Source organism: Staphylococcus debuckii (assembly GCF_003718735.1).
GTDB lineage: Bacteria > Bacillota > Bacilli > Staphylococcales > Staphylococcaceae > Staphylococcus > Staphylococcus debuckii.
Map to the genome: position 1 here is coordinate 2191515 of NZ_CP033460.1, position 56981 is coordinate 2248495.

The window sequence follows — 56981 nt, forward strand, 5'->3', positions numbered from 1 at the left end:
ACCTCCCTATAATAATGGAGTGACGAATTATTTATAACGATAAGTGATTCTTCCACGAGTTAAGTCGTATGGAGACATTTCTACAGTTACTTTGTCGCCAGGTAGAATACGAATATAATTCATTCTGATTTTACCACTAACGTGTGCTAAAATCTCATGACCATTTTCTAATTCTACTTTAAACATTGCATTTGGTAAAGTATCTAGTACTGTACCTTCTAATTCAATTACATCTTGTTTTGCCATTAGAACAATTCCCCCTTTTGCATTATTAGTTAATGTCTATTGGAAAATGTTAGACATACTGCCGTTGTCATAAGTGTTGAACAAAATTTTGGGAATCATTATCGTCATTTTGTCACTCTTAATACGTGAATACTAAACGACTAACAATTTGCGACTACCTTCATTCAACAAACAAGCAGCAATGTTGAATTACTTAAGATTATCTAGGATACCGATAACAGATTCTGTTACTTTTTCGATATCGCCAGAACCGTCAATGTTTTTCAAAACGCCTTCTTTATCGTAATACTCGATAATAGGTTTTGATTGCTTAACATTGACTTCTAAACGTTTTGCAACTGTTTCAGGGTTGTCATCTTCACGTTGGTATAATTTACCGCCATCAAGATCACAAACACCATCAACTTTTGGAGGATTGAACACAAGATGATAAGTCGTTCCGCAAACTTCACAAATACGACGTCCAGTAAGTCGATTCATAAGTTCTTCTTCTGGAACTTCAATGTTGATGACTGCATCTATCTTTCTGTCAAGTTCTTTCATGATTTTACTTAATGCTTCTGCTTGTTCAAGTGTACGTGGGAAACCATCTAATAAAAATCCTTTTTTCGCATCGTCTTCAGAAAGTCTTTCTTTAACGATACCTACAGTCACTTCATCAGGCACAAGTTCACCGCGGTCCATATAAGACTTAGCTTCTTTACCTAATTCAGTTTCATCTTTGATAGCTTTTCTAAACATATCACCTGTAGATATATGCGGAATAGGGAATTTCTTAACTATTTCACTCGCTTGAGTTCCTTTACCTGCACCAGGTAAACCCATTAAGATGATATTCATATTGCCCTCCTACAGTTTATCTACCACCAAAGCCTTTATATTCTTTTTGATTAACTTGAGCTTCTAGACTTTTCATTGTTTCGATTGCAACACCGATAACGATCAATAAGCTAGTACCGCCGACTTGGATTGACTGCGGCAGGTTCATAAATTTAGTAGCAAGTATCGGCAAGATTGCAATAACTGCTAAGAAGATAGAACCTACAAAAGTTAAACGATATAAAACTCTAGTAATATACTTTTTAGTTTGTTCACCAGGTCTGATACCTGGAACGTAACTGCCTTGTTTCTTAAGATTGTCAGCCATTTTTTCAGGATTAACTTGAACAAATGCATAGAAGTAAGTGAATGCAATGATCAAGATAATATAAATTACCATTCCAATATTACTTGATGGATTGGCTGTATTGGCAATTTGCTGTGCCCAGTCTGCTTTAGGGAAGAACATCGTTAATGTTCTTGGAAGCAAGAAGAATGCCATCGCAAAGATAACCGGGATAACCCCTGCTGAGTTAACTTTTAACGGCAAGTAAGTTGCATTAGAACCTAAACGCTGAGCTGATTGTTTCTTGGCATATTGAATAGGTATTTTACGTACAGCTTGAAGCACGTATACAGCACCCATTGTTAATAAAATCAAGCCTAATGCTAAACCAGCTACTTGCAGCCATGCCATCGTAGTATCACTTTGCCCGACAAAGGCTTGTTGATAAAACTGGATAAGCGAAGACGGCAACGTAGATAAAATACCAGCAAAGATAATGATTGAAATACCATTACCAACACCGTATTGAGTGATTTGTTCACCTAACCATAGTAAGAAAGCAGTTCCTGTTGTTAATACAATTGCGATTAACAAATAACTCATTGGAGAAGGGTCAACAATCAATGCCCCTTTCAAATAGTTATTAAATTGGAACGCCATTCCTATTGATTGAATGAAGGCTAAGATAATTGCAAAATAACGAGTAACGTTATTCAATTTCTTACGTCCGACATCACCCTGTTTAGCCCATTCCGTAAATTTAGGAACAATATCCATTTGCAATAACTGCATTACGATTGAAGCAGTGATATAGGGCATAATCCCCATAGCAAATATGGAAAAGTTCTTCAAGGCTCCGCCACCAAATGTATTTAATAAATCAGTGACACCTTGAGAACCTTGGTTATTATCAAATGCAGCTGGATTGACTCCAGGTGCAGGTATATAAGTACCTATTTTAAAAATAACTAGCATTGCGAGCGTAAAAAAGATCTTGTTCCGTACTTCTTTAGTTTTAAAGAAGTTAACGAATGTTTCAAACATTAGATCACCTCGTGTGCTCCACCTTTAGCATCAATTGCTTCAGCTGCAGATGCAGAGAATTTATGCGCTTTTACTGTTAATTTTTTCTCTAGAGAACCATTACCTAATACTTTGATACCCGCTTTAGCGTTTTTAACCACACCAGTTTCGATTAAAAGCTCATGAGTAACTTCTGTACCTTCTTCGAATCTGTTAAGTTGTTCTAAGTTAACAACTGCAAATTCTTTACGGTTAATGTTTGTAAATCCACGTTTTGGTAAACGACGGAATAAAGGTAATTGTCCACCTTCGAATCCTGGTCTTACTTTACCGCCTGAACGTGCTTTTTGACCTTTTTGACCACGTCCACTTGTTTTACCATTACCTGTAGCAGCACCACGACCTACGCGGTTGCGTACTTTACGTGATCCTTCTGCTGGATGTAATTCATGTAATTTCATTTCGGCACCTCCTTGATTATATTTCTTATTTAGCGTCTGTTTCTTCAACTTTAACTAAGTGACTTACTTTTGCAATTTGTCCACGATTAGCGTCGTTATCTTCAAGTACTACTGAAGAGTTAGTTTTTTTCAAACCTAAAGCTTCTACAGTTTTACGTTGAGTTTCAGGACGTCCAATCACACTGCGAGTGAGGGTAACTTGTAATTTAGCCATTATTCATTTTCCCTCCTTAATTGTACAATTCTTCTACTGATTTGCCACGTAATTTCGCAACTTCTTCAGCATTTTTAAGATTTTCTAAACCATTAAGAGTCGCACGTACCATGTTGATTGGAGTGTTTGAACCTAATGATTTACTTAAGATATCAGTGATACCTGCTAATTCTAATACGGCACGAACTGGACCACCGGCAATAACACCAGTACCAGGTGCTGCTGGTTTCAATAATACACTTCCTGAACCGAAACGGCCAGTGATAGTATGTGGAGTAGTACCTTCTACACGGTTTACTGTTACTAATTCTTTTTTAGCAGCTTCTACTGCTTTTTTAATTGCTTCAGGAACCTCTTGTGCTTTACCAGTACCGAATCCGACACGTCCTTTTTTATCACCTACAACTACTAATGCAGTGAAACGGAAACGACGTCCACCTTTTACAACTTTCGCAACACGGTTGATCGTTACAACGCGTTCTTCAAATTCTTTAGCTTCTTCATCTCTACGAGCCATCTATTGTCCCTCCTTTTATGATTAAAATTGTAATCCATTTTCACGTGCTGCATCTGCTAATGCTTTAACACGTCCATGGTATAAGTAACCTCCGCGGTCGAAGACGATTTCAGTGATACCTTTATCAGCTGCTTTTTTCGCAATTGCTTCTCCGACTTTAGAAGATAATTCAACTTTTGAACCAGTTTCATTTTCGAAATCTTTATCTTGAGTTGATGCTTGAACTAAAGTTACGCCTTTAGTGTCATCGATGATTTGAGCATAGATGTGTTTGTTTGAACGATATACGTTTAAACGTGGTTTTTGAGTTGTACCAGTTAAGTTAGAACGTACACGTGCATGTCTTTTTAAGCGTACTTTATTTTTATCAATTTTGCTGATCATGCTTTATTCTCCTTTCTTAGAGAGTTATTTATTATTTACCAGTTTTACCTTCTTTACGACGAACATATTCGCCTTGGTAACGGATACCTTTACCTTTATAAGGTTCTGGAGGTCTTACGGCACGAATGTTAGAAGCAGTAGCTCCAACTAATTCTTTAGAAATACCTTCAACCTTAACTGTTGTATTCTTTTCAACTGTGAAAGTGATTCCATCTTCAGGTTTGAATTCAACTGGGTGAGAGTAACCTACGTTAAGTACTAAGTTACTACCTTGCATTTGCGCACGGTAACCTACACCGATTAATTCTAAAGTTTTTTCGAAACCTTGAGAAACACCTTGTACCATATTGTTGATCAACGCACGAGTTGTTCCGTGAACTGTTCTATCTTTTTGAGAATCAGATGGACGTACAACTTCTAATGTGTTGTCTTCTAATTTATATGACATGCTGTCGTCAAAAGTTCTTGTTAATTCACCTTTAGGACCTTTGACAGTGATAACGTTTCCTTTGATGTCTACTGTTACATCACTAGGAATTTCAATAATTTTCTTACCTACACGGCTCATTTACGGGCACCTCCTTAATTATTTATTACCAAACGTATGCTAGTACTTCTCCGCCTATATTACGTTTTCTTGCTTCTCTGTCAGTGATAATACCTTCAGAAGTAGAAACTAATGCGATACCTAAACCATTTAATACTTTAGGTACTTCGTCTGCTTTAGCATAAACACGTAAACCTGGTTTAGAAATACGTTTTAAGCCTGTGATAACACGTTCGTTGTTTTGACCGTATTTAAGGAACAAACGTAAAACACCTTGTTTATCGTCTTCTACGAATTCAACGTTTTTAATGAAACCTTCACTTTTTAAGATTTCAGCAATTTGTTTTTTGATATTTGATGCAGGCAACTCGATTTTTTCATGACGCACCATGTTTGCGTTTCTTACACGAGTTAGCATATCTGCGATTGGATCTGACATTGTCATAGATTGTTGCCTCCTTTCAAGACTCTCTTTAATTACCAGCTAGCTTTACGTACGCCAGGGATTTGGCCTTTGTAAGCTAATTCACGGAAACAGATACGGCATAATTTAAATTTGCGGTATACAGAATGTGGACGACCACAACGTTCACAACGCGTATATTCGCGAACTGGGAATTTTTGTTTTTTAGATTGTTTTACAACCATTGATTTTTTAGCCACTTAATTAGCCTCCTTTATTTAGAGCTTATTTTTGAAATGGCATACCGAATTGTTTTAACAATTCACGACCTTCTTCATCTGTGTTCGCAGTCGTAACGATAACGATATCCATTCCTCTTACTTTACTTACTTTATCATAGTCGATTTCTGGGAAAATTAATTGTTCTTTAATACCTAATGTGTAGTTACCGCGACCATCAAATGCTTTTTTAGAAACACCGTGGAAGTCACGTACACGTGGTAATGATACTGCGATTAATTTGTCTAGGAATTCATACATTCTATCGCCACGAAGTGTTACTTTCGCACCGATTGGCATACCTTCACGTAGACGGAATGTCGCAACTGATTTTTTAGCTTTTGTGATTAATGGTTTTTGACCAGTAATTAATTGTAACTCTTCTACAGCATTATCTAAAACTTTAGAGTTTTGAACTGCGTCACCTACACCCATATTCACAACGATTTTATCGATTTTTGGTACTTCCATTACTGAACTGTAATTGAATTCTTTCATCAAGTTCTCAGTAACTTCAGAGTTGAATTTTTCTTTTAAACGGCTCAAAGTGGATCCTCCTTTCAACTAGTTATTAATTATTAGATTTGATTTCTTCGCCTGATTTTTTAGCGATACGAACTTTTTTACCATCTACTACTTTATAGCCAACACGTGTTGGTTCATTAGTTTTAGGGTCTAATAATTGTACGTTAGAAACATGAATTGGTGCTTCTGTTTCTAAGATTCCACCTTCTGGATTGAATTGAGTCGGTTTTTGGTGCTTTTTAATGATGTTTACACCTTCCACAACGACACGGTCTTTTTTAGGTTCTGTAGCTTGAACTACACCTGTTTTACCTTTATCTTTACCTGAGATAACGATTACGTTGTCACCTTTTTTGATATGCATGTGGGCACCTCCTTAGATTTAATTAGTATTGATTATAGTACTTCTGGTGCTAATGAAATAATTTTCATGTAGTTGTTGTCACGTAATTCACGGGCAACTGGTCCGAAGATACGAGTTCCGCGTGGACTTTTATCGTCACGAATCACTACACATGCATTTTCATCAAATTTGATGTAAGAACCATCTTTACGACGAACACCTGATTTAGTACGAACTACAACAGCTTTAACAACTTCGCCTTTTTTGACAACGCCTCCTGGTGTAGCATTTTTAACAGTACACACGATTACGTCGCCGATGTTCGCTGTTTTACGTCCTGATCCGCCTAATACTTTAATTGTAAGTACTTCACGAGCACCAGAGTTGTCTGCTACTTTCAAGCGTGTTTCTTGTTGGATCATGAATTAAACCTCCCTTATCTTTCGATTGATTAAATAATTACTGATTCTTCAACAATTTCTACTAAACGAAAACGTTTTGTTGCTGATAAAGGACGAGTTTCTTGAATTTTAACGATGTCTCCTAATTTAGCTGAATTGTTTTCATCATGAGTTTTATATTTTTTAGAATATTTTACTCGTTTACCGTATAATTTATGAGTTTTGTAAGTTTCTACTAGTACAGTAATAGTTTTGTCCATTTTGTCTGAAACGACTCTGCCTACGTATACTTTACGATCATTTCTTTCACTCACTTTTGTAACCTCCTCTTTCAGTTATTATTGATTAGCCTTGTTTTGTTCAATTTCTCTTTCACGAGCAACAGTTTTTAGACGTGCAATCGTTTTTCTAACTGTACGAATACGTGCAGTTTCCTCTAATTGTCCTGTAGCTAATTGAAAGCGTAGGTTAAAAAGTTCTTCTTTTGAAGATTTGATTTGTTCTTCGATTTCTGAAGTGGTTAAGTCTCTAATTTCCTTAGCTTTCATTTGATTCACCACCCAATTCTTCACGTTTTACAAACTTAGTTTTTACTGGAAGTTTGTGACTTGCTAAACGTAATGCTTCACGAGCAACTTCTTCTGGCACGCCTGCAACTTCAAATAAGATTCTACCTGGTTTAACTACTGCGATCCAGCCTTCAACTGCACCTTTACCAGCACCCATACGTACTTCTAAAGGTTTTTTAGTGTAAGGTGTGTGAGGGAAGATTTTGATCCAAACTTTCCCGCCACGTTTCATATAACGAGTCATCGCAATACGAGCAGATTCGATTTGACGAGATGTGATCCAAGAAGTTGTAATTGCTTGTAATCCATACTCACCGAATGTTACGAAGTTACCGCCTTTAGAACGTCCTGTAGTTTTTGGACGATGTTGACGACGATATTTAACACGTTTTGGTAGTAACATTATTATTTTCCTCCTTCACTATTATTCTTAGTAGGAAGAACTTCTCCACGATAGATCCATACTTTAACACCTAGTTTACCGTATGTTGTATCAGCTTCTGCATGTGCATAATCAATGTCAGCACGCAATGTGTGAAGTGGAACAGTTCCTTCTGAATATCTTTCAGCACGAGCGATATCAGCTCCGCCTAAACGACCTGAAACTTGAGTTTTAACACCTAAAGCTCCTAATTTCATAGCTCTTGAAATAGCTTGTTTTTGTACACGACGGAATGAAGCACGGTTTTCTAATTGACGTGCGATATTCTCAGCAACTAAACGCGCATCTAAATCAACTTTTTTGATTTCGATTACGTTAATGTGTACACGTTTGCTTGTTAATTTATTTAATTTGTTACGAAGTTTTTCAATTTCTGAACCGCCTTTACCAATTACCATACCTGGTTTACCAGTGTGGATTGCAATGTTAATACGGTTTGCAGCACGTTCGATTTCTACGTGAGAAACTGATGCTTCTTTTAATTCGTTATCAATGAACTTACGGATTCTTAAATCTTCGTGTAATAATGTAGAGAAATCTTTCTCAGCATACCATTTTGCATCCCAATCACGGATGATACCAACACGAAGTCCGATTGGATTAATTTTTTGACCCACAGTATTCCCTCCTTAGAAAGTTATTAAGCTTCTTTAGCTTCTTCTTTGCCGTCACTTACGACAATTGTAATGTGGCTTGTACGTTTATTAATAGCACTTGCGCGTCCTTGAGCACGTGGACGGAAACGTTTTAATGTTGGTCCTTCGTTAGCATATGCTTCTTTTACAACTAATTCATCTGTATTCATGTCATAGTTGTGCTCTGCATTAGCTAAAGCGGACATCAATAATTTTTCAACAACTGGTGATGAAGCTTTGTTTGTCAATTTTAAGATGGCAATAGCTTCACCAACGTTTTTGCCTCTGATCAAGTCTAATACTAATCTGACTTTACGAGGTGCGATTCTGATAGTTCTAGCAACCGCTTTTGCTTCCATTTGTTTCTCCTCCTCTACTTATGAAAAGTATCTTATCTTCTAGTCTTTTTGTCGTCTACAGCATGTCCTTTAAATGTACGAGTTGGAGCAAATTCACCTAATTTGTGACCAACCATATCTTCAGTTACATAAACAGGTACATGTTTACGTCCATCGTATACTGCGAAAGTGATACCGATGAAATTAGGGAAAATAGTTGAACGACGTGACCAAGTTTTAATCACTGTTTTTTTCTGATTACCTTCCTGAGCTTCGACTTTTTTCATTAAATGGTTGTCGACGAAAGGTCCTTTTTTAATACTACGAGCCATTTTGGCGCCTCCCTTCTTATTATGTGCGTGCAGCGATTAAGCCGCACACCCAAATAAGTTGATATTATTTTCTTTTACGTCCGCGAACGATAAGTTTATCAGATGATTTTTTACCGCGACGTGTTTTCTTACCAAGAGTTGGTTTACCCCAAGGTGACATTGGAGATGGACGACCGATAGGAGCACGTCCTTCACCACCACCGTGTGGGTGATCGTTAGGGTTCATTACAGAACCACGAACAGTTGGGCGAATACCTTTCCAACGAGAACGGCCGGCTTTACCAACGTTAACAAGTTCGTGTTGGATGTTACCAACTTGACCTACTGTTGCACGGCAAGTTGAAAGAATCATACGTACTTCACCAGAACGAAGTCTTACTAATACGTATTTACCTTCTTTACCAAGTACTTGTGCGCTTGCACCTGCTGAACGAGCGATTTGTCCGCCGCGACCTGGTTTTAATTCAATATTATGGATTGTAGTACCTACTGGAATGTTTGCTAATGGTAAAGCATTACCAGTTTTGATATCTGCTTCTTCACCATTTTCAATAACTTGACCTACTTGCAAACCTTTAGGTGCGATGATGTAGCGTTTTTCACCATCTGCATATACTAACAATGCGATGTTAGCTGAACGGTTTGGATCGTATTGAATAGAATCAACTTTAGCTGTGATTCCATCTTTATTACGTTTAAAATCGATTACACGGTATTGACGTTTGTGTCCGCCACCATGATGGCGTACTGTCAATTTACCTTGGTTGTTACGTCCCGCTCTTTTCGGTAGCGGTTGTAATAATGACTTTTCAGGAGTCGTTTTAGTGATTTCAGCGAAATCCAATGAAGTCATATTACGACGACCATTTGTAATTGGCTTATAATGTTTAAGAGCCATTGTCGCTTACCTCCTTATTGGTAATTTATATTTTTTAGTTGAATAGATCGATTGATCCTTCTTTAAGTGTAACTACTGCTTTACGTCTTTTGTTTGTATAGCCTTGGTAACGGCCCATACGTTTTTTCTTAGGTTTGTAGTTGATGATATTTACTTTGTCTACTTTAACATCGAAAATTTCTTCAACTGCAATTTTAACTTGAGTTTTGTTCGCACGTGTATCTACATCAAAAGTATATTTGTCTTCAGCCATTGCTTCTGAAGATTTTTCTGTGATTACGGGGCGCTTAAGAACGTCTCTTGCTTCCATTATCCGAGCACCTCCTCAACTTTTTTAGCAGCTGCTTCTGTAATTAATACACTGTCAGCGCTAGTGATGTCTAATACGTTTAATCCGTTTACAGTTGTAATTTGAACACCAGGGATATTACGTGCTGATAATTCAACATTTACATCTTCTGATTCAGTTACAACTAAAACTTTTTTAGGTAATTCTAAATTAGATAATACGTTTGTGAATTCTTTTGTTTTTGGTGCTTCTAAACCGAATGCATCAATAACTTTGAATCCATTTTCTTGCACTTTGAAAGATAATGCAGAACGTAATGCTAAACGACGCATTTTCTTAGGCATTTTGTATGAATAGCTTCTTGGAGTCGGTCCGAATACGATACCGCCGCCACGCCATTGCGGAGCACGGATTGTACCTTGACGCGCACGTCCTGTACCTTTTTGTCTCCATGGTTTACGTCCACCGCCGCGTACTGCTGAACGATTCTTAACAGAATGAGTACCTTGGCGTAATGAAGCACGTTGTAAATTGATTGCTTCGAAAAGAACATCTTTGTTTGGTTCAATAGCGAATACTGAGTCGCTTAATTCAACTGAACCTGCTTTTGATCCGTCTACTTTTAATACATCATAATTTGCCATTATGCATTTTCCTCCTTTCGTTAATTAATTATTTATTACCTTTTTTAATTGAAGTTTTGATTTCTACTAATCCTTTTTTAGGACCAGGTACATTACCTTTAACTAAGATAACGTTGTTTTCTGTATCAATTTGTACAACTTCTAAGTTTTGTACTGTCACTGTGTTGCCACCCATACGGCCTGGCATTTTGTGACCTTTAAATACTTTAGAAGCATCTGACGCCATACCTACTGAACCTGGTGCTCTGTGGAAATGAGAACCGTGAGCCATTGGTCCGCGAGCATGTCCATGACGTTTAATGTTACCTTGGAAACCTTTACCTTTAGATACTCCAGTAACGTCAATGATGTCGCCAGCTTCAAATTTATCAACTGAGACTTCTTGACCTACTTCGTATTCATCAACATTGATGTTTCTGAATTCACGAATGAAGCGCTTAGGTGCTGTGCCCGCTTTTTTAGCGTGACCTTCAGCTGGTTTATTAGCATATTTATTAGACTTGCTGTCTTTTTTGTATGCTTGTTTGTCTTCAAAACCTACTTGGATAGCGTTATAGCCGTCTATTTCTTCAGTTTTCTTTTGTAATACTACGTTTTGGCCTGCTTCTACAACAGTTACTGGGATTAAGTCTCCGTTTTCACCGAATACTTGTGTCATCCCGATTTTTCTTCCTAAGATTCCTTTGGTCATCGAAAGTCCACCTCCTAAAATTTTCTATTATAATTTGATTTCGATGTCTACACCTGATGGTAAGTTTAAGCCCATAAGAGCATCAACTGTTTTTGGTGTAGGGTTTACAATGTCGATTAAACGTTTATGTGTACGTTGTTCGAATTGTTCACGTGAATCTTTATACTTATGAACCGCACGAATGATTGTATAAACTGATTTTTCAGTTGGTAACGGAATTGGTCCAGAAACGTCTGCACCAGAACGTTTTGCAGTTTCAACAATTTTTTCTGCTGATTGATCAATTACTCTGTGATCATAAGCTTTTAATCTGATTCTGATTTTTTGTTTTGCCATGATTTTCCCTCCTTATATCGTCTACATTTAGTGATAGACTTCTCCACAAAAACTATCTCACACAACGCCATGGCAAAGCGGCCGGGTGTGTCAGTAACCTTTTGCTTCATCGCGTAATCAAAGTCCAACATTAGATATATTACACGAATCAAGTTGCTGTTGCAACCATTTCGCGAAACTTTTTTAATGCTTGACTTTTCTCTAACACATACCAGTATATTCTACTCTAATATAGCCCTGTATTCAACCCCTTTGAGTAATTTTTCTCTTTAGGGTGTGCAAATTTTTTTATTCCTTTTCCAAATAGATTATACTGAAAATTGACAGGTGGTGATTGAGATGAAATTTGGAATTCGAACTACATTGATTATTTTAAGTATCATTATGATTATCTCCGAACTCGTTTATGGTATCCCGTTCTTAGGAGGTTCTATCATTGTTACATTTGGTTGGCAGCCACTGCTTATTAATGCAGCTATCTATTTTGTAATGGTAGTTATGCTTGCCTTTGATAACCAAAACTCAATTCGTCCTATGTTAGTTATTCCGTTAGTCGGGATTGTAGGTTCTCTCATTGCAATAATCCCTGTTGTCGGAATGGTTACACACTGGATATTATTCTTCTTAATGATTTTATTCTTAATTGTAGTACTAAGCACACCTATTTATGTACCTGATAGAAACGCACGTGTGACTTATGATGAAAATGGTCGCAGAATTAAATAATAATTAACAGCCAGGATAAAGTTGTGATTTGCATTTCAATCACTTAACTCACCCTGGCTGTTTTTTTAATATTTTTCCCAAATAAAAAAGCAAGCCCGTTAAGAGCTTGCAAAAATGGTTGGTCTAACCATGTACAAAGACGAAATAAAGTATGAAGAGTACCATTAATACGTACATAATAGGATGTACTTCTTTATGACGTTTTGACATCAACATTGTAATTGGATAGAAAATGAATCCGCAAGCGATACCTGTTGCAATAGAGTAAGACAAAGGCATCATAATAATCGTAATAAACGCTGGAACTGCAAATTCGAATTTCTTCCAATCAATTTCCGCTAAGTTTCCTGCCATCAATACACCTACTACGATTAAAGCAGGCGCTGTGACTGCACTAGTGACCACAGCCATCAATGGACTGAAGAATAAGGCAAGTAAGAAACATAGACCAGTGACGATACTTGCAAAACCAGTACGTGCGCCAACTGCTACACCGGAAGTTGATTCAATGTATGAAGTTGTCGTTGTAGTACCGAAGATTGCACCAATAATTGTTGCGATAGAATCTGAAAACAACGCTCGACCAGCTCTAGGTAATTTGTTGTCTTTCATCATACCAGCTTGTGTTGCTACTGCTACTAATGTTCCAGCTGTATCGAAGAAATCAATAAATAAGAACGTTAAGATAACAATTAAAAATTGTACTGTAAAGAGTTGTGATGGATCTTTAAATGCATCAAACGCTGCGCCGAATGTTGGTGAAATGCTTGGTACTTTCCCTACTACTGCATGAGGCATTTGAATTAACCCAGTAATCAAACCGGCAACTGAAGTTAAAATCATACCTATAAAGATGGCACCAGGCAATTTCTTAGTATAAAGAATAACTGTTACCAAAATACCGAAGATGGCAAGTAATACTTTACCATCTGTTAAGTGTCCTAATGTTACAAGGGTAGAATCGTTATTTACAATAATACCTGAACCTTGCAAACCGACAAAGGTAATAAATAAACCAATACCTGCTGATACTGCCATCTTCATTTCATAAGGTATGGCATTGATAATGGTTTCTCGTAAACCAGTCATGGTAAGTACGGCAAAGAAGAGTCCGGAACAAAGCACTCCTGTTAAACCGATCTGCCATGGAATACCCATTGTTAATACTACGGTAAAGGCGAAGAAAGCGTTGAGCCCCATACCTGGTGCTAAGGCTATGGGGTACCTGGCGACAAGTCCCATGAAAACTGAACCGACAAATGCAGCAAGCGCAGTTGCTACGAATACTGCACCTTGATCCATTTTCATACTGTCTGGAATACCTTTAACGCCTGCCAAACTTAAAACTTGCGGGTTAACAGCTAATATATAAGCCATAGATAAAAAAGTTGTTAATCCGCCTAAAATCTCACGTCGATAATTTGTATGATACTTATCAAATTGGAAATATTTTTTCACTATGTATGCTCCTTCGTTAAAATACTCTCATATTTTAATACCAATTTATCTAAAACACAATGGTGATTGATGAAAAAACCAAACATTTTTAGAGAAAAATTAAAAAACACACTAATTTTACCTATGATTTTAACAATTATTCGAATCTATTGTTCGTCATAATCATCAAAGTGCCATTAGTGTGTTCACTCTTAATTGTGAAAATCAGAATTACAATTTCAAATTCTTCAATGCATCCTGGAATGGATTGTTATCTAATTCTTCTTTACCCATATATTTTTTCATTTCACGTTTGGAAACTTTATTTTTACCTTTATTTTTATGGCGTTTATCCATTTGTTCTTGTGTTTCAGAATGACCGCAAACGCAACGATAAGTTGCTTGTTTTCCTTTTCCGAATAAAGTCATCTTTTTATGGCAATTCGGGCAACGCGCATTTGTTTTACGTTGTACGTTCTTCTTAGTCTTACAAGATGGATCTTGGCATACAAGCATTTGACCATTTTTAGTTTTCACTTTAATCATAAATTTACCGCAAGTCGGACATTCGGTGCTGGTAAGATTGTCGTGCTTATATTTTTGTTCGCTTTCTTTAATTTCATTTACAATATCTTTTGTGAAAGCTTTCATCTCTTTCATAAAAGCACGTGAATCATATTTTCCTTTTTCAATTTGAGTAAGCTTTTCTTCCCACTCAGCTGTTAATAAAGGAGAAGTTAATTCTTTAGGCGCTAAATCCAGAATTTGACGCCCTTTAGAAGTAACTCTGATTTGTCCGCTTCTCGCCTCAATCGCATTCATATTAAACAATTTATCTATAATATCTGCACGTGTCGCCACAGTACCGATACCGCCTGTTTGTTTCAAGGTTTGAGAATGTTTATGATCTTTTAAATCAAAGAATTTTTGCGGATTTTCCATTGCTTTTAATAAAGAACCTTCATTAAAGTATGATGGCGGTGTCGTTTCATGGGCTTGAATATTAAAATGCTGAACAGAATGCTGTTTACCTTTATCAAATTTCGGCGTTTGATGTGCAGCTTCATGTGCACTTAGCGCTTTGAAACCTGGTTGTGTGGTTACTTTATCTTGGAATTCAAAGGTTTCCCCATCTATATTGCAGGTGACACTCACTGCATCATATTCATAAGGTGGCAGTAAGTTTTCAATAAACCGCTCTGCAATCATCATATAAATTTTTTGTTCACGCTGACTTAATGCATTCATATCGGGACGAATCTCGGTAGGAATAACCGCATGGTGATCTGAGACCTTTTGATTATTAATGATATGCATTTTCGGACTGAAATTCTTATTCACTAACGGACGGACTTGGTCTTTGTATTCTGTCGCTAGCAATGCTTGTAAACGCTCTTTGAAAGTATCGGTCATATCGTCAGTCAGATAATTAGAATCCGTCCTAGGATACGTAGCTAATTTATGACGTTCATATAAACTTTGCAATGTGTTCAACGTTTCTTTAGCTCCCATATGATAACGTTGATAAGCGTCTTGTTGTAAATCAGTTAAGCTGTATAATTTCGCTGGATATTGCTTTTTATGTTTAGAGTACACATCTGTAATTTCAGCTTGGTGGCCTTTCAAGCGCTGCACTAACTGTTCAAGTTGTTGTTGATCTTTAATACGATGCTGACTTTTTAATTTGAAGGTTTGTCCTGCTATTTTAGCTTCTAAAGTATAGTACTCAGTAGGACGGAAATTCTTAATTTCATCTTGGCGCATTTGCACCAGTTGAATTGTAGGAGTTTGCACACGTCCTAAGGATAATTGTGCATCGTATTTCGTTGTCAATGCACGTGTCGCGTTGATACCTACAATCCAGTCCGCTTCACTACGTGCCAATGCGGCACGATATAAAGGTAAATAAGCTCTGCCGTCTTTTAAATGCTTAAATCCCTTTTGAATCGCTTTGGCTGTAATGGAACTAATCCATAAACGCTTAATCGGTTTCTTATTATGGACTTTATCTAATATCAACCGTGCAACCAATTCCCCTTCTCGTCCTGCATCCGTAGCGATAATAATTTCATTCACATTATCTTTCAGCATCAGTGATTTAACTGTTTGAAATTGCTTTCTAGTCTTAGGAATCACTACTGTCTTCATATGATTAGGAATGATCGGCAGTTCTGCTAAATTCCACTCTTTAAATTTCTTATCGTATTGTTCTGGCGTTGCATTCGTGACAAGATGACCTAGCGCCCAAGTGACGATATATTGATTATTTTCAAAGTAGCCGTTGCGTTGCTGGTTAATATGCATGGCATTCGCAATATCTCTTGCAACTGAAGGCTTCTCTGCTAAAATTAGTGATTTCATTTATCCGTTTCCTTTCTAAAAAATCGTATCTCTATTGTAACACGATTCATTACTTGTCGTTTTCATGTATTTTCTTTTATCTAGGTCCGAAACACAGTATAATAAAAGAAAAGCTGCTGTTAATTATAGAAATTAAGGAGGTCCCCATGAAAACAATCCAGATTGACTCTTCACAAGACATCCGCAACTTTATTAATCATGCTAATACATCATTCTGCTCTTATTTATATAAGCTGCATGAAAAGAATGTATCACTCGAACAAGGAATTCATTCATTGCAACACGACACAGGTGTTTTTGCCCTCACTGATGATTCTGATGAAATTCAAATGCTGCTAGGCGGATTTGCATATGATGCTCACCATTATAAAATGGTCGGCCCGTTTCTTGCAGATAAAGGCGAACCTGCCCCAGCAGATTTCAAAACATTATTTGAAGCATTAACAGCACAGCAACCGAACGGTACACATTTTAATTTTTCATTTGATGTCTCAGATTCATATAATAATTCTTTAATGAAAATTATTGATGCACATTATACCTTTACTGATTATTATTTATCTACAGACCACACTATTGAAACAAGTGATGAAGCGCAACGCCACATTATTAAATATCACAAGGCGTTTTATAGTCACTTTGATCGCTTGCACCGAAAAATTTTCAGAAGAGATGCGATGACTCCTTCAGAAATTACACAGTCTATTGACGAGAACAATCAGCTTTTCTTCTTTGTCAGTGAAGGCATTTTAAAAGGCTATTTGTATTTACAAATGCATCCCGAGGCAAATTCAGCAGAAATTCGTTACTTCTCTTCTCATACAGATTATCGTCATGAAGGTATTGCCTTTAATTTGTTAAGCTACGCTATTAACTATGCATTTAATAATGACGGTATAGAACGTGTATATTTCAAAATCCGCAGTAAGAATGATAAACTTGTCGATCGCTTCAGTGAGCTCGGCTTCGATATTCGTTCAGAACGCAAAAAATTCAAGTATATAAAATAACCACTTTAAGTTTGCCTGTAGAGTATTTCTAATCCGGCAAACTTTTTGTTTCCTTTTTAAAACAATCTCTATTATTATTGTCCTTACAAAGGGGTAAAGTTATCTTAGAAAGGAAAGGATGCTTAATGGATTTACTTATAGCTTTACTTCCCGCACTGTTTTGGGGAAGCGTTGTACTCATTAACGTATTAGTTGGAGGCGGTCCCTACAACCAAATCCGTGGTACAACACTTGGTGCATTAATTGTTGGGGTTGTATTACTCTTAACAGGACATGCCGCTTTTGAACCTAAAGTTATTATTGTCGGTTTAATCTCAGGTGCGTTCTGGTCACTCGGACAAGGTTACCAATTACGTTCTATTCAATTAATTGGCGTTTCTAAAACGATGCCGATTTCTACAGGAATGCAATTGGTAGGTACTACATTATTCAGTGCAATTTTCTTAGGAGAATGGAGTACTATGATGCAAGTGGTGTTAGGACTTGTATCAATGGTATTACTAGTAGCCGGAATTGCATTGACTTCATTAAAAGGTAAGAAAGAGTCAGACGACTCTAAATCAGCACTAGGCAAAGCGATGCCGATTCTTTTAATTTCAACAGTGGGTTATGTTGTTTATGTAGTCATCGCTCAAATCTTTAGTGTCAATGGTTTAGATGCTTTATTCTTCCAATCTATCGGTATGGCAATTGGCGGTTTCATCTTATCAGCTAATCACCAAACTTCTACTAAATATACACTTAAAAATCTTATTCCAGGTGTTGTTTGGGCGATTGGTAACTTATTCTTATTCTTCTCACAACCTAAAGTTGGGGTAGCTACAAGTTTTTCATTCTCCCAATTACTTGTGATTGTTTCCACACTCGGCGGTATTTTTATCTTGAAAGAGAAAAAAGACAAACGTCAGATGATAGGTATCTGGTCGGGGATTGTGTTAATTATTGTAGCAGCCTTTATTCTCGGCGGTTTGAAAGCGTAACTTAAAATTTGTTCTAACAAATATACAAGGAGGCATTTCTATGTTTACAGATTTAGAAAATAAAGTTGTCGTAGTTACAGGAGGCGCAAGCGGGATTGGACGCGCAATTTGCGAAGCGTTTGGTCAAGCTAAAGCAAAAGTAGTGATTAACTATCGCTCTGAACGTCATAAAGAAGATATAGAAGAAATGAAAAAAATCATTTCTGAAGCTGGCGGTGAATCTATTGCGGTTCAAGGTGATGTAGCTAAAGAAGAAGATGTACTTCGTTTAGTCGATGAAGCTGTAAAAACTTTCGGCACGCTAGATATTATGATTAATAATGCAGGTTTCGAAAATCCAGTACCTTCAGATGAAATGTCGGTAGAAGAATTCAGCAAAGCCATAGATATCAACTTGACTGGTGCATTTGTGGGTTCACGTGAAGCGGTCAAATATTTCCGTAAAGAAGATAAACCAGGTGTCATTATCAATACTTCAAGTGTGCACGATACGATTCCTTGGCCGAATTATGTGAACTATGCAGCCAGCAAAGGTGGATTAAAATTGATGATGGAAACAATGTCTATGGAATATGCGCAATACGGCATTCGCATCAATAATATTTCACCTGGAGCGATTGTAACTAAACACACTGAGGAAAAATTCTCTGATCCGAAAACACGTGAAGAAACATTAGAAATGATTCCAGCTCGTGAACTAGGTAAATCTGAAGATGTCTCTAATGTAGCACTCTTCCTTGCTTCTGATTTAGCAAACTATGTTCATGGCACAACAATTTATGTAGATGGCGGTATGACTAACTACCCTGCATTCATGGGCGGTAAAGGTTAACTTCTATCCGTGCAATAAAGTAAAGGAGCAAGCGTGATTCTTGATTGGAATCACGCTTGCTCCTTTTTGCTTTCTGATGGTTTCTTTTCAAAACGTATTTGCATTTAGACAAAGAAGAGTTGATACAGGTAGAGTAGAACGATACTGATGAGTATGGTCATGTTGGTGGTCATTCCGATGATCGGCATGGTGCGGTATTTGAATTGTAAGGAGTATGGAATGACTGCGACGCCGATTGGAAGTAGCCAGATTACCATGAGTGTTGTTTTAATCATTTGGTCGGATACGGGCAGGAAGAAATAAACGAGCAAGCCTGCTATTACACCGAATCCATAATGAATCAACAGATATTTAAAAGCAATCGGCAAGTATTGTCGTTCGATTCGGAAATTAAGCATGAGTCCTAGGAGTATCATGGAGAGCGGCATGTTGGCTTTTGACAAAACGTCAAAGAAGCTAATGGCTGCTCCAGGGATATGCAGATTGCTCATATTCAATACAAACATAACCAAATAAGTCATTAGGGGAACAGATTTTAGTATATTGACAAGTAAAAATTTAAAGTTGAAAGTGTTGTCCCCACTACTGAAATATCCTCCGACAAAGTATGTTATTCCGAACATTACGATGGCACCGCCGATATCTGCCATACCGAAGTATACCATTCCTTGTTTCGGCCAAATCGCTTGTACGAGCGGATATGCGAATAATCCGATGTTTAATGAAGCCATCATCATTCCAACGGTACCACGCATTTCGTTGTCATATTTCAAGAAGAAACTGATGGCGATAATTTTTGCAATAATGCCATAGATAATCATCATAATGGGCAGAATAGATAATGAGATATCTAAATCTGCTTTGTTCAAATTGACGATGACCAACGCAGGCAGTGTGACATTCAATACGATTGTAGCAAGTACTTGACTGTCATCTTCTTTTAACAACTTGATTCTTTTTAATAGATAGCCTAGTGCTATCAGTAATACGATTATTACGAATTTACCTGTCATAGTCATCCTTCTTTCTGTGATTAGATGCTAATTAATTGTTGGTTTTTCATCACTTACATCTTTCTCTTTCCATGCTATACTATTATTATTGAGAATTAAAATCAATAAGGTGGTGTAACGTTTGGATTTACAAAGCCAATTACAAGAATTAAAGCAAGATTACGTACGTTTACAAGATGATTTGGAAAAACGTGAATCTACAGGCCAAGAGGTAGACCCTCTTATCAAACAGCTTGAGCAAATCGAAAATTCCATTGCGCTTGTACGTGCTCAAATAGATCAACAATCTTAATTTATCAGGTTTCATCAAGTCCATAAATCTGATTTTTGTTTAGAAATATGAAAGGAAGAACCTGAGATGCAACTCTATTTAATACTTTTACCCGTTTTATATCTTTTTGTCAGTTATATCAGTATTTTTAAAATGAAAACAATCTATGCGACCATTTTAAGAATTATTATGGGTGTGTTGCTAATATTAGTAGTTGCGATGTCCAACTTATCTGCACCTGCCGCTTCATGGTGGGAATTTGCAGTCATCGTGATGCTTGTCGGCAACGTAGAAATCACTGCGTTTAAATATTCTAAAGGCGATAAAAAAGGTGTATCTATCTTAAATGTGATGACCCTTTTTATCTTTGTAATCAGTGTTATTCTAACACTTGTTGTATATTAATAATAAAGCATCGGCTTAAGTGGCCGATGCTTTTGTTTATATTAATTTTCCTTTTTTATATACTTCTTTTTCTTTTTGTAATGTCGTGATATCTTCTAATGGATTTTCTTCTATTACAATGAAATCAGCAAGTTTATTTTCTTCAATAGAGCCTACCATGTCGTCTATTTTCAATAATTCGGCTGCATTTTTAGTTGCTGATTGGACTGCTTGTAACGGTGTAGCTCCTGCCCGAACCATTAACTCTAATTCGAATGAAGAATTTTCATTAAAATTATTCATTGCTGTTCCAGAATCTGTGCCCATTGCAAGTTTTACTCCCGCCTTAGCTGCTTTACCAATACTTTCAAAATGTGCTTTTTCTATTGAAATAGATTTTTCCACCATAAAATCAGGGAGAATTTCTGAATTTTGGTTAATTGCCCACGGCGCAACTAATGTAGGGACGATATAAGTATCGTTTTCGATAAACATGTTAATTGCTTCATCATCTAAGAATACTGCATGTTCTACGGAATCAACTCCAGCTCTAATCGCATTTTTAATTGCTTCAGTTCCTTGAGCATGTGCACAAGCCGTTCTTCCTTTGTGATGTGCTTCAATAACTGCTGCTTTCAATTCGTTTTCATCCAACTGTATATCATGCGGTGTTTCTCCACTGAATGAAACTCCTCCTGAAGCCATTAATTTAATGTTGTCTGCGCCTTTTTTCAATAATTTTCTGGCATATTTCTTAACTTCGTCTTCTCCATCAACCTCATAGCTTCCTTCACTGAAATGACCACCAGTCATAGTTAATGGACTACCAGATGCAATTATTCCTGGAATGATTAGCTCTCCTGCTTTTTCTAATTTAGCAAGCTCTATATCAATATCAAAAATAGAACCAACATCTCTAATATAAGTAACACCATCTTTTAATAAATCATTTAAGTTTTTAAGTGCTAAATACGTCGATTTTACTACTGTATTATCAGGTGATCCTAGTTGATTAATTTTTCCTGTGTGATCAGCTACAATATGTGTATGTGCATTGATTAATCCCGGTAAAACATATTTACCATGTAAATTTATTTTATTATCGAAATCATTATTAGAGCTTATTATTTTTCCGCTTACTGTATTCACACCAAAATTAGAATTATCTACAAACTTCTCGCCATCAAATAACTTTGCGTTTTCAAATAAAATGTTAACCATTTCTATCCCCTTTCTTTTTACAATAATTTAATGAATATAGTTGTAATTATAATAGAAGCAACTGATACTGTTGCAAAACCGCCTACCAACATTTTAGGCAACATATTATCCAATAAATATTCACGTTCATGTTCCTTATTTGTTAAGTTAGAAACAACTTCATTTGTCACAATGTAATCTGCCGGAAAGCCAAACAATGCTGTCAAAGACGTTGCAAATGCCATGGATCCACTCATTTTAAGAGGTTTTGCCAACAAGGCTGAAGTAATATACATTCCGATTATTCCAAGAATTATTAATACGATAATTTGAATAATTATCCCGCTCAACACTTTTGGTGTTGTGGTACTTAATTGTGAAAATACATAAGCTAGCAACCCATACATTAGCCAATTAAATACTTTTGCTTTATTAAGGATTTGTTTTTCTAAAAATCCTATTTGATGGAAGATGACGCCTAATATTAATGCGATAACATTTGAGTTGATTACATCTTTAGTCAACTTAGCTATAAATATAGCGAGCAAAGCTACCGCTCCGGTTTTTGCAAGTAAAAATGCTGCCGTTTGATATTTACTATTAATTATTGGTTCTCTTTCTTTGGTTTCTTTTCCAAGTTTTTGATCATTTTTAGTTTTATAGCTTTGATTACTTTTAATATCAGGACTGTTTAATAATCTTTTCCCTTCTTTCTTTAACATGATAGAAGTTAAAGGGTACCCTATAACGCTATGAGTAATAAACATGGCTACAGGAATTGCTACAAGTGCCGTTAAACCTGTACTTTTCAATCCATCACTCATTAACGCCACTGAAACAATTCCGCCTGTTAATGGTGGAACTGCTGCGACAACAGTATGCCAATCAAATATAAAGGTACCGATTGTTAAAGTAAGAATCATTGTTCCTAAAGTTCCAGCTAGAGCTACAACTACTGCTTTCCATTGAGATAGCAATTGTTTCAAATCCATCATGGTGCCTAAATGAACTAATAATAAAGGTACACATATTGCAGCAAAATTAGGGCCAAAATTGGCTTTAGTCACAATGTCTTTTGGAACAATTGTCCAAAACCCGATAACAAATAATACTGCTGTAACAAATACAGATGGTATGTAAGCTTTAGATAAACTTGAAATCCATTCCCCTAAAAATAAAAAGACCATTACAATTAAAAAATACAATAATAGCTCCATCTGTTACCTCCAATCATTATCATGAATACAATAAATTATAGAACTAAGTTCTTCTTATGTGAAGATGTTTTTTAGAATTTTCTAAATTTTAAGAATAGATTATAAATATAATGAAACTTTTTCTCCGTAAGTGTACTTTTTTAATGATTAATGACCAGTGTTTATACAAAAAATTAAGTGCACGGATCAGTCTGAAAACTAACCAGTGCACTTTTTTGAGCGGGGGAATGACTTGGGAGTAAAGAATCTAGACACTAGTTCCAAAGTAGTGTCTAGAAAACACTGGAATCTGGACACTAATCCAGAAGTAGTGTCTAGAAAACGCAACATATCTAACACTTCCCCCTCAACTCACCCTACGCAGACCTAAAAAAAGCTGAGAACTCCACGAGAATCTCAGCTTTTTACTCATCTACTTATCTGTTTTATTTCTTCCAAATAAGTTTGCCAACTTATCTTTCAATGTAAAGAGTATTTCATAAATAACAGGAACTACAATTAATGTTAAGAGTGTGGACGAAATAAGTCCGCCGATAACTGTAGCTGCTAAACCTTTTGAAATTAAGATAGAGCTGTCTTGACCAAAGAGTAATGGTATCAAGGCGCCGATTGTTGCTAAAGCTGTCATCAAGATTGGACGTATTCTAGTGCCGCCCGCTTCAATCAACGCTTCTTTCATGGCCATACCTTTTCGTTCGTTGCTGATAACCCTATCGACCAGTACAATAGCATTCGTGACGACGATACCTATGAGCATCAACAAGCCGATCATACTTGGTACGGAAAGTGTTTCTCCAGTAAAGACGAGTGCTAATACTACCCCGATAACTGTGTAAGGTAAAGAGAATAAGATAGTGAACGGTGCAAGTCCGCCTTTAAAGGTTAACACAAGCACAAGATATACGATGATAATTGCAGCGCCCATTGCCATAGACAATTGAGTCAATGCTTTATTAATGTCATCTGTAGCGCCGCCTGTATTAATTTTCACATTGTTTGGTTTATCGATTTTATTCACTTTAGACATTATTTTTTGTGAAATGCCGCCGACATCTTTATCACTGATAGTACCAGTCACAGTTGTGGTATAGTCGCCATCTTCTTTAATCAATTTACTTGGTGTTTTTGTTTCTTTTAAAGTTGCGATATCTTTCAATTTCACTTTTCCGGTTGGTGAAGGAATTTCTAAGTTGTTTAATTTTTCTTTTGTCCAATTCGTTTGTTTTTCCTTCTCAACTTTCACGTCAACTTTATGACCTTTTTCATTAATTGTCGTAATAGTTTTTTCTGGAATGTTTTGGTTCAGACCCATAGCAAGTTGTCCTGCTGATAAGCCTTTTTCAGTGGCTTTATTTTGATCTACGTCTACACTGTATTGTTGATATACTTCTGTTAAATCAGATTTAACGTTAACTACACCGGATGTAGCTTTCATATCGTTTTGTATTTTCTTCACTGTACCTTTAATTGCTTCTGCAGAAGGTCCAGAAACTTTGACTTCGATTGAGTTATTACCAGCGCCTGTACCCATATCTAAGTTCTTCCATTCCCCTTCTTGTTTGAAGGTTGCAATATGTTTCAGTACTTTATCTGGTTCTTCATCAAAGTGTGGCGTATTCTTATCATATTCAATCATTACCGCCATATTGTTTGTACTGCCGGTTGGATCCATCGGCGAAGCACCGCCTAATGAATATTGTACTTTTTTAACTTTATCTTTGCTGTTCAAGTATTTTTGAACTTGTTCCGCATTTTTCAAGACAGATTCTTTCGTTTCACCAGGTTTAGGATTATATGTGAGTGCCATATATTTATCTTCGCCTGTTGAAATATAGCTTGTTCCAATTTTTGCTGCACCTAGTGCAATGCTTCCAATCAGAATTACTGTAGTCAGTATTAATACAATCCACTTATGGTTCAATGACCATTTCAAGACTTTCTTATAACCTCTGCCGACTGCTCCTAATGAACGTTTTCGGCGCTCGTGAATTCCATTTTTGAAAAAGGTTGAAGAAAGTGCAGGCACAATAGTAATTGAAACTAACAATGATGCCAGCAAGCTGAATGTAATCGCTAAGGCGAAGGGTCTGAACATTTCTCCTACTGAACCTGATACAAAAACTAATGGCAAGAAGACAATGATAGTTACAAGCGTAGAAGACATAATTGGTTTGAAGACTTCTGCAGTTGCACTAACAACCAGTTTGTCACCTTTTTCTGTTTCATTTTTATCTGTCATACGTCGGTAAATATTCTCAATAACAACGATGGAGTCATCAATGACTCGACCGATTGCGACCGTTAGAGCACCTAACGTTAAAATATTTAAGGATACATCTGAAAGTTTCAATGCAATCATCGCAATCAGTAAGGACATTGGAATTGAAACGACTGAAATAGCTGTCGTACGAATATTACGTAAGAATAATAAGATGATAATAATCGCTACAATCGTACCCAAGATTGCTTTTTCAAGCATTGTATAGATCGAATCTTGAATCGGTTTTGCCGTATCCATGATTTTTGTATAAGTCATGTCCTTATTTTCTTTAATAAATTGTTGTATTTTTTTATCTGTATCTTTCTTCACTTGTACAGTATTAGCATCTTGCGCTTTAATAATCTGCACATCTATTGCATCTTTACCGTTTGTTCTAGAGATAGATTCACGTTCATCTCCTACTTTAACGTCAGCAATATCTTTAAGTTTGACAATATCTCCGCTGCTGCCGCTTTGACCTTGCGCTTGTCCGCCTTGGCTCATAGCATCCATACTGCTTGAGTCAGAACCGCCGCCTTGACTACTGTCACTTCCGGATTGACCGCTGTCTCCTTTGGCCGCATCAACTGGAATTTCAAAATCTTTCAGCGCATCAACTGAAGTGAACTCGCCATCAATGACGATTGACTTTTCTTTTTTCCCAAATTGGAAAAGTCCTAGAGGTGTTTTACCTGAAGCATTCTTCAAATAGTCCTCGACACCGCTTGCACTCATTCCACGTTCTTGCAACTTACGCTGTTTAAATTTAATCGTTGCTTGACGTTCAGTTTGACCATTTAACTGCACATTCTGCACACCGTCAATGGTTTCAAGTTTAGGCACCAGCTGCTTTTCAATATCTTTCGTTGCTTTCTTTAAATCATCGTGCTTAGTTGAAAATGAATAAGCTACTACAGGAAATGCATCCATGCTGTTGCGTTGCAGCTCGGGTTCTTGTGCATTCTCGTCTAATTTCAGCTTATCTATTTCCTTTTTCAATTCTTCTTCTGCTTTGTTCATATCAGTTCCGTCATCATAACTTACTTGAACCATCGACACATTTTCCAGTGATTGTGTTTTTACGGTGTCTACATGTGCCATCCTACGAACTTGGTTATCAATTTTATCGCTGATTTCATCTTGTACTGTTTCCGGTGTGGCACCAGGCATCACTGTGTTGACTGAAATCATTGGCTCTTCTACATCAGGCAACATTTCAAGGCGCATCTTCATACTTGCATAGACGCCGCCTAAAACAACTAATACAACCATCAAAAAGATGGCAAATTTATTGCCTAAAGAGAATTTCAGCAAGCGGTTTATCATTCTTATTTTCCTCCCATTTTCAAACTGCTTAACCATAATTTAACATGAAACAACTCAATTTGTATCTATTTTTGTTAACAATTCTTAACTAATTTTCAACTATTGCATTGGAATTATTTTGCAGGTTTCTGCCGTTACTCTAAAAAGTTTAATATAAACCAGTTTACGCATTCATAAAGCAGGAGTTGGGACAAAATAATGTCTCAACTCCTGCTTACCTGACAAAAGCCTTATTATTTTTTTCCTTTTAACTTACGAGATGCTTTGATTTTCGCTTTAGTAAGTCTTGGTTTTACCTGCTCAACCAAGTAATAAAGCGGTTTATTCAAGATGTAATCGAATTCTCCGATTTTTTCACTTAAATAAGTACCCCAGGTTTTCTTGAAGGCCCACAGACCGTAATGTTCAGAGTCTTTATCTGGATCATTATCCGTACCGCCGAAGTCATAAGTAGTGGCACCTTTTTCTCTAGCGTAACGCATCATTGCAAATTGCATATGGTGGTTCGGCAAGAAATCACGGTAATCATTAGATGATGCACCATATAAATAGTAAGATTTTTTACCGCAGAACATTAAGAGCGCACCTGATAAATAAACACCATCTGGATGTTTGCTGCGTAACTCTTCCATCTGGGCAATTAATTTTTGGTTACGTGCAATTTTAGCTTCTGCATCTTTAATTTTATTTAAAGTTTTCTTATCTTGCTTTTTCTGTTTCAATTTTTCAATTTCTGCTTCGACATCTCGATTTTCTTCTGTAATTTCTTTCAAAACAGATTCTGGTTCTAGTTTCACTAAAAATAATTCCGCATCGCCATCAGGATGCAAAGCATCATAAATATTTTCAAAATAACTGATATCACGTGTCAAGAAGCCATCGCGTTCACCTGTAATACGCATCAAGTCGGCAAATATTTTCAATTGGTCTCGACCTGCGCGTTCTACTTTAGTACCGCGTTTTAAAGCTAAACGGACTTTCGAACGGTTACGACGCTCAAAGCTCTTGATTAATTCTTCATCTGATTTATCAATCGGTGTAATCATCGTCATACGTGGTTGAATATAATCTTTAGAAAGTCCTTCTTTAAATCCTTTATGCACAAAACCTAATTGTTTTAAATTGCCCAATGCATCTCCAGCTTTGTCTACTTCCACATCTGGATCAATTTTAATCGCATAGGCTTTTTCTTGTTGTGCCACTTGTTTCGTGTTTTGAAGGAGCGCTTCCAAGACTGCTTTGTCATTATAATCAGCTACAAATCCTCTTGAAACATAGCATAATGTAAATGGAAGTTTTGGAACTTTTTTAAATAAAAGTTGTGCCACTCCTTTAATTTCTCCATTTTCACCAACCGCTACTCTTTTAGAATACCATCCAGTTAGTTTCTTAGTTTCAGCCCATTGCGTTAATTGCAGCAAGTCGCCATTAGGATGGGATTTGACAAATGCATCGTGTTCTTGGTTTGTGATATTCATCTTTTCCATAATATACGCTCTCCTTTATTTTCCTTACAGTAATTCTTATTATACAATGAATGTAAGCAACTTTCATTTCGTAATCTCACGAAATCAATACAAAACGATAAATGATTTAGAGGTGAGAATAATGAGAAATATCTTTTTATCAATTATGATAATTTTAAATATCATTGCAATATGTGTCACATTAGGCGTCCAACCAGGCGTATCTTATTTAAGTTTACGTATTATTTTTGTAGGTTTCTCTACGATTATCAGCTTTTATTTAATGCTGTTGTATAAAACGAAAGCGAATTTAATACTCGCCATTGGATTATTTGTAGTGGCACTCATCCATGTTTCGATTATTGCGAATGAAGTCTACCATTATATCTATTAAGGTATGAAGTGGTATTCAGCCCCTCGTGTAGTAATGTTATACGGTGCATCTGTTTCTTTATCCTGTATCACGATATCATATCCATTTTTACGCGCTTTACGTATTCTGAATTCAATTGCTTCTTGCGGCAATTTTAAAATAGTAACGTCATCATCAGATTCAACGACTTCCATATCAAACCAATCTCGCCATTGATTCACAACTTGTTCTGTATCAGTTGTTTGAACTTCAATGGCTTTTATTTTGAATTGAGGTTGAAATTTACTCTCAAGTGCTGCTTCGCGTTCCTCTTCGGTTTTATTCCATTGAATAAAGAAAGGCGGTTTTAAATCAGCATGCGGTTGATTAAGATAGAGCAATTGCCAAGAGGTCTGCTCTCCCCTTTTATTTTCACGTCCCATTTGAATAGGCCCCACAGTTTCTATACCTTTAGCTTCTAAATCATCTTTCAACTTATCAATATTATCAGTACGTAAAGCAAAGGTTTTAAATCCCTGCTTAAAATTATCCTGTACAATTTTAGCGATGAAAGATACGCGGCCTTCGTTGGTTTTAATTACTTTCTTTAACTTTTCCTCATCATTAACACCTATAAGTTCAATATAAGCTAAATCTGTATAAGCCAATTTATTATGAGTACCATAACGATTATGCAAGCCGCCTGACACTACTTTTAATATTTCTCCAGGGTACTGAAATTCATCGATATGTTTAATGTAATGGATGATATGATCAAACTTTAAATTCTGCATGGCAGTCACCTCTTCTCGTTTCTTCCATCTTATCAAATTATATTTCAGATTGCTTTCTCTATGGTTGCAAATTTTTTCTACAAAGCCTCTTGATTTATCTACTTAATCATTCTACAATAGTAAAAGTGAATTAGTTAGCATAGCTAACCATTTTATAGATGCGAAGTAAAAATTAATTCCCTGCAAATTTTATTTACTTCATATTTTAAAGAGGGTTGAGGCAGCTGTGTCTTAACCCCCTTGCTATCTTGCAAAAAGGAGTGGCTGAGAATGGAAGTTAATCAATTATTCAATAGCTTTACTGAACTTTATAGACCTTATATTAAAAATGTTCAACCCATTTTAGATAAGTATCATTTGCATACTGCGCAATTTTTAGTTTTAAAAGATATTTATTTGCATGATCAAACTACATTAGTTCAAATTTCCAAAAGACGTTCTATTGAAAAACCTTCTGCACGTAAACTTTTAAAAGTTTTAATTGAACAGGAATTGTTGATTGTGACCCCTGGTGAAGATAAGAGAGAAAAGTTATTATCGCTATCTGACAAAGGCACTAAAGTCTATAAAGAGGCTATGAGCGAAGTCACAGCATTGCAAGAAAGCATTGTTGAGCAAGCAGCACTCGACGAACAAGAAATACTTGCTGCAATCCGAACTTTTGAAAAGTTAAAAAATATATTATAAGGAGGCATTTGCGTGAACCCTACAGAAACACATCGCGCACCCATATGGACTAAGAGCTTTAATATGAATTTCTTAGTCAATTTCTTTGTATATCTTTGTATGTACTTACTAATTGTAGTCATTGCAGGCTACAGTAAAACAGAATTCCATGCCTCAGATAGTTTAGCAGGTTTGGTAACAGGTTTATTTATCGTCGGCTCCTTAATTGGCCGTTTTATCACCGGCAAATATGTCAATGCGATCGGCCCCAAGAAGACCTTATTAATCGGAGTTGTCTTTTTAATTATTACACAGCTTCTTTATTTTATAGAAGGATCTCTCGGCTTCTTAATGTTCACCCGTTTGATCAATGGGGTTGCCACAGCTGTAGCCACTACTGCTACCGGTACTATTGCAGCTTACATTACTCCGCCTGAGCGGAAAAGTGAAGGCATCAGCATGTTCTCACTAAGTTTAGTCTTAGGAACAGCAATCGGTCCTTTCTTCGGCTTATTATTATCTAGCCACTATTCTATTGATGTTTTATTTGGACTTTGTCTCGTATTTGGCATTGTTTCATTAATTTTATCTTTCTTCATCAATATTAATTTCGAAACAACGCCGCTTACTAAAACTGAAGGTAAAAAAGGATTCAGTCTCAGTCAATTTATTGCTTTGGATGCGGTTCCCATTGCGATTGTTATTTTAATTACGGGTCTGACTTATTCATCCATTTTGACTTTCTTGAAATTCTTTGCTGAAGAACGTGATTTAGTGACTGTATCTAGTTACTTCTTTATCTTCTATGCAATCACTTCTCTTGTCACACGTCCTATTACTGGTCGTTTGATGGATAATAGAAATGAAAACGTTGTGGTATACCCTGCATATATCTTCTTATTCGCAACCTTTATTATGCTTTACTTCGCACATTCTGGTTGGCTATTGCTTCTTGCAGGTGCAGCGTTAGGTGTCGGTTACGGCAACTTGTCATCATTGATGCAAGCAATTGCCATTAAAGTCACTACCCCTGAAAAATACGGATTGGCGACGTCTACTTACTTTATCGGTATTGATATCGGTATTGGTTTCGGCCCATCCTTATTAGGAGCATTTACTTCATCTATTACTTACGGTCAATTGTATGGCGTCATGGCTATCTTAACAATTGTTACAGTGGTCGTATATTTCTTACTGCATGGTCGTAAAGTTAAAACCTTCTCATAATTTTAAAAAAATCTGGAGCGTTTGAGCGTTCCAGATTTTTTTATATTATCCAACCTTTTGATTCTGCAATTTTCCAGGCATCGAAGCGATTTTCCGCTTCTAATTTATCTATTGCTACAGAGGTATAATTACGCACCGTACCATCAGATAAATAAAGCTTATCCGCAATTTCCTTACTTGAATAGCCGTTCCCTATTTCTTTTAAGATCAGCTGTTCTGAGGGTGTTAAAGGATTTTTTTCAGAAAAGAAAGTCGTCATTAAAGATTGACTATATTCCTTCTTTCCTTCCATCACAGTGTGTATAGTATGCACCAACTCCTCGACCGATCTTTCCTTTAAGACATAAGCATCCACATTATTTGCGACTGCGCGTTCAAAGTAGCCTGGTCGCTTGAATGTAGTCACTATAATGACCTTCGTTGAAATATCGTCTTCACGAATCTTTCCAAGCACTTCAAGTCCAGTAATTCCTGGCATTTCAATATCTAATATGGCAACATCCGGTTGATTAGTTTTAATAAAATCCCAAGCTTTCTTTCCGTCTGCACTATCAAACACAATTTCAATATCATTGTTCATAGAAATGAGCTGAACCATTGCTTGTCGAAGCATCTCTTGATCCTCTGCTAATACTACCTTTATCATTATAATTCACCCCTTTTAAATTCAATTTCTATAGTGAGTCCTTGATTAGAGATAATTTTCAAGTTACCGCCCAACAATTTAACTCTCTCTTCTATACTATTGAGTGCAATAACAGATGGTTCCATTCCCTTTCCATTATCTTGAATTTTAAAAAGATAACCTGTATCTGTTTCAACTAAGCACCCCGAGACTTTGGTAGCCTCTGCATGTTTGATAATATTATTCACCGCTTCTCTAAGAATCATAGACAATATAGATTGTCGACCTTTATTAATTGATTTGGCAATCTTTGCATTTTCAAAGTTAAATTGAATACCAGTTTCTTGAAGCAAGTGACTCACCGAAGCTACCTCTTCTTGAAAGCTTTGAAATTTTAATTGGTCAACAATTTCTCTGACTTTTTCTAATGCTTCTTTAGATAATTGATTGACAGATTGCATCTCTGTCTTCGCTTTATCGATATCAATATCAATTAACTTTGCGGCCAGCTCCGATTTAATACTCAAACTTGCGAATACATGGCCTAAAGTATCGTGCAAATCTTGTCCGATACGTTGACGTTCTTGTTCAGCAATCAATAAATTAATATAGCGATTCTTTTCTTCAATCTTTTCTTCAGCCTTATTGTTTTCCACATTTTGAAAATTTGTAAAAGCAATAATAACCACTATTAAATCAATTACCACTACAATAATAGCATTCGGTGTATATTGAGTGATTAAATAGATAGAAGTCATGACTATCGTGGTTAAATACAAATAATTCTCTAGCGATTTAGCTGAGACGCGATAGACATAAGGTAATGCGAAACTGCCAAAGAAGAAAAACATCACAAATGTTGATCCAATTGCATAACAAAAGTAAACAATTCCAACTAAATGAATCATCAGATAAATAAGTCGCTTAATTTTGGATGTTTGATCATTTACATGAAAAATCATCATATAATAATCAATCGAGAATATAATAATCATTAAGATAAGTAACCATTTAGTCCCTTCAATTTGATCCGAAAACAAAGCAATAATAGGAAACACTAAATAGACAAAGCTGGAAACACCATAAGGATCTTCTTTAAGTCGTTTAGAAAGTTTCAATCAAATCACGTCCGTTTTTTGTTGGATATAAAATGCAATAATTAAGAACAGTATACTATAGATAAAGAGAACGCCAAACGAATACCAAGAGATACTATGAGTTGTAGTATAAGAAAATACTACATTTTTCAAATGATAAGTGGGTGTCCAATGTGCAATAGTTTGCAGCCAATGCGGAAATAACTTAATCGGAAACCACAATCCACCCGCTATAGCTAATAACAAATAAAGTAGATTACCGATACTGCTTGCTTTCTTGATATCTGGTATTTGTGAAAGCAATACTCCTACTGATAAAAAAAGACTGCTTCCCAACCATAACAGCAATCCAGCAAGCAACCACTCTTCTAACGTCATTTTCACACCCCGGAGTGTAGCCGCAGCTATAAATATCAGTGAAATAGACAAAGCAAATAATCCCATTATTTTTAAGATTTTTGCAAGGTAATATTGATGTATTTTCATAGAAGTTGATAATATTTTTTTCTGCCATCCTGATTGTTTATCGTTAATGAGTTCTATCGGAAAGGTCATTAAGCAAAAGCTCGTCAGGCTGAATACTGCCATACTAAATAAACTTTCTTTATATACTGTTTGTGCTTGTTCTTTCGGTACATTTCCTATAGAAGTAAATACGAGAAAGAAAATCAAAGGTAATGCAATCGATAATAATAGATATGTTTTTTGGCGGAAAGTCGTTCTGATATCGAGTTTTAGATAACTTAAAATCATGATATGTTCTCCTCCTTAAAAATGTAATCTGCTAATGATGCTTTGGTAATTTCTATTTCATTCAAATTGATATTCAACTTGATTAATTGCATTAAAACATCTTCAACTTCTTCTGAAATGATTAAAATTTCCTGTTGCTTAATATGAAATTCGGATTGTATCTCTTTAACCAAAAGATGCTGATACTTTATTGGAACATGAATTGTTGATTTTCTAACTTGTTGTCTGATGATGGATGGTATATTGTCATTAACGATACTTCCTTTGCTTAGGACGATGACTCGATCTGCCATCTTCTCCACTTCCTCCAAATAATGAGTGGTGTAGAAAATAGTTTTACCTTCTTTCTTATAACCTTCAATAACCTTCCAAAAATATTTTCTCATTGTAGCATCCATTGCACTTGTGGGTTCATCTAAAATAATAAATCTAGGTTTACCCATAACTGTTAAAGCGAAATCTAAAATACGCTGCTGTCCTCCTGATAAATGGGTTGCAAATTGATTAAGTTGTTCATCATCAAAGCTGGTAAGTTCTTTAAATTCTTTCATGTTAAGATGATTTGTATATAATTGAGTGTAAAGCTCAAACAACTCCCTCACTCTAATTAAGTCAGGAAATTCTGTTCTTTGATATAGGATGCCAGTCTGCGGATTCAAATTAAAATCAGACGTAATATTTCCTTTATCAGCATGTAAGTTGCCTATCAACATATCAATAATAGTTGATTTGCCAGCACCATTGACCCCAACTAGAGCCGTACATTCTCCTTCTTTAATATCGAATGATGATTGATTGACGGCAAGAACATTTTTAAAGTATTTAGAAACGTTATTGAAATAAATCATCCTTATCCACTCCTTCATTCTTTCTATTTTCATTCTAAAAATATTGATAGAAGAAGATAAGTCACGTTCGTCATGAATTGATTATGACATTTGTCATAACTTGGTTGAATTATAATTTTAAGCAATCACTTTAATGCTTAAAGATATACCAATAATTAAGCAACTTTATATCATATATACATCATTTTTATCAGTAGATTAATTTTGAATTTATAATTAATAATGAAGTAAAGCCGATTTTAAGCATTATTTTCACTTATTTTTGTACTATATAGTAAATGAAAAACAATAGATTAAATATGACCTTCGTTATATAATTAAATAGTAAACAATGTAAAGTGAGCTCACATAACAACATGAACAACATGAGGAGGAATAGCCATGACACAAGCTATTGATCAATTAATTACTACCGAATGTCAACTGAGTCAAATTAAGTACTGGTTAAAATCGACTTACAAAATGAATATGGAAGAGTTTATTATTTTGTACAAAATTCACGCTGTGGAGAAAATGAGCGGCAAAGAATTAAGAGATACGCTGCATTATGATATGAAGTGGAATACCAGTAAAATTGATGTGCTAATTCGCAAACTTTACAAAAAAGGACTTATCGCCAAAGAACGTTCTCAAACTGATGAACGCCAAGTATTTTACTTGTTGAATGCTAAACAGCATCAATTAATGACAGACATTGTAGAAGAAATTGGCGTAAATATTGCTGCATAGATGAAAATAAACGCAAAGAAACTGAATAAAAAATTAACCCGAGTCTCCTTCTTTCTAGAAAAAGACTCGGGTTTAGTAATTTTAACCACCAATATAATTCATATTGATTTTTTTACGTTTTCTATTCGCTACAGTTTGTTCGGTACGTTCGTCTGAGTAACGATCATCACGAATGTTCCATAACTCTTCGAACTTCGCTTGCAATTCATTGTCTGAAACACCTGAGCGCATAAATTCTTTTACGTTAAATCCGTCTACTGTACTGAATAAGCAGCCATAGAACTTGCCGTCTGAAGATAATCTTGCTCTGGTGCACGTAGAACAAAATGATTGGGACACACTGGTAATTAAACCGAATTGTGCGCCGTTATCTTTATGACGATAGTATTTTGCAACTTCACCATAGTATTTAGGTTCTACCGCTTCAATATCAAATTCTTCTTGAATCATGGACAACATTTCATCTTTAGAAACTACTTTACTGAAATCCCAGCCGTTATCATTGCCGACATCCATAAATTCAATAAATCTGACTTGAATATTTTTATCTTTAAAATATTGCACCATAGGGATAATTTGGTCATCGTTGACACCTTTTTGTACTACGACGTTAATTTTAACTTTAAAGCCAATGGAAACTGCATAATCAATTTGATCTAAAATCGTATCAGCTTTGATATTACGGTTATTAATAGACTGGAACAATTCATTATCGATGGCATCTAGACTGACATTAATACGTCTGAGTCCAGCGTCATATAATTTCTGTCCATGTTTTTTCAATAATAAACCGTTTGTCGTTAAACCTATATCTTCAACACCTTCAATATCATTCAAGGCTGCAATTAATTTATATAAATCTCTGCGCATTAACGGTTCTCCGCCTGTAATACGGATTTTTTTCACGCCTAAGTGTGTATATACGCGAGCAATTCTTTCCATTTCACTGAATGTGAGTAATTCATCTTTAGGTAAAAAGACGAAATCGTCGCCGAATATTTCTTTCGGCATACAATAATCGCAACGGAAATTGCAACGGTCTGTCACAGATAATCTTAAGTCGCGAATAGGTCGGCCAAGCTTATCTGTTATTTGTTTTACCATCTTTTGACCCCCTTCTATCTATATTAAACGCTTAACACATCTCATTAAGCGTTGTTCGTTATCTTTTTATGCTTTCTAAATCTTGGGGATAATTAATATTCTTATACCATTCTGTGTTATCATCTACACTTTTGACATCTATCCAGTCTGAAGCAGTTTGTTGATAAACATGGCGCATACTATAATCGTCAGACTCTAAAGCGCGTGCAATAATCGGAAGACAATTAGGACTGTAAAAGGCAATCGTCGGAATTGGATGGCCTTCTTCTTCAAATCCAGCAATGTCTAATTGATCTTCAATCACGTGCTCTACCATAAATTGATACAATTGGCTGATGGCTTTTGCAGTAATCAACGGTGTATCAACAGAAATCACAAAAAAGAGTTCCGCTTCAAAATCTTGTTTCATCACTGAATAAATCCCTGATAACGGTCCTTTGTTTTTATGCTCTGAATCATCCACGACTACACGCGCTCCTTTGAATTTCGGCGCCAATGTGTCATTAGAACTGATGATAATTTCATTAAACATATTCATACTGTCTAATACATCTATAATTTGTTCATAGAACGTCTTTCCATTTATTTCTGCAAATGCTTTAGGGGCACCAAATCGTTCAGATTGCCCTCCTGCTAATATAATAGCTTTCACTTCATTAACCTCCGCTTACCGGTGGAATCAAAGCAACTACATCTGATTGGTTGATTTTTTCATGAGGTTGTACAAATTCTTCATTTAATGCAATTTGAAATTTCTTCCCGTCGATTTCAGGATATTTCTCAAATAAATATTGCTTAAATGCTTCCACAGTCATTTCATTTTCAATCTGAAATTGGTCAGTATCTTTTTGCAAAATCTCTTTGATTTCGGCAAAGTAAAGGACTTTCATTCTTTCTGCCCCCTTTCAACTGCATCTTCATGGTAGCCTCTTTGATGGCCGATCCATTCAGCTCCATCTTCCCAGATTTCTTTTTTCCAAATAGGAACTACTTCTTTAATACGATCTATCGCATACTCGTTGGCTGCGTATGCGTCTTTTCTATGCGGAGAAGATACCGCAATTAATACAGCTATATCTGAAATTTCCAATGGTCCGATACGATGAACGATACTTACAATCGTACCCGGCCACTGTTCATTAATTTCGTCGCCGATTTGTGCAAGTTTCTTCTCAGCCATTGGAATATAAGCTTCATACTCTAAATGTTCAGTGCGTATTCCTTTAGTCCATTCTCGAACGTGGCCAGTAAATACGACGACTGCTCCTTGATGTGGATTAAGTGTAAAGTCCCGATACTGTTCTGTTTGTATCGGTTCTGTTACAATCTCAAACTGTTTCATTCTGACTCATCCTTTTTTTATATCAATCCACGATTCAAGCCATTGGTAGAACGGCTCTAAATCACTTAATTTTTGAAACGGCAACTTATATTGTACATGACTGAGCGCTGATAAAGAAGATAATTCTTCAAGATTTCTATAAATAACGACTTTATCGTAGTCCGCTTGTTTAAATCCTTCAGCTAAAATGATGTCATATTCAATTGTAACAGCTGAATCAATGATTTGGGATAAAGTAGCTTCAGAGGTGCGCGTAATCGTTTCTCTTAACTCGTGTCCTTGCACAATACTCTGATCCGCGCCAGCTTCAAAATGTTTCATATGGTCTACGGTATTGTCCTGCAAGGTAATATCTTCTGCACCGTGACCATGATGTTTGATTGTTACAACACGATAGCCCGCTTCTTTCAAAAAGCGAACCGTTTCAGCCATCAATGTTGTCTTCCCTGAATCCTTATATCCCACGATTTGCAAAATCATAGTAAAAGTTCCTCTTCGAAGACATCTGTTTCAGTTAAAATCACATCGACAGTATTTCCTGCGTGGAAACCTCTTGTACCGCTTGGTAACATTACCATAGCGTTGCTGTGTGCAATGGCTACTACTGCACCTGATTTATTAAATCCTGAAGGCACGACTGTAGCTTCCATTCCATTTAAAGTGGCTTTAGATCTGATAAAACGTGTGAATGGGTTTGCTTTTTTGAAATCTTCCATTAAAGTGGCTTTCACTACTTGCGGGAATTTCTCATTCGCATGCATCATATTTAAGACACCTGTTTTAACAAATAATTGGAAGCCTGTGTAACAAGCTGATGGGTTGCCAGATAAGCCGAATAAATATTTACCCTGCGCCACTGCTACAGTTGTAACACTACCTGGTCGCATTTGTACTTTATTGAATAATACTTCAGCATCCAATGCTTTATAAATTTCAGGGAGATAGTCGAAGTCACCTACTGAAACACCACCTGTAGTGATTACCATATCGTGCGTTTCCATCGCTTGTTTGACGACAGCAATACTGCTTTCTAAATCATCTTCTTGAATTTTATACATTTCGCCTTCTAAGCCGAATTGATTTAACAAGCCTTCAATCATTGGTCCATTTGAGTTACGAATCTTGCCAGGCTCTAATTCGTCGCCAACATCTAATAACTCACTGCCTGTTGCGATAATAGCGGCAGATGGTAATTTATGCACAGGAACCTCTGTATAGCCGAATGTTGCTAGTACTGCAATTCCGCCCGCATTAATACGTTGTCCTTTTTTCAATACGACATCGCCGACTTCTGTTTCTTCACCTTTTAAAGAAACATTTTCATTATGAGCAAACGGTTTACGAATAGTGAATGTATGGTCGCCTTCTTTAGTTTGTTCTAACATTACCACTGCATCTGCGCCTGAAGGAACTTCAGCACCTGTCATAATACGTACGGCTTTATTTGGCCCCACCGTTTTATCAGATACAGAACCTGCGCCGATATGGTCAATCACTTCAAACTCAATACGGTTATCGCCACTTGCACCTACTGTATCTTCACTTCTTAACGCGAAACCGTCATAAGGAGATTTATTAAAACGCGGAATTTCATAAGTTGCTACAATATCTTCTGCAAGTACATAACCTAAGCTTTGATTTAAAGGAACATTTTGTACTTCAGTATGGATTTCTTGTTCTACGACGCGTTTAATGGCTTCCTTAACTGGAATAGGATTTCTTTTTTCAACTGGCATAATTTATCTGCTCCTAACATTCATTTTATTTCGTGCTATAATAATTTAAGCGAGGAGGAATAGCATGTCTGAATTTACTCATATCAATGAACAAGGTAATGCGAAGATGGTTGATGTTTCGGAAAAAGAAATTACGAAACGTACAGCTACCGCACATTCAAGCATTACAGTTAATCAAGACATTTATCAACAAATTATAGATCATACAAATAAGAAAGGTAATGTGTTGAATACTGCACAAATCGCAGGAATTATGGCCGCAAAGAATACGTCCACAATTATTCCTATGTGCCACCCGCTCTCACTTACTGGAATCGATATTGCATTCGAATGGGATACAACATCATCTTATACTTTAAATATTGAAGCTACAGTTTCAACTTCTGGTAAAACAGGTGTAGAAATGGAAGCTTTGACTGCTGCTTCTGCTACTGCCTTAACTGTTTACGATATGACCAAAGCTTTAGATAAAGGGATGGTCATCGGAGAAACATATCTGCTTACTAAATCTGGTGGTAAATCCGGCGATTACCGTCGAGAATCTAAATAATATTCTTTATTTAAATTATATACCCGTTCTGAGATATTTAATTTAAACAGAACAAAATACGGAATTGTTGAGCCTCTCTTTTTTCAAAAAAGAACAGACCCAATGATTCCGTTTTTTAGTATCATACATCCTATTATATACTATTCTTACTTAGCTATTAATCGTCTATAAGGATGATTTATTTAGTCAACTCATGAATTAAATGATTTAATTCTGGTTTAATCAATTTGTTTAATGCAAGTTTCACTGCACCTGTTGAACCTGGCACAGAGAAAATAAGTTGTTCTCCTACTGTACCTGCTACTGCACGTGAAAGTAATGCACGGGTGCCGACATCTTCCGCATAACTTAAATATCTGAACAATTCCCCGAACCCTTCAATTTGTTTAGTTAGTAATGGAGTTACCGCTTCAATCGTCACATCACGTTGCGCAATACCTGTTCCGCCTGTCGTAACAATCACATCTACATCTTCAGCCAACCATTGTTGAATTTGTTCTGTAATCGCTTGCTTATCATCTTTGACAATAGCATAATGCTCTGGTTTAATTTCTACATTAATTTCCGACAATAATTCTTTAGCTAAGTTTCCGCCTTTATCTGTTTCTTCAGTTCTCGTATCTGAAACAGTTAATACTGCACATTGGATATCTCTGTCTAACTTAACGTTTACATGTTCGTTCTTTGTCATTTATTCAACCTCCGTTATTATTATTCTCTTTCTAGCCTAACAGTTGATTCATTAATTTAATAGCCTCAGTAGGCTTCGTCATCCCATGTATTAACATTCTTCCGCCAGAGAAACTGACAATGCGATGACCGTTGAATTCAAAGCGCAACATATAGGGATTAGCATGATATTGAATATGATGGGCTTCTAAATATTGTTTCAACATTTCCTGGGTAATATTTTCATTGCTATATTGCACCGTATCTCTGCCGCACAATGTCGCAAATTGCTGGTCTGTTTGGTGCAAGTGAGGATAAGTCGGATGTTCTCCGCAAGTCGTACAATGTGGGTCAAACATGCGGCTGAATCCAAAAGTATAGTGTGTCCCTTCCCAAATATCGCCATAGGTCAGTTTAGGTGTGAAAGGCGTTTCAGTTAAAATTTTTAAAGCATCGCGCAATTGCAAACTCGTCGTCATTGTAACGGCGGGTTGGATGACCCCTACTGTGTCACATGTCATATTAATGACTGGCAGTTGCGGCATCACACAATTGAAACAAGGCGTTTGACCCGGGATAAAGGCTGCTTCTATATAGGTACTCTGAACCACCCCACCATAAATCCAAGGTATATTATATTTATACGCAAAATCATTCACTAATAAACGCGTATCAAAGTTATCTGTAGCATCTAAAATTAAATCTACATTCTGTGCATGCTTTTCTAAAAATAATGCATTCACTTGTTCAATGTAGGCATCTATTTCTATATCTTCACGAATTTCTTTTAATCTAGATTCGGCCGCAATCACTTTAGGCAATGCTTCTTTGGCATCTTGTTCAGTATACATCGTTTGGCGCTGTAAATTACTGAATTCGATATAATCGCGATCTACAATCGTCAATTTTCGCACACCTGCACGTGCTAAACCATCTGCAAGATGTGTCCCTAAAGCGCCCATTCCGATAATCAAAACATGTTTTTGAGCGATTTTTTCTTGACCTTCCACTCCAATATTTTTAAATAATATTTGTCGTGAATAGCGTTCATTCATATTTTTTATCCTTTCTAAAGTACATTACTTTTATTATATGATGATTCTCAGCACGACACAATTTTCCAATCTTTCTTTTTAAAAAAGACAATAAACCCGACATGCACTGAAATATATTCGGTGCTATGCCGGGTTACTTTCAAAAAAGCTATGAACCTATTGTAATAATCTCATCTGCAAGCTGCTCAGCTTCATAGTTTGAATGTGTCACAAAAATAATCGGAATCTGCCATTCATCAAACATGCGTTTCACTAAATGCATACTCTCTTCTTTCGTAGCATCATCCAAGCTTGAGAAGGGTTCATCTAAGAGCAGGATATCCGGGCGTGTACTCAATGCTCTGGCGAGTGCGACACGCTGGGATTCTCCTCCAGATAAACGTGCAGGATATTGTTTCGTTAAATGCGTAATATTTAGTTGGTGCATCAATGCATCAATATGTTCTGACGGTTTTGCCATAAAAGTAATATTTTGCATGACCGTCATATTCGGAAAGAGCTGATAATCTTGGAATAAGTAACCGATACCGCGATCTTGAATTTTTACATTCACATCTTTTTCAGTATCTGTTAATAAGTGATCATCAATCTTAATATAAGCTCGATCAGCTTTACGCAAGCCTGCAATCATATTTAGAACTGTGGTCTTACCGATACCTGAAGGGCCTCTGATAGCATATATCTTTGGCTGGTCTTCATTAATATCAAGTTGGATTAAATGGTCACGCAACTGATATTCGATTTGGATGGTCAGCATTTAGTCCACCTCAAATATTTGTCTCGGTTAATCATATTGATAGTTCCGATAACAGTGATTGCAAAGGCAACGAGTACAAGTACCCATAACCAAGCTTGATTTTCTCTGCCTTGTTCTACTAAGAAATAAATTTCTAACGGCAACGTATTGGTTTTGTTCGGAATATAACCTGCGACCATTAAAGTGGCACCAAATTCACCAATTGCACGTGCAAATGCCATCATTATGCCTGATAAAATAGAGCGCTTAGAGAGTGGCAGAATCAAACGAAAGAATATTTTATTCTCACTTGCACCCATAGTACGCGCAGTATTCAACATTTTATTGTTGATACCGCGGAATCCCTGTATCGTATGTTGATACATTAAAGGAAAACTTACAACAACGGACGCTATTACAGCGCCCGTCAGTGTAAATACTACCGGCAAATGCAGCACATTTGCGAAGAATGCCCCTACCGGACTTTTCGGGGAAAAAACAATTAAGAGTAAGAACCCCATTACCGTCGGCGGTAAGACAATTGGTAGTATAATGATACTTTCTAGAAGTGTCACTATGCAACCTCGATGACGATATAACAATTTGGAAATAATAATTCCTAATATCGTTACGATGATCGTGCTGATTACAGCCACTTTGATGGATATCCAAAATGGCGTTAAATCAGGCATCTAAGTTCCTCCTAGTTTTCGAATTTATATTCTTTCATGATTTTTTTAGCTTTATCAGATTTTAAGAATTTCATCCAATCTTTTGCTAATTTGCTATCAGAAGTTGCTCCTGCTTCATAAACGATAGGTTTTTTCAATTCGACTTGTTTAATTTCTTTTACTTTGTCGTTTTTAGTTTTGTTTGGATATAAGTCTGTTTTGTAAACAAAACCTAATTGAGCGTTACCTTTTTCAACATAGTTCAATACTTGACGTACGTCTTTCGCATAAACTAATTTGTCTTTAACGCCATCATATAAACCGTTGTCTTGTAAGTATTGTGTAGCGTATTTACCGGCTGGTACAGATTTAGCTTCACCAATCGCTAATTTTTGACCGTCTTTCAAGTCTTTAACTGATTTAAGATCTGAATCTTTTTCACCGATAAGTACTAATTTGTTTTTAGCGTAGTTATAAGTATCATGTGCTTTTTTCTTATCTTTCAAAGCATCAACGTCTTTAGTGTTAGCTGACATAAATACATCAACTGGTGCACCTTTTTCAATTTGTTGTCTTAAAGCGCCTGAACCACCATAGTTAAATGTGAGTTTAGCATCTGGGTGATCTTTCTTGAATTCTTTTTCTAAGTCTTTAGAAACGTCTGTTAAACTTGCTGCTGCAGAAACGTGTAATTCTTGTTTTTTGTCATTGCTGTCTGATTTTTTACTGTCTTTCTTATCCCCGCTGTCAGAATTAGAACATCCTGCTAATACTAAACAAATGGCTACTAATGCAATCAAAAATGCTTGATTTTCATTACAAAACCTCCTAATAAATTGATTTCATTATCGATTATACCCTTATAGTAAAGAAATATCACGATAAAATTAAATATTTTTTAATATTTTAGTGAAGAAGTTAACATTTATTTACTGTTCAAAAAAATTTGAATGCAAAGAAGGTGGGGATGTAGTGGAAGTTGGAATTTTTGTCGTTTGCTTCTAGGGATAGCAGAAGGTGGGATGGTATAAAATGCGTCGTAATAGGGACGATGGATAGTATATTTGCGTAAAGTGTCTAGGCTGTCGACTTGCACCTCGACACTTTCGCCCCTAACTGTATAGGCTGTCGACTTGAGCCTCGACACTTCGGCCTCTATCTGTATAGGCAACCGGCGCGAGCCTCGACACTTTCGCTCTAAACGAAGAAAACATACTAAGATTAGCTATGAAGCATTCCATGACGATGGATTTCTTCATAGCTATTTTTTTATAGTTAGAGAGAGAAGTAGACTGTGCAGCCTCTTGGGTTTTAAATCCGTATTAAAAACGAGTCAGCTTTACTCTCACCTTTTGAAATTCGTTTGTAGTATGTTGGGTTCTTGAAACCGTGTATAGGAAAGAGAAATGAAAAAGGTTAAGTAAAGTTTTCAACTTCTCAAAATTAACATAGGAGGTTTTATCTATTAATTATTTAGGCGTTGATATCAGTAAAAACACCAGTGTGGTGGCACATTACCAAAATGACAAATTCCAAAAGGAATTTACCATTCAAAACAATGAAAACGGTTATAATTTTCTTTTAAAGTATCTGAACCAGATGGATAGTCTGCAAATTGTATTCGAATCAACGGGAATTTATTCAAGAAGCATGAAAAAATTTTGTCGTCTGCATCAATTCGACTATTTTGAGTTGAATCCTTTAGAAGCCAAGTTCAAAACCAGTTCTTTAAGATCGTGGAAAACCGATAAATCCGATGCGCATAAACTCGCTCGAATGGTTCATGATTTACCAGCAACTGAGAGTCCGCAGGCATACGAAGAAATATATTTTGAGTTGCGAGAACGTGTACGCTTTCATCTTCAAATCGAAAGCCAGCAAAACAAGCTCAAAACTGGAATTATCGAGCAGCTGCACCAGACATTTCCTGGTTTGGAAAAACTGTTCAGTAACCGTTATTCAATGATTGCACTTAATATCGCTGAATTGTTTACTCACCCGGATATAGTAGTCGAATTAGACAAAGAGCGCCTTGTAGAAGAAATATTTAATTCTACAGACAAAGCCATGTCCAGAGATAAAGCAGAAAAGCATGCGGTTCAATTAATAAATATTGCTCATGAAAGCTTTCCCAATGTCGACAGACATTCTTTTCTAGTTGAAAAAGCCCGTATATTAATAAAGGATTTAAAATCATCCATGCAAAAACTCAAGGAATTGGATAAAGCTATGATCGAATTAGCTAAACAAATGGATTGTTTTGAAAGTATTTATTCAATACCTGGTATCGGTGAACTGACAGCGGCTATGATTGTCGGTGAGTTAGGAGATATTACACGGTTTTACTCGCATAAACAAATCAATGCTTTTGTAGGTATTGATGTCAAAAGATATCAATCAGGCAATACCCATTGCAGAGATACAATAAATAAACGAGGAAATAAAAAAGCAAGACAAATTTTCTATTCTATTATCATGAATATTTTAAAGGGAAAGCGCCATTACGATAATCATGTTGCAGATTATTATTATAAATTAAAAGAGCAGCCTTATGGTAAATCTCACAAGACTGCCGTAGTAGCTTGTATAAACAAGCTGTTAAAAACAATTCACTATTTAGTGAATAATCATAAATTATACGACTATCAAATGGCTCCACATTAGCCACTCGTATAATCATATATAGTTTAACACCTTATTCAAAAAAATAAAATTGAACGGTTTAGTTCAGTAATGCATTCTTTAAATATAAACACTTGACTAATCGTAGGAAAGAGGCTGAAACATAATAATGTCTCACCTCTACTCTTTGAACTGGCAGTAGCTATCTGAATAGAAAATGCGCTTGTTCCAAGCTTTTTTCTATTCTAGTTAGCTTTGCCGGGGCGGGAAGACGAAATAATTTTAAACAAAAATTATTTCTGTCCCGCTCCCCCGTTCCTCTACAAATGCTGAATAAATCGGTTGAATGCTGCTTGACCTTCTTCGGTTTGTTTAAATACACCCGCATCTTCTAAGACACGTTTAAAGATGTGCCCCACTTCTTGATGGATGATACCTTCAGCATTCTCTTGATTAAAATCATAAGCAGCTATCATTCGATCCGCCCACATTTGATGTTTACCTATATCCGCTTCTTTATTTCCGAGAACGTACGCTTCTACTTCTTTTAATTCTCGTTTTAAACGTCCAGGCAGAATAGCTGTTCCCATCACTTCGATTAATCCAATATTTTCTTTTTTAATATGCTGCACATCTGGATGCGGATGGAAAATACCATCTGGGTATTGGGTTGAAGTTTGATTATCTCTCAATACCAGGTCTAATTCATAGTTACCTGTTGACTGACGATATCTGGCAATCGGCGTAACAGTATGATGACGTGTGCCGTCTTCACTAAATGCCTTAACCCCAACTGTTTCATCACTATAATTCAGCCAAGTTTCGAAAATATATTCTGCTGCTTCCACTAACTCATCAATTTCCTGACCTTTCAAGCGCACTACACTCATCGGCCATTTTAAAGTGGCAGCTTGCACCTCGGGATACTTCTCTATGGTAAAAGCATAACTTTCTGGCGCATTATCCATCGGGAAAGTATGACGTCCAGTTTGATAGTGATTATGCGAAAGGATGGACCCGCCGACAATCGGCAAATCAGCATTAGAACCTGCAAAGTAATGCGGGAATTTCTGTACAAATTCTAAGAGATTGCTGAAGGTTGCTTTTTCAACTTTCATAGGATTATGCTCTTCTGATAAGACGATACTATGTTCTGCGAAATAAGCATAAGGAGAGAATTGGAAACCCCAGGGTTCGCCATTTAATTTCAAGCGAATAATTCGGTGATTTCGTCTTGCCGCTTGTGCAACAGAGCCTGCAAACCCTTCATTTTCCATGCATAAAGCATTAGCTGGATAGTGCGCTTGTTTTGCCTCGCGCGCTTTAGCAATTTCTTTTGCATCCTTTTCCGGTTTAGATAAATTGATAGTAATTTCTAAATCGCCATATTCTGTAGCTGTATAGTAATGCAGATTTTGTGCAATGGCATCTGTCTTAATGTAATGATTTCGTTTGCAAAGTTCATAGAAATAATCGGTAGCTTTCCCTGGATGCTGTTCATACAATTCATTAAACCGTCGATTAATCGTTGAAGGTTTAGGAGTGATTAAATCTAAGAGTTTCGTCTCGATGATTTCTTTTTGATAGACGACATCTTCAATGATTTGATTTTCAATCATTTGTTCAATCCAATGTTGTGCAATGTCATTAGGTGACAGATTAGTAAAGTTATACTCTGTAGCTTGTTCATCAACCTTTTCAGCCCCAGTAATTTCCAAGATTAAATTTTGCAGATAGTAAGCATCTGTCGGCTCATAATCGTTGTATTGTATTGCATCGTCAATAAATCGATTGACGTATTGCCGATTCAATTCCATAAAACTGCCCCCTGTAATCAATTAGTTTGAGTATCCGTTCGGATGTGATTGATGCCAATTCCAAGCTGTTTCAATAATTTCGTGAATATCATCATGTTTCGGTTTCCAGCCGAGAACACGTTGTGCTTTGTCGCTGGACGCGATTAATTTACTTGGATCGCCTGCACGTCTTTCACCAATCTCAGATTTGATACCGATACCTGTTGCTTGTCTAGCTGCTTCTACAATTTCTATTACTGAATAACCTTGGCTGCTGCCTAAATTGAAGGCTCCGCTTTCGCCGCCGTCTTTCAAATATTGATAAGCAAGAATATGTGCTGCAATCAAGTCAGTCACATGTAGATAATCACGTACACAAGAGCCATCTTCTGTATCATAATCAGTTCCGAAAATCGTAATGGCCTCACGTTGTCCTAGCGCTGCTTGTAACACAATCGGGATTAAATGTGTTTCAGGATTGTGATCTTCTCCGATACTGCCATCTTCTTTAGCACCTGCGACATTGAAATAACGTAATGCTGCATAATTCACGCCATAAGCGTTATGACACCAATGCATCATTTTTTCCATCATTAATTTACTTTCGCCGTATGGGTTTGTCGGTGCTTTAGGTGCATCTTCTTGAATCGGTACTACTTCTGGTTCTCCATAAACTGCAGCTGTGGATGAGAATATAATTTCATTGACTTGATATTGTTTCATGACTTCTAACAAGATTTGCATCCCGTAGACATTATTATTGAAGTACTCTAAAGGTTTATTGACTGATTCTCCTACTAAAGAATACGCACAAAAATGAAAGACACCTTCAACGTCTTCTTTTTCAAAAACGTCATTTAAAAAGTCTTTATCACGAATATCTCCTTCATAAAAACGTGCTGCTGCCGGAACCGCTTCGCGATGTCCTGTCCCAAGATTATCTACCACCGCTACATCATAGCCTTGTTCAATCAACTGATTTGCAGCGTGACTTCCGATATAACCTGCTCCACCTAACACTAAAACTGACATAATTTACATCCTCTCTTAAACTTCTATAGATTTAACGCCATCACCAATATTGACATGATAAAATGACGGTGCGTAGCCTATTTTGTTGGTATAAATTTGTGTTACTTCTTCTTCTAACTGATGAATACGTTCTTTATGCACCAAAGCAATGGCACAGCCTGCAAAACCTGCTCCGGTCATACGCGCACCTAAGACGCCTTCTACTTGCTGAGCTGTTTCTGCCAGCGCATCCAATTCTGCGCCTGTGACTTCGTAATCTTCTTTTAAGGAAGCGTGCGACGCATTCAAAAGCTTGCCGAATGTCGTAAAATCACTGTGCTCTAAAGCCTCGTAAGCTTGTTTAACGCGTGCATTTTCAGTTACAGCATGTCGCGCTCTGCGTAATAATGTTGCATCTTCAATCAAATACTGATACTTATCAAAGGTTTCTGTATCTAGATGACCTAGCGCCGCAATATCTAATTCTTGCTGCAGCAATGCTAAAGCTTTCTGACATTCTTCCAAACGTTCATTATATTTTGATTCAGCGAGCTCACGACGTTTATTAGTATTCATAATTGAAATCACATAGTCTCCGAACTCTGCTGGTACATAATGATAATCAAGCGTAGCAGTATCAAGTAAGATAGCTTGGTCTTTTCTTCCCATACCCACAATAAATTGATCCATAATGCCTGAATTGACACCGATAAATTGATTTTCAACTTTACGTCCAAGTTGAATGAGTTCTAGGCGCTCCACTTCCAAGTCAAATAAAGATTTTAATAACCAGCCGATCAACATTTCAATAGAAGCAGATGACGATAAACTCGCACCGTTCGGAATGTTACCTTCAACTAAAATATTAAAGCCTGTCTCAATGGAATAACCTGCTTCCTTTAAGAATTTAATCATTCCCTTTGGATAATTGGCCCAACTGTGCGTCGCATTAAATTGTAAATCATCTAGGGAAAATTCAATCACTCCTGAGTCCTCAAAGTTATTCGAGTACAGACGAATTTTACGATCTTCTCTTTTACTTGCTAAGCCATATGTGCCCAGTTCGATGGCTGCTGGAAAAACATAACCGCCGTTATAATCTGTATGTTCTCCGATTAAATTAATTCTACCTGGTGCAAAAGCAGCAACTTCTGGCTGCTCGTGAAATAAGGTTTCGAATTTAGCTTTCATAGATGTCAGCATTGCCTTTTCCTCCCACACTATAGTAAATATTCTTTAGTAAACACACTTAAAGTTTATCTGTTTACTAAATGTTTTGTCAAAATATTTTTTCATTCTTTTTCAGAGTATGACTGACGGACTATCAAGCGTGTTTGTACTAGTGTATGCAGAGCATTAGCACGTGCTTTTTTAATTCTGTCTTCAGCCATCGCAACCGCACTCTTTCCAAATTGTTCAATATCAATTTGCACACTTGTCAAAGAAGGTGTGACATATTGATTGACCTCTAAATCATTGAAGCCGATGACACTTACCTCGTCTGGAACTTGCTTGCCTAATTTCTGCAATCCTTGAATGACGCCGATAGCAACCATATCATTGCCAGCTAGTACAACATCCGGCAATTGAGTTATAGATTCAATTTCTTGTTCTCCATCTTCACGCGTCCAACCTATGAGATGGCTATCCGGTGTCTCGTTATGGTCTTCGCACCATTGCATATAAGCCTGATAACGTGCGTCGCTCTCATAACTTGTCTCACCTGTTAAGGAGGTTTCTTCTCGCATGCCTCCGAAGTAAGCAATATGTGCTTTAGGATGCGTCTGTCTAATTCTATCAAGCAGTTGCAGTGTCGTTTTCTGTAAATCTGAATAAACTGCATCCATGTAGTCTGGTGTTTCAGGATTGTTAATCACTACTATATTAGGATTATACTGATAAATTTCTTTCAGGGCTGCTTGTGAAAAATGCCCGATAACTAAGAGTGCGCCTGCCTTTTTGACTTCTGACCAATCTTGTTTCTTCATTCCTGGTTCAACCCGAATCGTTTTCTTTAAAGTTAAATTTAAACGATTGATTTCTGTCTCAATCGCAAGTCTCAATTCTCTATGAAAGGGATCTGCCATTTCTCTGCGTCTCGAAGCATAGGTAATAATTTGCACTTGCCGATTCAGCCGTTCCGTTTTCTGATAGGACATTTCTTCTGCTGTCTTAAGAATACGTGCTCTAGTCGTATCAGCCACAGATAAAGTCGGGTCTTCATTCAACACGCGAGAAACTGTTCCCGGACTCACGCCAGCTGCTTTTGCAATTGCTCTGATACTCGCCATCCACCTGACCTCCTTTTGTTTACTTTAAGTTTACTATCATCTTAATCGTCTCACAACTAAAATTTGATATACTTTCTTAAATTATGCAAATCTTTTTTGAAAAGTGGAAGAATATAGTATAGTCTTTTAATGAGGAGTCAATGCTTATGAACAAAGATATACAAAATAATGATATAGATGTAATGACGGATCAACACATTGTCCGTTATGAAGATGGAAAGTTGTTCGAAACAACTGACAGTTACGTAACTGAATTCCCTTTAACAATTATGGTCAATGGAGAAGAGTTTGCGACTGTCATCTGCAGTCCAGACCACATGGAAGAATTGGTTCTGGGCTTTTTAGCGTCTGAAGGGGCAATACTGAAACGCAGTGAACTAAAGTCCATCCAAATTGATGACAGTAAAGGGTTCGCGCATGTAGAACTCACTAAAGATTTAGGCGACCGCTTCGAATATTCCACCAAGCGTATGATTGCGTCTTGTTGCGGAAAAAGCCGTGAGTTTTACTTCCATAATGATGCGGCAATCGCTAAAACGAGCATGTCGCATATCACATTGCAACCACAACAAGTTGTTAATATGATGACCCGTCTGCAAAGTGCAAGTACATTATTTAAACGTACAGGCGGATTGCATAACGCTGCTATCAGTGATGGTGATACATTCTTTGAACACCGCCAAGATATCGGACGACATAATGCGCTCGATAAACTTTATGGTTTCTGTTTAGAACGACATATTCCAGTACGTGATAAAGTGTTAATCTTCAGCGGTCGAATTTCTTCGGAAATCTTAATCAAAGCGGCCAAAATCGGTGTCGGAGTGATTTTATCTAAATCTGCGCCGACGACTTTAGCTGTTAAACTTGCAGATGATTTGAATATTACAGCCATTGGTTTTTGCAGAGATGGCAACTTCAGTGTATATAGTCATCCAGAACGTATTAAAGCTGTGCCTTCGCAAGAGTAACTCTTGTAAAAGCACAGCTTCTTTTTTATGCGTTTTCTTTTAATATTTGATAGCGATAACTGATAAATGTGTAGCCTTGTTTAATATACATATCTTTCGCTGTATCTTCCCCATCTGCTACTAAAATAATAGGTTTGCCCTCAGCATAAGCCGCAACGAATGCTTGCATCGCACGCCCTATTCCTTGACGGCGCATACTTTCAATCACACCAAAGCTATCGATTTCGAGCGTCTGCTCAGTTTCAATGGCATCTAATGAACCCACAGGCTGATTTTGATAGTAAACCACGATACGCTTGACCTGCTGCTCATCTTGGAAGTTCTTACGAATCATTCTTTCTGACTCATCAGCATAGTCTTTCCCAAATTGAAGGGCAAAGGTACGATGAATCGTTAAATAATCATCTAAATTGTCTTCATCTACCCATTCAATCTTTAAAGTGTCAGGAATCTCGCCTTTCAATGCTTCCGCTTCAATCGCATACATTTCCATCAACCCCAATTCATAGCTTTCTTTTTCCAAGTAATCTTGAAAATTTAAAGAGAGCTCTGTATTTTCTGGAAAAGTAAACATGAGATGATGACTGCTCTGTGCATGATGTTGTTGTAATTGCGTCTCTGCATCTTTCAACCATTGTTCGAACTCAGGCATTTCATGATAAACCCATTTGTTTGAATAATAAGTTAAAGGCTCTTCGGGTGTCAGATAAACGGTCTTCACGTCATCTTGAAAAGCAATTTCGCCTGTTTCCTCTATTAAATCCATTGAAAGTTGCACCATAACTGATTCCTCTTTTCCTTGAAACTTAGAAACGAATTAATTGTTTGAATCGCGTATGATTCAATAACGCCGCTCCAATTAATGAAGCAATTACAGCTTTCACAATATCACCTGGCATAAATACAAATGATAAAAAGAAAGCTTTAGAGAGTGGCATATTCGTAATCATTCCCATAATCAAAGTACCAAGAATATCTAGAAGTAGTACGCCTGCTACAATAACTGGAATGAAAATTTTAATAAAGTTAATGCGCTCAATTGTTCTGTCGCGATACCAGCCGATTAAGAATGCTACAACTGGATACAAGAATAAAAATCCTGCAGATGGTCCGGCAAACACTCCGATACCGCCACGTCCGCCAGATAAAACGGGTAAGCCGCAAGCTGCTAAAATAAGGAATACAATCACACTGATTGTGCCGTATTTCTTACCTAACAGAATACCTGCTAAGAAAATGCCAACGTTTTGCAAAACGATAGGTACTGGCATAAATGGTAAAGGAATCGGCGGTACTAAGCCGAGCAAAGCTATAATTGCAGTCATAATCGCTGTAAATGTAATGTGTTTGGTAGTCATAATAATCCTCCTTGAAATATATCCAAGAAAGATTATACCATAAATGTTAACTTTGATTTACATAAAGTTTACATTTAAAGTGGATTATTTTTCTTTCCGCTACTCTGTAACTGATTCCGCCAAATGTGTCATATATTCAAAGAAGCTATGTCGATCTACATCATTCACAATATTGACCGTGCGGCCGCCTTCCACTACTTTGACGGTGCGCCCTTGACTTGGTCCATGCGGAATGACTTCGACTTGCACCGCTTCAGATTTCACCAAATCAGGCTTACCTACAAAGGCAGTGGTTAAGACATCCCATAAGAAATACGTAGAATTAGTAATAAAATGCGTAAGCGGCGGCACCGCTGCATAACATACTCCTAAGAAATCTACACCGACATGATGACGACGATCCGCCCAATATTGACGTACATCTACCGTTAAAGGTACTTGATTCGTACTTTCTAAAGCCACCATATCAATAGGAATATCACTGGCAAATACCGTCTGCACTGCTTCGGGGTCCCAAAAAGCATTCCACTCAGCTGTCCCATCATGTTCCGGTTCTTCGACATTCCCTTTCGTTAAGAAAGTGCCGCCCATCCAGACCAGTCGTTCAATATTATGCGAAAGATGTGGCTCAGTGTGCAAAGCTTTCGCTAAATCCGTTAACGGGCCCGTAAATAATAACGTTACCGGCTCCGGGCTTTCATTAACCTTCTCAATGATATCTTGATAGGCTTCAAGTTCGGATTCACCTGAGCGTTGTTCAATACGGCTTTCGTTCAAAATCGGTAAAGCATCTACAAAGAAAGTATGCATTCGCCATTCTTTCGGGAACGGATTCTTACCTCTTTCATAAGAAGGCGCGACGTCTAATGCTCTATTTGAAAACCGATTAATGATTTTACGTGAGGCGCTGACTGCCGGTTCTAAATAACTATCAGCCCCGATTGCACTGACGCCAATTAAACGCAGGTCCTTCATTTGCAATAATAAAAATAGCGAAACGAGATCATCCACTCCGCCATCATGATCAAAGTAAACTGGTTTCATTGATTATCCTCCGTGATGTTCTATATTTATCAATACTTCTATTCTAGGTACTCTTCACCTTAATTGCAAAGCTAAACAGCAGAAGCATTTTCAGCGCAATTGTGTCTAAATTTTTTCGCGCAGCGGACAGAAAGGTTTCAATCATTCATAATTGCTTTCCACCCCGTAATCTGAGTGATACACTAAACTTAATAGTTTCGAATCAACGAGGAGGTAGTATCGTGCTAGAATCAGGTTTAATTCATACAGAGATTCAGCGTAAATGGCTGAAGAAATTCCGTGAGGTGAAAACGGACTTTCAAGCTCATTCGGAAAAGAATGATTTGGAGAGCAGGTTTCCTTATGAAAATATCGACTGGCTGGTTAAGGAGGACTACACCCTATTGACGGTGCCGACGGAATATGGCGGCGAGGGTGCCACAATTGAAGACATGGTGATTTTACAAAGTTATTTAGGTGAGATTGATGGTGCCACTGCTCTGTCTATCGGGTGGCATTTAAGTGTGGTCGGACAATTGTATGCAGAGGAAATGTGGGAGCAGCCGCTGTTGGAGAAATTTGCGGAAGAAATTAAAGAGGGTGCGTTGATTAATCGTGCGGTGAGTGAAGCGGAAACTGGTAGTCCGACGCGTGGCGGCAAACCTTCCACACATGCGATCAAAGAGCAAGACAGTTATATCTTAAATGGTGTGAAGACGTTTACTTCTATGAGCCCTGCGTTAACGCATTTCTTGGTCAGCGGTTATGATGAGACATCAGGTCAATTCGGGTTCTTTTTAGTAGAAAAAGACACACCCGGCTTGTCTATCGCTGAAACATGGAATGTAATGGGGATGCGTGCGACTGAGAGTCATGATTTAGTGTTGGAGGATGTACGTATTCCTGCTGAAAACTTTGTGGAGGTTGCTGGCAAAGGTCCGAAACGTCCGAATGGCTGGATGCTGCATATCCCAAGTGTTTATTTAGGTATTGCGCAAGCTGCTGCTGATTACGCCAAAGATTTCGCGCAACATCACAGTCCGAATAGTATTGAAGGTACGATTGCTGACTTGCCGACTGTGCAGCAATCTGTCGGTGAAATGGAGTCGCTACTGTTATCTGCACGCGGTTTCTTATGGTCAACTGCTCGTATTTATCACGAATCTCCAGAGGCGCCTGTGTGGAATGAAACTTCAGCCAGCAAAATATTAGTGATGAATCAAGGTTTGCAAGTTGTGGACATTGCGATGCGCATTGTGGGTGCTAAGAGCTTGGAAATGGAGCGTCCGCTTCAACGTTATTATCGTGATATGCGCGCGGGTCTGCATAATCCACCGATGCAAGATGCTGCTTATACAAATATTGCTAAATCTGAACTTCATTTATTTTAACTAAGATAGCCGAGTGAGCGGGACATGATGAATGTCTTGCTCACATTTTTTATTGTGTGTATAGGTTTTATTCACTCGTTTTTTCATTTATAACCTACTATTTTTGGTGCCTACAATTAATAGAATACAATTTTTTACAAAAAAATGTTGTGTAATAGGAGAAGAGGCCTTATAATTGAGAATAAATGATAATGGTTTTCAATTAGGAGGAAAATTATAAATGAAGAAATTGCTTATCCCTTTGATAGTTTTAGTACTTGTGTTGGCTGCTTGCGGCAACAAGTCTGATGATAAAAAGGACTCTAAGAAAGAAACACGTTCATACACTATGGACAATGGTAAGAAGATTGATATTCCGAAAGACCCTAAACGTATTGCGGTTGTAGCTCCTACATATGCTGGTGGCGTGAAAAAATTAGGTGGAAATATCGTAGCTGTCAATAGCCAAGTTGACGACAGCAAAGTGTTAAAAGATAAATTTAAAAATGTTGAAAAAATCGGCGCAACTGGCAGTGAAGATGTTGAGAAAGTTATCAAACAAAAACCAGATTTAATTATTGTTTACTCTACTGATAAAAATATTAAAAAATATCAAAAAGCAGCTCCAACTGTAGTCTTCGATTATGCGAAACATAAATACCTTGATCAACAACTTGAATTAGGTAAATTGTTGAATAAAGAAGACAAAGCTAAGAAATGGACTGAAGATTGGAAGAAAGAAACTGCTAAAGACGGTAAAGAAATCAAAGATAAAATCGGCAAAGATTCAACAGTATCTCTATTAGATGAGTTCGATAAAAAACTTTACACTTACGGTCCTAACTGGGGTCGTGGCGGCGAAGTTATTTACCAAGCATTCGGATTGAAAATGCCAGCTAAACAAGAAGAACTTGTGAAAAAAGATGGCTGGGCTGAAGTGAAACAAGAGAAAATCCCTGAATATGCCGGTGATTATATCGTTTCAACACGTGATGGCAAAGCAGAACCTTCTTACACTCAAACAAACTTATGGAAAAACTTGCCAGCAGTAAAAGACAACCACGTACTTAAAGTTGATGCAAAAACATACTGGTTCAACGATCCATATACTTTAGATTATATGCGTAAAGATTTAAAAGAAAAATTCATGAAATAATTGTACTGTAAAAAGTCGGGACACTTGATGTTCCGGCTTTTTCTATATGCTATGGAGGTGGCGGGCGTGTGAAAGCGTTCGGGGGATTGCTGGGAGTGGTTGGGCGATGCTGGGCGAATCTAGACACTTCTCAAAATCTTGGGTCTAGATTACATGCTTTTCTAGACACTTCTCAAAAACTTGTGTCCAGATTACATGCTTTTCTAGACACTTCTCAAAAACTTGTGTCTAGATTACATGCTTTTCTAGACACTTCATATTCAATAAATGTATATATTGGACAAGATGACGGCAAACGTGGACAATCAACTCATATATCGGCCA

Annotated in this window: 69 protein-coding genes; 15 read left to right on the top strand and 54 right to left on the bottom strand. The window is 36.9% G+C overall.

Translation table 11 applies throughout. The features are described 5' to 3' along the window. Positions 1-27: 27 nt before the first annotated feature. From infA to rpsJ, 24 genes are all read right to left on the bottom strand, one after another. On the bottom strand, positions 28-246 hold the full coding sequence (gene infA / locus CNQ82_RS10570) for a translation initiation factor IF-1 (protein ID WP_001118443.1): 219 nt from the start codon (positions 244-246) through the stop codon (positions 28-30). A 189-nt stretch (positions 247-435) separates the two neighbouring features. Then, positions 436-1086 carry an adenylate kinase gene (locus CNQ82_RS10575; protein WP_095104058.1) on the bottom strand — a complete coding sequence of 217 codons (651 nt, stop codon included), beginning with the start codon at positions 1084-1086 and terminating at the stop codon, positions 436-438. A gap of 16 nt (positions 1087-1102) precedes the next feature. Next, entirely contained in the window at positions 1103-2395 is a 1293-nt protein-coding gene (secY, locus tag CNQ82_RS10580; protein ID WP_123145222.1) for a preprotein translocase subunit SecY, read from the bottom strand. Beyond that, the gene (gene rplO / locus CNQ82_RS10585; protein WP_123145223.1) at positions 2395-2835 is read right to left on the bottom strand and encodes a 50S ribosomal protein L15; all 441 of its coding nucleotides are present in this window, start codon (positions 2833-2835) and stop codon (positions 2395-2397) included. The genes secY and rplO overlap by 1 nt, the downstream gene beginning before the upstream one ends. A 25-nt stretch (positions 2836-2860) precedes the next feature. Beyond that, complete coding sequence (gene rpmD / locus CNQ82_RS10590) at positions 2861-3049, bottom strand: 50S ribosomal protein L30 (RefSeq protein WP_095104052.1); 189 nt, start codon at positions 3047-3049, stop codon at positions 2861-2863. A gap of 16 nt (positions 3050-3065) precedes the next feature. Further along, entirely contained in the window at positions 3066-3566 is a 501-nt protein-coding gene (rpsE, locus tag CNQ82_RS10595) for a 30S ribosomal protein S5 (RefSeq protein WP_095104050.1), read from the bottom strand. A 21-nt stretch (positions 3567-3587) separates the two neighbouring features. Further along, the gene (rplR, locus tag CNQ82_RS10600) at positions 3588-3950 is read right to left on the bottom strand and encodes a 50S ribosomal protein L18 (RefSeq protein WP_123145224.1); all 363 of its coding nucleotides are present in this window, start codon (positions 3948-3950) and stop codon (positions 3588-3590) included. A 31-nt stretch (positions 3951-3981) separates the two neighbouring features. After that, positions 3982-4518, bottom strand: a complete 537-nt coding sequence (gene rplF, locus CNQ82_RS10605) for a 50S ribosomal protein L6 (RefSeq protein ID WP_123145225.1) — start codon at positions 4516-4518, stop codon at positions 3982-3984. 25 nt (positions 4519-4543) lie between these two features. Continuing rightward, the gene (gene rpsH / locus CNQ82_RS10610) at positions 4544-4942 is read right to left on the bottom strand and encodes a 30S ribosomal protein S8 (RefSeq protein WP_123145226.1); all 399 of its coding nucleotides are present in this window, start codon (positions 4940-4942) and stop codon (positions 4544-4546) included. A gap of 32 nt (positions 4943-4974) precedes the next feature. After that, complete coding sequence (locus tag CNQ82_RS10615) at positions 4975-5160, bottom strand: type Z 30S ribosomal protein S14 (protein WP_095104042.1); 186 nt, start codon at positions 5158-5160, stop codon at positions 4975-4977. Between the two features lie 25 nt (positions 5161-5185). Beyond that, a complete protein-coding gene (gene rplE, locus CNQ82_RS10620; RefSeq protein ID WP_095104040.1) occupies positions 5186-5725 on the bottom strand; it encodes a 50S ribosomal protein L5 in 540 nt (179 codons plus the stop codon). Positions 5726-5750: 25 nt separating this feature from the next. After that, positions 5751-6068: a 50S ribosomal protein L24 gene (rplX, locus tag CNQ82_RS10625; protein ID WP_095104038.1), complete on the bottom strand. Its 318-nt coding sequence runs from the start codon at positions 6066-6068 to the stop codon at positions 5751-5753. Positions 6069-6100: 32 nt separating this feature from the next. Continuing rightward, positions 6101-6469, bottom strand: coding sequence for a 50S ribosomal protein L14 (rplN, locus tag CNQ82_RS10630; RefSeq protein ID WP_015900969.1), 369 nt, complete (start codon positions 6467-6469; stop codon positions 6101-6103). 29 nt (positions 6470-6498) lie between these two features. Next, the gene (gene rpsQ, locus CNQ82_RS10635; RefSeq protein ID WP_002432741.1) at positions 6499-6762 is read right to left on the bottom strand and encodes a 30S ribosomal protein S17; all 264 of its coding nucleotides are present in this window, start codon (positions 6760-6762) and stop codon (positions 6499-6501) included. Positions 6763-6786: 24 nt separating this feature from the next. After that, a complete protein-coding gene (gene rpmC / locus CNQ82_RS10640) occupies positions 6787-6996 on the bottom strand; it encodes a 50S ribosomal protein L29 (protein ID WP_095104036.1) in 210 nt (69 codons plus the stop codon). After that, on the bottom strand, positions 6986-7420 hold the full coding sequence (rplP, locus tag CNQ82_RS10645; protein ID WP_095104034.1) for a 50S ribosomal protein L16: 435 nt from the start codon (positions 7418-7420) through the stop codon (positions 6986-6988). Before rplP ends, rpmC begins: the two co-directional genes overlap by 11 nt. Positions 7421-7422: 2 nt before the next feature. Continuing rightward, positions 7423-8076 carry a 30S ribosomal protein S3 gene (gene rpsC, locus CNQ82_RS10650; RefSeq protein WP_095104032.1) on the bottom strand — a complete coding sequence of 218 codons (654 nt, stop codon included), beginning with the start codon at positions 8074-8076 and terminating at the stop codon, positions 7423-7425. 23 nt (positions 8077-8099) lie between these two features. Then, positions 8100-8453 (bottom strand): 50S ribosomal protein L22, encoded by a 354-nt coding sequence (gene rplV, locus CNQ82_RS10655; protein WP_015900972.1) that lies wholly within the window; start codon positions 8451-8453, stop codon positions 8100-8102. Between the two features lie 32 nt (positions 8454-8485). After that, positions 8486-8764, bottom strand: coding sequence for a 30S ribosomal protein S19 (rpsS, locus tag CNQ82_RS10660; RefSeq protein ID WP_015900973.1), 279 nt, complete (start codon positions 8762-8764; stop codon positions 8486-8488). Positions 8765-8828: 64 nt separating this feature from the next. After that, positions 8829-9662, bottom strand: a complete 834-nt coding sequence (rplB, locus tag CNQ82_RS10665; protein ID WP_095104030.1) for a 50S ribosomal protein L2 — start codon at positions 9660-9662, stop codon at positions 8829-8831. Positions 9663-9696: 34 nt separating this feature from the next. Next, positions 9697-9972, bottom strand: coding sequence for a 50S ribosomal protein L23 (rplW, locus tag CNQ82_RS10670; protein ID WP_047130859.1), 276 nt, complete (start codon positions 9970-9972; stop codon positions 9697-9699). Beyond that, positions 9972-10595: a 50S ribosomal protein L4 gene (gene rplD, locus CNQ82_RS10675; protein ID WP_095104028.1), complete on the bottom strand. Its 624-nt coding sequence runs from the start codon at positions 10593-10595 to the stop codon at positions 9972-9974. Before rplD ends, rplW begins: the two co-directional genes overlap by 1 nt. Positions 10596-10623: 28 nt before the next feature. Then, a complete protein-coding gene (rplC, locus tag CNQ82_RS10680; RefSeq protein WP_123145227.1) occupies positions 10624-11286 on the bottom strand; it encodes a 50S ribosomal protein L3 in 663 nt (220 codons plus the stop codon). Between the two features lie 27 nt (positions 11287-11313). Beyond that, entirely contained in the window at positions 11314-11622 is a 309-nt protein-coding gene (rpsJ, locus tag CNQ82_RS10685) for a 30S ribosomal protein S10 (protein WP_001118667.1), read from the bottom strand. A gap of 339 nt (positions 11623-11961) precedes the next feature. Here rpsJ and CNQ82_RS10690 point away from each other — a divergent pair, with 339 nt between their 5' ends. Next, positions 11962-12348: a hypothetical protein gene (locus CNQ82_RS10690; protein ID WP_095104024.1), complete on the top strand. Its 387-nt coding sequence runs from the start codon at positions 11962-11964 to the stop codon at positions 12346-12348. A gap of 123 nt (positions 12349-12471) precedes the next feature. Here the strand turns inward: CNQ82_RS10690 and CNQ82_RS10695 are convergent, their stop codons facing one another. Beyond that, positions 12472-13806 (bottom strand): NCS2 family permease, encoded by a 1335-nt coding sequence (locus tag CNQ82_RS10695; protein ID WP_123145228.1) that lies wholly within the window; start codon positions 13804-13806, stop codon positions 12472-12474. A gap of 210 nt (positions 13807-14016) precedes the next feature. Then, the gene (locus CNQ82_RS10700; RefSeq protein ID WP_123145229.1) at positions 14017-16146 is read right to left on the bottom strand and encodes a DNA topoisomerase III; all 2130 of its coding nucleotides are present in this window, start codon (positions 16144-16146) and stop codon (positions 14017-14019) included. Between the two features lie 146 nt (positions 16147-16292). Between CNQ82_RS10700 and CNQ82_RS10705 the strand changes: the two genes are divergently transcribed. The 3 genes from CNQ82_RS10705 (at position 16293) to CNQ82_RS10715 (ending at position 18968) form a co-directional block, all read left to right on the top strand. Next, the gene (locus tag CNQ82_RS10705; RefSeq protein WP_123145230.1) at positions 16293-17156 is read left to right on the top strand and encodes a GNAT family N-acetyltransferase; all 864 of its coding nucleotides are present in this window, start codon (positions 16293-16295) and stop codon (positions 17154-17156) included. Between the two features lie 125 nt (positions 17157-17281). Continuing rightward, complete coding sequence (locus tag CNQ82_RS10710) at positions 17282-18136, top strand: GRP family sugar transporter (protein WP_123145231.1); 855 nt, start codon at positions 17282-17284, stop codon at positions 18134-18136. A gap of 40 nt (positions 18137-18176) precedes the next feature. After that, positions 18177-18968: a glucose 1-dehydrogenase gene (locus CNQ82_RS10715; protein ID WP_123145232.1), complete on the top strand. Its 792-nt coding sequence runs from the start codon at positions 18177-18179 to the stop codon at positions 18966-18968. Between the two features lie 104 nt (positions 18969-19072). Here the strand turns inward: CNQ82_RS10715 and CNQ82_RS10720 are convergent, their stop codons facing one another. Further along, the gene (locus CNQ82_RS10720; protein WP_123145233.1) at positions 19073-19981 is read right to left on the bottom strand and encodes an AEC family transporter; all 909 of its coding nucleotides are present in this window, start codon (positions 19979-19981) and stop codon (positions 19073-19075) included. A 121-nt stretch (positions 19982-20102) separates the two neighbouring features. Between CNQ82_RS10720 and CNQ82_RS13175 the strand changes: the two genes are divergently transcribed. After that, on the top strand, positions 20103-20273 hold the full coding sequence (locus tag CNQ82_RS13175; RefSeq protein WP_095104008.1) for an SE1832 family protein: 171 nt from the start codon (positions 20103-20105) through the stop codon (positions 20271-20273). A gap of 66 nt (positions 20274-20339) precedes the next feature. Continuing rightward, positions 20340-20657 carry a membrane stabilizing protein MspA gene (gene mspA, locus CNQ82_RS10725; RefSeq protein WP_123145234.1) on the top strand — a complete coding sequence of 106 codons (318 nt, stop codon included), beginning with the start codon at positions 20340-20342 and terminating at the stop codon, positions 20655-20657. Between the two features lie 36 nt (positions 20658-20693). On the opposite strand, the gene CNQ82_RS10730 is transcribed toward mspA, so the two are convergent. From CNQ82_RS10730 to CNQ82_RS10745, 4 genes are all read right to left on the bottom strand, one after another. After that, positions 20694-21857 (bottom strand): metal-dependent hydrolase family protein, encoded by a 1164-nt coding sequence (locus tag CNQ82_RS10730; protein ID WP_123145235.1) that lies wholly within the window; start codon positions 21855-21857, stop codon positions 20694-20696. Positions 21858-21874: 17 nt separating this feature from the next. Further along, the gene (locus tag CNQ82_RS10735) at positions 21875-23053 is read right to left on the bottom strand and encodes a hypothetical protein (RefSeq protein WP_123145236.1); all 1179 of its coding nucleotides are present in this window, start codon (positions 23051-23053) and stop codon (positions 21875-21877) included. A gap of 412 nt (positions 23054-23465) precedes the next feature. Then, positions 23466-26639, bottom strand: a complete 3174-nt coding sequence (locus tag CNQ82_RS10740) for an efflux RND transporter permease subunit (RefSeq protein ID WP_123145237.1) — start codon at positions 26637-26639, stop codon at positions 23466-23468. Between the two features lie 233 nt (positions 26640-26872). Further along, positions 26873-28126: a lipid II:glycine glycyltransferase FemX gene (locus tag CNQ82_RS10745; protein WP_123145238.1), complete on the bottom strand. Its 1254-nt coding sequence runs from the start codon at positions 28124-28126 to the stop codon at positions 26873-26875. Between the two features lie 121 nt (positions 28127-28247). On the opposite strand from CNQ82_RS10745, the gene CNQ82_RS10750 reads away from it, so the two are divergent. Further along, positions 28248-28499 carry a hypothetical protein gene (locus tag CNQ82_RS10750; protein ID WP_206125362.1) on the top strand — a complete coding sequence of 84 codons (252 nt, stop codon included), beginning with the start codon at positions 28248-28250 and terminating at the stop codon, positions 28497-28499. Here CNQ82_RS10750 and CNQ82_RS10755 read toward each other — a convergent pair. Continuing rightward, the gene (locus tag CNQ82_RS10755; RefSeq protein WP_123145240.1) at positions 28496-29251 is read right to left on the bottom strand and encodes a VOC family protein; all 756 of its coding nucleotides are present in this window, start codon (positions 29249-29251) and stop codon (positions 28496-28498) included. The genes CNQ82_RS10750 and CNQ82_RS10755 overlap by 4 nt on opposite strands. A 270-nt stretch (positions 29252-29521) precedes the next feature. Here CNQ82_RS10755 and CNQ82_RS10760 point away from each other — a divergent pair, with 270 nt between their 5' ends. After that, positions 29522-29938, top strand: a complete 417-nt coding sequence (locus CNQ82_RS10760) for a MarR family winged helix-turn-helix transcriptional regulator (protein WP_095103995.1) — start codon at positions 29522-29524, stop codon at positions 29936-29938. Between the two features lie 12 nt (positions 29939-29950). Beyond that, positions 29951-31144, top strand: coding sequence for an MFS transporter (locus CNQ82_RS10765; protein ID WP_420876456.1), 1194 nt, complete (start codon positions 29951-29953; stop codon positions 31142-31144). Positions 31145-31184: 40 nt separating this feature from the next. Here CNQ82_RS10765 and CNQ82_RS10770 read toward each other — a convergent pair whose 3' ends face one another. The 4 genes from CNQ82_RS10770 to CNQ82_RS10785 are packed head-to-tail and all read right to left on the bottom strand — an operon-like array spanning position 31185 to position 34500. After that, positions 31185-31790 carry a response regulator transcription factor gene (locus CNQ82_RS10770; protein ID WP_123145241.1) on the bottom strand — a complete coding sequence of 202 codons (606 nt, stop codon included), beginning with the start codon at positions 31788-31790 and terminating at the stop codon, positions 31185-31187. Then, the gene (locus CNQ82_RS10775; protein WP_123145242.1) at positions 31790-32887 is read right to left on the bottom strand and encodes a sensor histidine kinase; all 1098 of its coding nucleotides are present in this window, start codon (positions 32885-32887) and stop codon (positions 31790-31792) included. Before CNQ82_RS10775 ends, CNQ82_RS10770 begins: the two co-directional genes overlap by 1 nt. Next, positions 32888-33619 (bottom strand): ABC transporter permease, encoded by a 732-nt coding sequence (locus tag CNQ82_RS10780; protein ID WP_123145243.1) that lies wholly within the window; start codon positions 33617-33619, stop codon positions 32888-32890. Beyond that, on the bottom strand, positions 33616-34500 hold the full coding sequence (locus tag CNQ82_RS10785) for an ABC transporter ATP-binding protein (RefSeq protein ID WP_240624884.1): 885 nt from the start codon (positions 34498-34500) through the stop codon (positions 33616-33618). Before CNQ82_RS10785 ends, CNQ82_RS10780 begins: the two co-directional genes overlap by 4 nt. A 348-nt stretch (positions 34501-34848) precedes the next feature. Here CNQ82_RS10785 and CNQ82_RS10790 point away from each other — a divergent pair, with 348 nt between their 5' ends. After that, entirely contained in the window at positions 34849-35196 is a 348-nt protein-coding gene (locus tag CNQ82_RS10790) for a transcriptional regulator, SarA/Rot family (RefSeq protein WP_123145245.1), read from the top strand. Positions 35197-35277: 81 nt separating this feature from the next. On the opposite strand, the gene moaA is transcribed toward CNQ82_RS10790, so the two are convergent. The 6 genes from moaA to CNQ82_RS10820 are packed head-to-tail and all read right to left on the bottom strand — an operon-like array spanning position 35278 to position 39378. Next, positions 35278-36300 (bottom strand): GTP 3',8-cyclase MoaA, encoded by a 1023-nt coding sequence (gene moaA, locus CNQ82_RS10795; protein ID WP_095103982.1) that lies wholly within the window; start codon positions 36298-36300, stop codon positions 35278-35280. Positions 36301-36358: 58 nt separating this feature from the next. Then, positions 36359-36952, bottom strand: a complete 594-nt coding sequence (gene mobA, locus CNQ82_RS10800; protein ID WP_123145246.1) for a molybdenum cofactor guanylyltransferase MobA — start codon at positions 36950-36952, stop codon at positions 36359-36361. A 4-nt stretch (positions 36953-36956) separates the two neighbouring features. Then, positions 36957-37190, bottom strand: coding sequence for a molybdopterin converting factor subunit 1 (moaD, locus tag CNQ82_RS10805; RefSeq protein ID WP_123145247.1), 234 nt, complete (start codon positions 37188-37190; stop codon positions 36957-36959). Continuing rightward, entirely contained in the window at positions 37187-37642 is a 456-nt protein-coding gene (locus tag CNQ82_RS10810) for a molybdenum cofactor biosynthesis protein MoaE (RefSeq protein WP_123145248.1), read from the bottom strand. The genes moaD and CNQ82_RS10810 overlap by 4 nt, the downstream gene beginning before the upstream one ends. Before the next feature lie 6 nt (positions 37643-37648). Beyond that, positions 37649-38122, bottom strand: coding sequence for a molybdopterin-guanine dinucleotide biosynthesis protein B (gene mobB / locus CNQ82_RS10815; protein ID WP_123145249.1), 474 nt, complete (start codon positions 38120-38122; stop codon positions 37649-37651). Beyond that, a complete protein-coding gene (locus CNQ82_RS10820) occupies positions 38119-39378 on the bottom strand; it encodes a molybdopterin molybdotransferase MoeA (RefSeq protein WP_123145250.1) in 1260 nt (419 codons plus the stop codon). The genes mobB and CNQ82_RS10820 overlap by 4 nt, the downstream gene beginning before the upstream one ends. Positions 39379-39442: 64 nt before the next feature. Between CNQ82_RS10820 and moaC the strand changes: the two genes are divergently transcribed. Next, the gene (moaC, locus tag CNQ82_RS10825; protein WP_095103970.1) at positions 39443-39928 is read left to right on the top strand and encodes a cyclic pyranopterin monophosphate synthase MoaC; all 486 of its coding nucleotides are present in this window, start codon (positions 39443-39445) and stop codon (positions 39926-39928) included. Between the two features lie 178 nt (positions 39929-40106). Here the strand turns inward: moaC and CNQ82_RS10830 are convergent, their stop codons facing one another. From CNQ82_RS10830 to modA, 5 genes are all read right to left on the bottom strand, one after another. After that, positions 40107-40619, bottom strand: a complete 513-nt coding sequence (locus tag CNQ82_RS10830) for a MogA/MoaB family molybdenum cofactor biosynthesis protein (RefSeq protein WP_095103968.1) — start codon at positions 40617-40619, stop codon at positions 40107-40109. Positions 40620-40650: 31 nt separating this feature from the next. Beyond that, positions 40651-41652, bottom strand: coding sequence for a ThiF family adenylyltransferase (locus CNQ82_RS10835; RefSeq protein WP_123145251.1), 1002 nt, complete (start codon positions 41650-41652; stop codon positions 40651-40653). Between the two features lie 148 nt (positions 41653-41800). Continuing rightward, on the bottom strand, positions 41801-42409 hold the full coding sequence (locus CNQ82_RS10840; protein WP_095103964.1) for an ATP-binding cassette domain-containing protein: 609 nt from the start codon (positions 42407-42409) through the stop codon (positions 41801-41803). Then, positions 42403-43080, bottom strand: coding sequence for a molybdate ABC transporter permease subunit (gene modB / locus CNQ82_RS10845; RefSeq protein ID WP_123145252.1), 678 nt, complete (start codon positions 43078-43080; stop codon positions 42403-42405). The genes CNQ82_RS10840 and modB overlap by 7 nt, the downstream gene beginning before the upstream one ends. Positions 43081-43091: 11 nt before the next feature. Further along, positions 43092-43859 carry a molybdate ABC transporter substrate-binding protein gene (modA, locus tag CNQ82_RS10850; protein ID WP_240624885.1) on the bottom strand — a complete coding sequence of 256 codons (768 nt, stop codon included), beginning with the start codon at positions 43857-43859 and terminating at the stop codon, positions 43092-43094. Between the two features lie 664 nt (positions 43860-44523). Between modA and CNQ82_RS10855 the strand changes: the two genes are divergently transcribed. After that, positions 44524-45723, top strand: coding sequence for an IS110 family RNA-guided transposase (locus CNQ82_RS10855; RefSeq protein ID WP_123144641.1), 1200 nt, complete (start codon positions 44524-44526; stop codon positions 45721-45723). A 278-nt stretch (positions 45724-46001) separates the two neighbouring features. Here the strand turns inward: CNQ82_RS10855 and galT are convergent, their stop codons facing one another. From galT to CNQ82_RS10875, 4 genes are all read right to left on the bottom strand, one after another. Next, positions 46002-47498, bottom strand: a complete 1497-nt coding sequence (gene galT / locus CNQ82_RS10860) for a UDP-glucose--hexose-1-phosphate uridylyltransferase (protein WP_123145254.1) — start codon at positions 47496-47498, stop codon at positions 46002-46004. 21 nt (positions 47499-47519) lie between these two features. Further along, a complete protein-coding gene (galE, locus tag CNQ82_RS10865; RefSeq protein WP_123145255.1) occupies positions 47520-48509 on the bottom strand; it encodes a UDP-glucose 4-epimerase GalE in 990 nt (329 codons plus the stop codon). A gap of 15 nt (positions 48510-48524) precedes the next feature. Then, on the bottom strand, positions 48525-49691 hold the full coding sequence (locus tag CNQ82_RS10870; protein ID WP_123145256.1) for a galactokinase: 1167 nt from the start codon (positions 49689-49691) through the stop codon (positions 48525-48527). 89 nt (positions 49692-49780) lie between these two features. Continuing rightward, the gene (locus tag CNQ82_RS10875) at positions 49781-50779 is read right to left on the bottom strand and encodes a LacI family DNA-binding transcriptional regulator (protein WP_123145257.1); all 999 of its coding nucleotides are present in this window, start codon (positions 50777-50779) and stop codon (positions 49781-49783) included. Between the two features lie 146 nt (positions 50780-50925). Between CNQ82_RS10875 and fdhD the strand changes: the two genes are divergently transcribed. Continuing rightward, positions 50926-51750, top strand: a complete 825-nt coding sequence (gene fdhD / locus CNQ82_RS10880; RefSeq protein ID WP_095103948.1) for a formate dehydrogenase accessory sulfurtransferase FdhD — start codon at positions 50926-50928, stop codon at positions 51748-51750. A 25-nt stretch (positions 51751-51775) separates the two neighbouring features. On the opposite strand, the gene CNQ82_RS10885 is transcribed toward fdhD, so the two are convergent. The 3 genes from CNQ82_RS10885 to CNQ82_RS10895 form a co-directional block, all read right to left on the bottom strand. Beyond that, on the bottom strand, positions 51776-52531 hold the full coding sequence (locus CNQ82_RS10885; protein WP_206125363.1) for a GNAT family N-acetyltransferase: 756 nt from the start codon (positions 52529-52531) through the stop codon (positions 51776-51778). Between the two features lie 25 nt (positions 52532-52556). Next, positions 52557-53108: a biotin transporter BioY gene (locus CNQ82_RS10890; protein WP_123145258.1), complete on the bottom strand. Its 552-nt coding sequence runs from the start codon at positions 53106-53108 to the stop codon at positions 52557-52559. A gap of 99 nt (positions 53109-53207) precedes the next feature. After that, positions 53208-54152 carry a nucleoside hydrolase gene (locus tag CNQ82_RS10895; RefSeq protein WP_123145259.1) on the bottom strand — a complete coding sequence of 315 codons (945 nt, stop codon included), beginning with the start codon at positions 54150-54152 and terminating at the stop codon, positions 53208-53210. Positions 54153-54373: 221 nt separating this feature from the next. Between CNQ82_RS10895 and CNQ82_RS10900 the strand changes: the two genes are divergently transcribed. Together CNQ82_RS10900 and CNQ82_RS10905 are read left to right on the top strand one after the other, a co-directional pair. Next, the gene (locus CNQ82_RS10900) at positions 54374-55522 is read left to right on the top strand and encodes an acyl-CoA dehydrogenase family protein (RefSeq protein ID WP_123145260.1); all 1149 of its coding nucleotides are present in this window, start codon (positions 54374-54376) and stop codon (positions 55520-55522) included. Positions 55523-55742: 220 nt separating this feature from the next. Then, on the top strand, positions 55743-56657 hold the full coding sequence (locus CNQ82_RS10905) for an ABC transporter substrate-binding protein (protein WP_123145261.1): 915 nt from the start codon (positions 55743-55745) through the stop codon (positions 56655-56657). Positions 56658-56981: the final 324 nt, after the last annotated feature.

Excerpts from the sequence above, each read along its gene's own strand:
- CNQ82_RS10840 (WP_095103964.1), bottom strand. The coding sequence starts at position 42,409 with ATGCTGACCATCCAAATCGAATATCAGTTGCGTGACCATTTAATCCAA.
- CNQ82_RS10810 (WP_123145248.1), bottom strand. The coding sequence starts at position 37,642 with ATGAAACAGTTTGAGATTGTAACAGAACCGATACAAACAGAACAGTAT.
- rpmD (WP_095104052.1), bottom strand. The coding sequence starts at position 3,049 with ATGGCTAAATTACAAGTTACCCTCACTCGCAGTGTGATTGGACGTCCT.
- rplP (WP_095104034.1), bottom strand. The coding sequence starts at position 7,420 with ATGTTACTACCAAAACGTGTTAAATATCGTCGTCAACATCGTCCAAAA.
- rpsS (WP_015900973.1), bottom strand. The coding sequence starts at position 8,764 with ATGGCTCGTAGTATTAAAAAAGGACCTTTCGTCGACAACCATTTAATG.
- rplB (WP_095104030.1), bottom strand. The coding sequence starts at position 9,662 with ATGGCTCTTAAACATTATAAGCCAATTACAAATGGTCGTCGTAATATG.
- rplV (WP_015900972.1), bottom strand. The coding sequence starts at position 8,453 with ATGGAAGCAAAAGCGGTTGCTAGAACTATCAGAATCGCACCTCGTAAA.
- fdhD (WP_095103948.1), top strand. The coding sequence starts at position 50,926 with ATGAACAAAGATATACAAAATAATGATATAGATGTAATGACGGATCAA.
- CNQ82_RS10885 (WP_206125363.1), bottom strand. The coding sequence starts at position 52,531 with ATGGTGCAACTTTCAATGGATTTAATAGAGGAAACAGGCGAAATTGCT.
- CNQ82_RS10905 (WP_123145261.1), top strand. The coding sequence starts at position 55,743 with ATGAAGAAATTGCTTATCCCTTTGATAGTTTTAGTACTTGTGTTGGCT.
- CNQ82_RS10740 (WP_123145237.1), bottom strand. The coding sequence starts at position 26,639 with ATGATAAACCGCTTGCTGAAATTCTCTTTAGGCAATAAATTTGCCATC.
- CNQ82_RS10715 (WP_123145232.1), top strand. The coding sequence starts at position 18,177 with ATGTTTACAGATTTAGAAAATAAAGTTGTCGTAGTTACAGGAGGCGCA.
- CNQ82_RS10700 (WP_123145229.1), bottom strand. The coding sequence starts at position 16,146 with ATGAAATCACTAATTTTAGCAGAGAAGCCTTCAGTTGCAAGAGATATT.
- CNQ82_RS10870 (WP_123145256.1), bottom strand. The coding sequence starts at position 49,691 with ATGCTGACATCTATGAAAGCTAAATTCGAAACCTTATTTCACGAGCAG.
- mobB (WP_123145249.1), bottom strand. The coding sequence starts at position 38,122 with ATGATTTTGCAAATCGTGGGATATAAGGATTCAGGGAAGACAACATTG.
- secY (WP_123145222.1), bottom strand. The coding sequence starts at position 2,395 with ATGTTTGAAACATTCGTTAACTTCTTTAAAACTAAAGAAGTACGGAAC.
- CNQ82_RS10755 (WP_123145240.1), bottom strand. The coding sequence starts at position 29,251 with ATGCAGAATTTAAAGTTTGATCATATCATCCATTACATTAAACATATC.
- CNQ82_RS10710 (WP_123145231.1), top strand. The coding sequence starts at position 17,282 with ATGGATTTACTTATAGCTTTACTTCCCGCACTGTTTTGGGGAAGCGTT.
- CNQ82_RS10575 (WP_095104058.1), bottom strand. The coding sequence starts at position 1,086 with ATGAATATCATCTTAATGGGTTTACCTGGTGCAGGTAAAGGAACTCAA.
- CNQ82_RS10760 (WP_095103995.1), top strand. The coding sequence starts at position 29,522 with ATGGAAGTTAATCAATTATTCAATAGCTTTACTGAACTTTATAGACCT.
- rpsH (WP_123145226.1), bottom strand. The coding sequence starts at position 4,942 with ATGACAATGTCAGATCCAATCGCAGATATGCTAACTCGTGTAAGAAAC.
- rpsJ (WP_001118667.1), bottom strand. The coding sequence starts at position 11,622 with ATGGCAAAACAAAAAATCAGAATCAGATTAAAAGCTTATGATCACAGA.
- CNQ82_RS10735 (WP_123145236.1), bottom strand. The coding sequence starts at position 23,053 with ATGGAGCTATTATTGTATTTTTTAATTGTAATGGTCTTTTTATTTTTA.
- CNQ82_RS10790 (WP_123145245.1), top strand. The coding sequence starts at position 34,849 with ATGACACAAGCTATTGATCAATTAATTACTACCGAATGTCAACTGAGT.
- CNQ82_RS10890 (WP_123145258.1), bottom strand. The coding sequence starts at position 53,108 with ATGACTACCAAACACATTACATTTACAGCGATTATGACTGCAATTATA.
- rplC (WP_123145227.1), bottom strand. The coding sequence starts at position 11,286 with ATGACCAAAGGAATCTTAGGAAGAAAAATCGGGATGACACAAGTATTC.
- CNQ82_RS10745 (WP_123145238.1), bottom strand. The coding sequence starts at position 28,126 with ATGGAAAAGATGAATATCACAAACCAAGAACACGATGCATTTGTCAAA.
- galE (WP_123145255.1), bottom strand. The coding sequence starts at position 48,509 with ATGTCAGTTTTAGTGTTAGGTGGAGCAGGTTATATCGGAAGTCACGCT.
- CNQ82_RS10730 (WP_123145235.1), bottom strand. The coding sequence starts at position 21,857 with ATGGTTAACATTTTATTTGAAAACGCAAAGTTATTTGATGGCGAGAAG.
- rplD (WP_095104028.1), bottom strand. The coding sequence starts at position 10,595 with ATGGCAAATTATGATGTATTAAAAGTAGACGGATCAAAAGCAGGTTCA.
- galT (WP_123145254.1), bottom strand. The coding sequence starts at position 47,498 with ATGGAATTGAATCGGCAATACGTCAATCGATTTATTGACGATGCAATA.
- rplW (WP_047130859.1), bottom strand. The coding sequence starts at position 9,972 with ATGGAAGCAAGAGACGTTCTTAAGCGCCCCGTAATCACAGAAAAATCT.
- mspA (WP_123145234.1), top strand. The coding sequence starts at position 20,340 with ATGCAACTCTATTTAATACTTTTACCCGTTTTATATCTTTTTGTCAGT.
- moaC (WP_095103970.1), top strand. The coding sequence starts at position 39,443 with ATGTCTGAATTTACTCATATCAATGAACAAGGTAATGCGAAGATGGTT.
- CNQ82_RS10705 (WP_123145230.1), top strand. The coding sequence starts at position 16,293 with ATGAAAACAATCCAGATTGACTCTTCACAAGACATCCGCAACTTTATT.
- CNQ82_RS10690 (WP_095104024.1), top strand. The coding sequence starts at position 11,962 with ATGAAATTTGGAATTCGAACTACATTGATTATTTTAAGTATCATTATG.
- CNQ82_RS10895 (WP_123145259.1), bottom strand. The coding sequence starts at position 54,152 with ATGAAACCAGTTTACTTTGATCATGATGGCGGAGTGGATGATCTCGTT.
- CNQ82_RS10820 (WP_123145250.1), bottom strand. The coding sequence starts at position 39,378 with ATGCCAGTTGAAAAAAGAAATCCTATTCCAGTTAAGGAAGCCATTAAA.
- rplX (WP_095104038.1), bottom strand. The coding sequence starts at position 6,068 with ATGCATATCAAAAAAGGTGACAACGTAATCGTTATCTCAGGTAAAGAT.
- modB (WP_123145252.1), bottom strand. The coding sequence starts at position 43,080 with ATGCCTGATTTAACGCCATTTTGGATATCCATCAAAGTGGCTGTAATC.
- CNQ82_RS10835 (WP_123145251.1), bottom strand. The coding sequence starts at position 41,652 with ATGAATGAACGCTATTCACGACAAATATTATTTAAAAATATTGGAGTG.
- moaD (WP_123145247.1), bottom strand. The coding sequence starts at position 37,190 with ATGAAAGTCCTTTACTTTGCCGAAATCAAAGAGATTTTGCAAAAAGAT.
- CNQ82_RS10770 (WP_123145241.1), bottom strand. The coding sequence starts at position 31,790 with ATGATAAAGGTAGTATTAGCAGAGGATCAAGAGATGCTTCGACAAGCA.
- CNQ82_RS10830 (WP_095103968.1), bottom strand. The coding sequence starts at position 40,619 with ATGACAAAGAACGAACATGTAAACGTTAAGTTAGACAGAGATATCCAA.
- CNQ82_RS10720 (WP_123145233.1), bottom strand. The coding sequence starts at position 19,981 with ATGACAGGTAAATTCGTAATAATCGTATTACTGATAGCACTAGGCTAT.
- moaA (WP_095103982.1), bottom strand. The coding sequence starts at position 36,300 with ATGGTAAAACAAATAACAGATAAGCTTGGCCGACCTATTCGCGACTTA.
- CNQ82_RS10780 (WP_123145243.1), bottom strand. The coding sequence starts at position 33,619 with ATGATTTTAAGTTATCTAAAACTCGATATCAGAACGACTTTCCGCCAA.
- CNQ82_RS10785 (WP_240624884.1), bottom strand. The coding sequence starts at position 34,500 with ATGAAAATAGAAAGAATGAAGGAGTGGATAAGGATGATTTATTTCAAT.
- rpmC (WP_095104036.1), bottom strand. The coding sequence starts at position 6,996 with ATGAAAGCTAAGGAAATTAGAGACTTAACCACTTCAGAAATCGAAGAA.
- rpsE (WP_095104050.1), bottom strand. The coding sequence starts at position 3,566 with ATGGCTCGTAGAGATGAAGAAGCTAAAGAATTTGAAGAACGCGTTGTA.
- infA (WP_001118443.1), bottom strand. The coding sequence starts at position 246 with ATGGCAAAACAAGATGTAATTGAATTAGAAGGTACAGTACTAGATACT.
- CNQ82_RS10875 (WP_123145257.1), bottom strand. The coding sequence starts at position 50,779 with ATGGCGAGTATCAGAGCAATTGCAAAAGCAGCTGGCGTGAGTCCGGGA.
- rplF (WP_123145225.1), bottom strand. The coding sequence starts at position 4,518 with ATGAGCCGTGTAGGTAAGAAAATTATTGAAATTCCTAGTGATGTAACA.
- rplO (WP_123145223.1), bottom strand. The coding sequence starts at position 2,835 with ATGAAATTACATGAATTACATCCAGCAGAAGGATCACGTAAAGTACGC.
- rplN (WP_015900969.1), bottom strand. The coding sequence starts at position 6,469 with ATGATCCAACAAGAAACACGCTTGAAAGTAGCAGACAACTCTGGTGCT.
- CNQ82_RS10750 (WP_206125362.1), top strand. The coding sequence starts at position 28,248 with ATGAGAAATATCTTTTTATCAATTATGATAATTTTAAATATCATTGCA.
- rplR (WP_123145224.1), bottom strand. The coding sequence starts at position 3,950 with ATGATCAGCAAAATTGATAAAAATAAAGTACGCTTAAAAAGACATGCA.